We start from the raw sequence: 57,142 nt of genomic DNA on the forward strand, positions 1-57,142 counted from the left end.
TTCAGGTGGAGATTTACAAAATCCTACATACGAAAATCATGAAGGACATCAGGAAGTGGTTTTGGTGAACTATGATTCCAAGTTGGTAACTTTGCCGGAGATACTTAGGCTCTATTTTAGAAATATTGATCCTCTGGACGGCAAGGGTCAATTTTGTGATCGTGGAGATTCTTACAGGCCAGTGATCTTTTTTAAAGATGCAAATGAGGAAAGTGATGCAATAAATGCAACTATTTCCGCCTCTAATGAATTGAAAGTGCCATTAGAAAAAATATCTGTAGAACTAAAATCAAAAGGTCAATTTTGGTTGGCTGAAGAATATCATCAGGATTTTGCTGAGAGAAATGAATTAAAATATAAGTTCTATAGATTCTCATGTGGGAGAGATCAGAGGTTGGATAAATTATGGGGAGATAACGCTAGATCAACAAATCTTTGGAATGAATGATTGAAATATAGTTATTTATTTTTAATCCATTGAACAAGAGTTTTAACTCCAAAACCGGTTGCACCTGATGGGTTAATTCCCTTACTCTTGTCAGTCCAACAAGTCCCAGCAATATCAATATGAGCCCATTTAATCTCTTTATCAAAGAATTCTTCTAAAAACAAAGCAGCAGTTATTGAGCCACCTGCTCTAGGCCCTGTATTTTTCATGTCAGCTATATGAGATTTTAAACCTTCTTTATAAGATTTTTGTAAAGGCATTTGCCATAATTCCTCTCCAGACTGGGCTGATGCAGCTTTTAGGTCATTTGCAAGATCATCATTATTGCTCCAGAATCCAGCTACATCATTCCCTAACGCAACAACAATAGCTCCTGTTAAAGTTGCGAGATCTATTATTGAATCAGGTTTTAAATTTGATGCGTAAGTTAAAGCATCAGCTAATGTGAGTCTACCCTCTGCATCAGTGTTATTTATTTCAATTGTCTTACCATTAGATGCTTTAACTACATCCCCAGGATGTACTGCAGATCCATTTATCATGTTTTCGCAAGATGCCACAATAAAATGAATTTCTAATCCCTTTGGTTTTATTGCCCCAAGTGCTTTCGCTGCTCCTAAAACTGCAGCGCTTCCGCCCATATCATATTTCATCATTTCAATTTGAGAGGCTCCCACTTTCAGATTGTATCCTCCAGAATCAAAGGTTAAACCCTTCCCAACAAGCGCAATCTTTTCTTTTATAGGCCCCTCTGACTTTAAAGTAAGATGTATAAATTTAGGATCTAGATCAGATCCTTTTGCTACAGCTAAATATGCACCCATCCCTAAATCTTCACAATCTTTGGCCTCTAAAATTTTTACTCCTAAACCATGATCTTTAGCTATTTGAGAAGCTTGTATAGACATTTCCTTAGGAGTAAGGCTATTTGGAGGGGCGGCTACAAGTCTTCTTGCTAGTTCTACACCTTCACATATTTGTGCTGTCTCTTGAAAGCTAATATTCTCAAATTTTTTCAAATTCAAAAACTCTATTTCTTTAAGAACTTTCTTTTCATCTTTTTTCTTATTGAATCTATTGTCCTTATAGGCAGATAATCTGACTGACTCTGCTAATTGATTTATTTCTAGTTGTGAATTTATTAATTCCCAAGGTAGGAAGATGCTCATTTTTTTATTTTTATCAACAGTTTTCCTTACTAGATTTCCTATAGAGTTTTCTATATCACTTTTATTTAGGTCTGTTGATTTGCCAAGACCAACTATGAATAAAGTTTCTAATTTTTGATCTAAAAATTCAAAGCTTAAAGTTTTTCCTTTTTCTCCTTTAAATTTTTTTTGAGTAACTTTTTTTAGTAATAATTTTGGGTCAATAAGAAATTTTATGTTTTCAAGTTGGCTTGCAATTTCTTCCTCTAAAACACCAAAAATTAATGAATCACCTTGCCAGTTATCTAGATTTTTTTGGAATGTGGAAAATTGCATTTTTAAAATGGTTTTAATTAACTTTTAATTGTTTGTGAAAGTAGTTGCCCACCTATCTCGAGTTTCTTTATTAAAAGGTGGTAACCATAAATATATCAGTTGCTGTTCTAATTTACGTCTTAATTTTACTTCTTTAGGTACATCTAAGAAGAAACGAATGTCTTGGTGACTCGAGAGTTTGTTAATAGCTAGGGCTTCTTTATAGTTCATTAGGTAATTTTTACAGTCATGTTCTCCCTTCCATCTTTTATTTGCTGAATTTGTTTCTCCTATATAAAGGATTATTTTAGAACTCTCCATCGAGTCAATTACAAAATACATTGCTGGCCCATCGTGTATATATTGATTGGTTCTCCAAAAGTTCAATGATAATGGCTGCAAGGAAAACGGATCAATTTTTCTTTCATCGGAAATTGTATTTATGGGAAGACTTGTTTGGTGCAAAGTTTTATTGTGAGTATCTTTTGAAATTTTGAATTGGTGATTAAATATTCTATCCCTCCATTCAGTTAGGATTTCGCCTTTGATTTTTAGATTATTTGTGTGTTGAAAATTTATTGATGTATTTACATTTGAACTAAATAATTCAAATTGTCTATTTTGGTTTGAAATATTATTTACGTTAAATTTTTCCAATACTTACAAAACATGTTTACTAAATTTAATTCTGAAAAAATATAAATCAAAGAATTATTTATAAACTAAAATTTATTAATCTTCTAATCAATTTAAAAGATTCTTGTTATCTTGTAATTGAGCCTTAATCTGCGAAGTAAAAAAATAGAAATGGGATTCTTTGAGTCGGACATCGTTCAAGAAGAAGCTAAAAAGCTTTTTACAGATTACCAAGAACTTATGAAACTTGGCTCTGATTATGGAAAATTTGACAGAGAAGGGAAAAAAATGTTTATAAAAAAAATGGAATCTCTCATGGATCGTTATAAGGTTTTTATGAAGAGATTTGAATTGTCTGAAGATTTTCAAGCAAAAATGACAGTAGAACAATTAAAGACACAGTTAAGTCAATTTGGAATTACTCCTGATCAAATGTTCGATCAAATGAACAAAACCTTAATAAGAATGAAGGATGAACTTGATAAAACTTCTTAAAGTTAACGGTTAAAGCTTCATGACAGATAATTTAAAATTGCCATCATGGCTTTCAAGAGGAATAGAAGAATATTTTCCAATTAAGGGAACATTTCAAACCTTTTCGGAGATAATTGATCATGCGAAAAAAAATAATAAAAAATTAAGGGTTAAACTCGGCATCGATCCAACTGGAACCGATATTCATCTTGGGCACAGCATATTGTTTAAAAAACTTAGGGCATTCCAAGATAATGGACATATTGCAGTTTTAATTATTGGGGATTTTACTGCTCAAATTGGAGATCCAACCGGAAAAAATAAAACAAGAGTTCAGTTATCGGAAAAACAAGTTAAGGATAATGCAAAAACATACTTAACCCAACTAGGGATGGGAAAGCCAGCCAATGAATCTATTTTGGATTTTGATGCAAAAGACAGAATAGAAATTAGATATAACAGTGAATGGTTAAAAGGATTAAATCTTAATTCCATAATTGACTTAATGGGGAGTGCAACAGTTAGTCAAATGCTAGCTAAGGAAGAATTTAATAAAAGGTACACTGCGCAAGTTCCAATTTCTTTGCATGAATTCTTATATCCACTATTACAAGGTTACGATTCGGTAGTTGTTCAATCAGATATTGAGCTTGGAGGCACAGATCAGAAATTCAATATTGCAATAGGAAGAGACCTTCAAAGGCATTTTAAACAAGACCCTCAATTTGGAGTTCTGCTGCCAATTTTGATAGGTTTAGATGGAGTTAAGAAGATGAGTAAATCTGAATTTAACACCGTCGGTTTAACGGAAGATCCTCTTTCAATGTATTCAAAATTAGAAAAAGTACCCGATAATATAATACCCACCTATTTTGAATTACTTACTGAATTAGATTTAAGTTTTCTGGAAAACACAAATCCTCGTGAATTACAGAGAAGAATGGCTTTAGAAGTTACTACTTTATTCCATGGAGCCGAAAAAGCATTAAAGGCGCAATCAAACTGCGAAAAATTATTCCTTGGACATAAAGAAAAAGTTGGAGAAATTCCAGCGATTTCTTTAAAAGAAGTAGTTTTTCCAGTAAAGTTTTTCTACTTATTAAGTGCTCTAAAACTTTTCAAATCTAGCAGCGAATCCAAAAGATCTATCAAAGGTGGGGGTGTAAAAATTGATAGTCAAAAAGTAATAAATCCTGATTTAGTTTTTAATTCAAAAAATGATTTGGAAGGAAAAATTTTGCAAATTGGAAAAAAAATAATTAAGAGGTTTGAAAACTGAAAATTGATGAATAACAGATTTAATTCAGAAGATAAAATAATATTGGCAATTGATGGATTAGATTTAAGTCAAGCAAAATTACTTTTGGAAAAATGTCCAAATATTAAGTGGGTTAAAGTTGGTTTAGAACTTTTTGTTAGGGAGGGTCCAAGAGTTATTGAAATATTAAAGGGTTTTAATAAAAAAATTTTTTTAGACTTAAAATTTCATGATATTCCAAATACCATGCTTGCAGCATGTTTCCAAGTTTCAAAATTAGGGGTTGATATAATTTCTATTCATGCTTCAGCAGGTTTAAAAGCTCTTAAGGATTCGAAAAAAGCATCTTTAGAAGGAGCCACCTCAGTCAGCGTAAAACCTCCATTAGTTGTAGGAATAACTGTTTTAACAAGCTTTTCTCTTAAAGATTTTCAAACTGATCTTGATAGAAATAATTCAATTGAGGAAAATGTATTAAGACTTGCAAAGTTGTCTTTTGATGCTGGATTAGATGGATGTGTTTGTTCCCCTTGTGAGGTAAAAATGTTGAGATCTATTTATAAGGATAATTTTGAACTTATTACACCAGGTATCAGATTAAATATTGACAATAAAGATGATCAAAATAGAATTATGACTCCCTATGAAGCTATAGATAATGGCGCTTCTAAGTTGGTCATTGGTAGATCAATTTCAAAAGCTATAGATCCTAATAAAGCTCTGATAGAGATATTTAAATCTATTGATTCTGATTAATTTTGGATTCTTCTCCCTTAAGCAATCTTGTTATGTTTGTTCTATGTTTCCAGATTACTAATAATGCAACAATTAAACTTATAAAAAAGTATGTGTGCATAAATTTACCTAGGTAAAAAAACATAAAAATAGGAAGTAAGATTGCAGCTGAAATACTTGATAAAGAAACAAATTTAGTTTTTGTTAGGACTATTAAAAAAATGCCAAGAGATGCGAGTCCAACTTTCCAAGAAAGAGCTAAAAACATACCTAATCCAGTTGCAACAGCTTTCCCTCCTTTACCTCTAAGCCATATTGGCCAAATATGTCCTGAGATAGCGGATATCCCTGCTATAACTTCTATTAATCCTTGATCTGTGTAGTATTGAGCAATTTTTACTGCAATAAGGCCTTTCCCAACGTCAATGATAAATACAAAAAGTGCTGGCCATTTCCCAACATTTCTTAAGACATTTGTAGCACCTGTAGATCCAGAACCTATAGTTCTTAGATCTATGTTTTTGAGATATTTCCCAATTAAAAAACCTGTCGGAAGTGATCCTAAAAGATAACTTGCAAAAATTATTAAGATATTCATAAAGCTTAGTTTAGTTCAAGATCATCGTAAATTTCATTATCTGAACCAGCAAATGCAACCCATAATGGGAATTGAAGTATTGGAATTTCAACAGAGGTTTCTGCTGCATCAATGATAATAAATGGCAATTCTTCATTCGCTTCTAGTCTATCAGCTCTCTCGATGACACCTTCAGGCCTTTCAAAAAGAACAATCCCACTATTAGGTCCAAAGTCATCCCTTGTTAGACCAAGTGAATCTTGAAGAATTCTTCTCCATTCACCTAATCGTTCAGGCTGCGAAGCTAAAATAAGAGTCTGAAATTGATCTCCATATAATTCGCCAAGAATAGATATTAAGCCAGCTGATAACAAGGCATTTTTTTGTCGAGATCCTCTACTTTCAAGAGAACCTCTTCCACCCATGTTAAAGAACCAATCATCCATAATTTCTATATCTGAGGAATCAAGACTCCGTCTTAATTTCCAAGGTTCTGCATAAAAGTCGGGTTGTTCTGTGAAACTTGAAAAGCAACTTTTTATAATCTCTTCATCTGGCTTAAATGTCTCGGAAAGAGCAGGAACATTAACTACATTATTTGTGCTATTGTCTTGCTTTTTCTCATCAAGGGGAGAAGGCTTTACGATTATTGGTTGAGAAACTAATTCAAGTTTCTCTACGTTTTGTGAAAGATTCTGCAAAGCTCCAGTTAAGTACTCTTGAAAGCCTTTAACTCTTTTAGCAATATTATCTGACTGCCCTTTAAAATTAGTCTCAATATCTTTTTCTATTTCATTTTTTTTTGTTTCTAACTCTTTTATTTCTTTAACTAAAGAATCTTTTTTTGAAAAGAGATCACTAAAAATTTCATTAGAAATTTCATCAAAAGATTTAGTTGATTTATGGTTTTTCGGTGTAATTTTTTTATTTTGAGTTGTATTTTTCTTACTAATTTGTTTTGTTTTATCATCTGAAATTGAGTTATCTGGTAATAATTGCTTTTCAGGATTATTGTCGGAAATTTCTGTATTGGTCATTTAAATAATTTTGATGATTAGGCAAAGTCTGAATTTTAAGAATTTTTAATTTCCAGGGAGTCAACTTTTTTTATGAGCTCATCTTTTAATTGCTTTGGATTAAATAAAATTGGTAATAAATGAGGACTGGACTTTTCTCTAAAATAAAAAATACCTGGGATTACAGGGAAAAAGAATTTCCATGATATCCAGTTCTTGAATGGAAAAGTTCTAATCTCTTTCCCTAATTGTAAAACGATAAAATCATCATTAGTTATTTTTATTCTTAAGGTAAATGACTGAAGTAATAAAAAAAAGCTAAAAGAAGCAAAAACTATTGTTGGCAAAGAACCAATATTCAAAAACAAAAGCATAAAACTTAAAACTATTAGAATGATTGGCAACTGAAATGAAGGAGATATTATTACTGGCTCCTCTTTTTTTGATTTAGTATTTAACATAAGATCATCCAAATAAAATTTGTGTTAGCAATACATCCATTAAAGATACAGTAACGAGAGTCATTACAACTGCACCTGTTGTACTTGTTCCAACTTCTTTTGGACCTCCTTTGGTTGTAAGTCCATATCCACAAGCAATGATTGAAATAAGTAATCCGAACACAACAGATTTTATTAACATTGAAGTTAAGTCTGCACTGGTTAAACTCACATTGCCTGATCTTACAGATGTCCAAAAAACTATTGGAGGAACTTTATAAAAAATTGTGCTCCAAATTTGTCCACTCCATAAAGCTACAGATAAAAACAAAAGACACTGTATTGGAGACATTATTACCATCGATAGTAACCTTGGGACTACCAAATATTGGACTGGTTCGGTTCTTAACATTGTTATTGCCTCAATTTGTTCTGTGACTTTCATAGTGCCCAGTTGAGCAGCATAGGCAGTGGCAACCTTTCCAGTCATCAAAGTAGCAGTTAGAAGAGGAGCCATTTCTCTCGCCATGCCTACTGCTAATAAACCTCCAATTTCACTTGAAACCCCCATACTTGTAAGTTGAGATGCAACTTGAATATTAAAAACTGTACCTGCTGCAATTCCTGTAATTAATACAATTAATAAACTGCCAGGACCTGACTCCATAAGTTGGTCAAAGAGATCATTTTTGGAAATTTTACCCTTACAGATAAAATTAATTGCTTGCCCACCAATGATTAAGCTGCTTAGAAGTCTTTTTAAAAAATTAAGGTAATACATATCTTTATATTAGTTTGTAATTAATTTTCGATCCCATTTTCGCATGATTAGAAGACCAATTATTACTAATATTGAGGGTATAAAACCAATGCATAATCTAATAGTTAATTGTGCTGAGGAGCACTGCTCAATAATATTTAGACCATCATTATCAACAAAGCATGATTGATAACCTGATAAATACAATAAAAATCCTAATAATTGAACACTAAAGGCAATACCAATCTTCTGAATAAGTACCATCCAAGCAGTATATAGTCCTGCCGGTTTCTCTGGGTCTTCGTCTATTGCATCAGGAAGTAGTGACCAAGGGATAAGAAAAGCGGTTGAAGCTCCAATACCAATAAGACAGATTATGAAAATTAAAAGAATGAACAGAAATATGTTGCCAGCATTTAGGAATAAACTATCTCCAGCTCCTGAAATTTTTGATAATGAAGGTAAAAATAAAGCTGCTGTACATGAAATAATCCACATAATTGCTCCATAGTTTAACGCTGAAATCCTGTTCAATTTATTTGATACTCTGGTCCATATTTGTAAACCCACTAAAGCGCTAATTTGGAAAGGTATCGGGATCCACTTCGCAATATATGTTGGTACGTTCAGTACATCCTCGACATAGATTAAGGCTACTGTTTGCATTAATTGTAAGGCGCACCAGAGAAGAATATAGAGCGTAATAACTTTTAGAAATTTTTTATTTCTGAAGATCCTTTTGAATTGAAGTGTTATAGCTTCAACTTTTCCTGAAGGCCTTCTTGCTTTTTTTGCGAATGGAGCTAATCCCCAACAAGAAATTAATGTTGCAGCAACTGCAATACATCCGCTTATTTTACCCATTAAAAAATATTCATTATTTGCTGATCCTTCGGAACCTAATACAACTCCAGCAATTATTAAACCAGTTAATCCTGCAATTATTGAGCCAGTAAATCTAGATGCGTTTAGTCTTGTTCTTATTGCTGTTTTTTCAGAAATTTCAGTAGAGAGAGCTGCGAAAGGAAGATTAATACTTGTATAAGCAGTCATTACGATTATAGAAATTATGGCATAGTAAATAGTCTTGGTTAGCACTGAACCAGTGGGTGTCCACCATATTGCAGCTAAAGAGAAACCTAGGGGAACAGATGCTGCTACCATCCAAGGGATTCTAGGCCCCCATCTTGATTTAGTACGATCACTTAACCATCCAATTAACGGATCATTTACTGCATCCCATATCTTTATTAACATTAATAATGATCCTGCAATTATTACTGGTAAACCAGCAGAAATAAAGAATTTGAAAAGAAAAAAACCAAATTGTGTCGCGACTAAACCTGTGCCTGCATCTCCTAGCCCATAAGAGAACATTAATCTTGATGTTGATCTAGAAATATTTTTTTTCAAGTGTGAATTTTCCAATCTTTTAACCTTGTTTATTGTTTGATAATGTATTATTGCAATGGTAATTCTATTACTTAACGCGGGCGTGGTTTAGTGGTAAAACCTCAGCCTTCCAAGCTGAAGATGCGGGTTCGATTCCCGCCGCCCGCTTTTAGAATAAATTATTTTTTGCCCCAAATACTTCTTCTGAAATGATTAGTAAAGAGCTTCGACTCTTTATTGAAACAGATTTTTTATTAATAGTTAAGGGTTCAAAAATTTCAGATATGCTAGTGTCGATAACTTTTAACCAATTATATTTACATTTCGGCAAAGGGAAATCGATACTTTTTGAATATGCATTTAAACCTATCCAAACCAGAGGGTTAGTTATGCCTTTGTTAATGCTAAAGGCAACTGTGTGAGACCAACTACTCCAATCTGGGCTATCTAACTTTGTTCCATGCCAATGATATGTTGGAATATTTTCATTGGTTTGATTATAAGGGAAGAATGATGGATTGAAAATGTTTATTAGCTTTTTTCGGATTTTTATAACGTATTTAAAATATTCTAATAATTCCAAATCTTGTTGACCATGTTCCCAACTCATACATCCCAATAAATTATTTTGGCACCAAGAATTGTTGTTCCCGCCTTGTGATCTTCCTATTTCATCACCCATAAGTATCATTGGAACACCCTTAGAGATAAGTAAACTAAGAATAAGATTTTTTTGTTGTCTTTTTCTTAAATTATTGATTAATAAGTTCGTAGTTGGTCCCTCAGTACCATGATTCCAAGAATTGTTATGGTTATCTCCATCTCTATTTTGTTCTCTATTGGCAAAGTTATGTTTTCTATTGAAAGTTACTAAGTCTTTTAGAGTGAATCCATCATGTGAAGTAATAAAATTTATCGACTTTGGAAAAATATTATCTTCTTTATAGATAGATGGCGTCCCTTTTATTTTATCGCTCATATTCCAAGCTGTATCTTTATCACCCTTCCAAAATCTCCTCAAGTCATCTCTAAAATGACCATTCCAAGTGAAAGTATTCTTAGATGGGAAATCACCTAATTTATATAAACCGCCACAATCCCATGGCTCACTTATGAACTTGATATCGATAAGTTCTGGTTCACATTCTATATCTTCAAAAATTGGAGGATTATCAAGCGGTGAAAGATTTTCTCCTCTTGATAGGGCAATTCCTAAATCAAATCTAAAACCATCAACTCCTAATTCACTCGCCCAACACTTTAAAGATTCAATTATTAGTTTTCTAACTAATCCTCTGTTTGCTGCAATAGTATTACCACATCCGGAGACGTCCTGATAATTTTTATCTTTTCCAATAAAGTAATAAAGATTTTCATCTATACCTTTCCAAGATATTGCTGGCCCTTTTGAATCACCTTCGCAAGTGTGATTGTATACAACATCTAAGATGACTTCAATGTCTGCTTTATGACATTCCTCTACAAATCTTCTAAATTCCTCTCTATTCTTTACGGCAGATTCATTCGAAAGATATTCAAAATGCGGAGTAAACCAATTAATTGGACTATATCCCCAAAAATTTTTTAGACCATTTGGGGCATCAGTAGGATCAAAACAAAAAATTGGAAGTAATTCAATTGTTGTAATACCCAGTTCTTTGAGATAAGGAATTTTTTTAAAAAATTTCTTAAAACAACTTTCATCTTTATCAGTTGATTCAGTGAAAGCTTTGATATGGAGTTCATAAATAATTGTTTCTTCCCAAGAATGTTTCGGTCTTGGATAATCCTTAAAATTAAATAATTTTCTATCGCAAACAACACTTTTAAGACAAGAATTAGTATTTTCTTGATTTTTTAATGCATTTTCTCTTTTATAACTTCTCCATCCGGTAATACCCCTTGAACATGGATCAAGTAATACTTTTTTTTCATAGTTATTATTAATCTCATTATTTTTTTGTTTCACTCTATAAGCATAAATACAACCTTCATCTAGATTTTTTATTTCCGCATGCCAGTATGGACCTGTATTATGAGTCTGATCTAATTTGAATGTGCTTTTTGGGGAAATAGAGTCCTCTTTCTCAAACAATAAGATTTCTACATATTCTGCATTTGTGGCTACTAAGGAAAAATTAATCCCTTGCGAAGTTAGAGAACTTCCTAAAGGAAACGGTTTACCTTTATTGAGATGAATCACTTTTTCTTTATCATTGATTAGTTAAATATTGAGATAATTTATTTAAATTACTGATATTTGAATAATAGATGCAAAATTTAAAAAAAAAACTCAAATTTAAGGCTTCACTAATCAACTTTATTAGATCTTAGAGAGTATTAATTTTCTAATTAATTACAATTTCTTCATCCATTTGGTCAGTGCATAAAACGATTTATAGAGAAAGTTTAATAATGAGAAAACTAGATTTTTCTTGATTTCAAAATACAAATTGTGTTTTTTCATGTGATGAGAAGGAAATATATCTGAAAATTAATAAAACATAATAAATAGCTCAAATTCTTAAATTCACACCCACTTTGACATTCCCTCCCTTTGCTAAATGTAGTTAGATTGTTAATGCTAAATCTAGTGCCACCAATGCTTCTTGCTGTTCTCTAAATGAAGAGGCTATTTTTTATAAATAAAAAAGCGCGGTTATAAGAAAAAATAATGTTGCTAAAAATGTCCCTAAAATTTGTATAAAGCTTTGCGCCGCCGGCATTTTCGGTTGCCGTATTTGTATTTGCTCCATATGATGTGAAAGTTCGAGGTTTAAACTCGATTTAAATCTTTTTTAACCCCTAGCTTTAATTTAAATTTCAATGAACAAAGCTGATTTAGTAAATCTTGTTGCAGCTCGTACAGAGCTCACAAAAACGGATGTTTCTTTAGTTGTTGATGCAGCTATTGAAACTATTGTTGATTCAGTAGTGGAAGGCAAAAAAGTCTCTTTACTAGGATTTGGTTCTTTTGAACCAAGAGATCGTTCTGCAAGACAGGGTTTAAACCCTAAGACAGGCGAAAAAATTGCAATACCCGCTAAAAGAGTTCCAACATTCTCTGCAGGTAAACTTTTTAAGGATAGAGTTCAAGGATAATTTTTTTAATCTATTTCTTCCTTTAATAACAAGGTGCTCTTTTAGGGCATCTTTTTTTTTAAATTGCAAAAAGATGCAATTAGCTCAATGCCCAATACATTTAATGAGGTATCCAAAATTTTGAAATCTTAAGAATTAATGAAATGTTTAACTATTTTATTCCTTAAATTTTTGTTGTTATCTAATTTTGTTATGGCTGAAACAATACCAACAAAGTCTAAGATTTTAAAACAATCTAGTGATTGTTTAAAAGATTCTCGAACCCAAATATGTAAAGAATTAGTTTTTGAAATAGAAAAATTTCAATTAGAAGTATTTGACCAAAAAAGATTCAAATGTCAATCAAGTTTATTGGGGCTGCAAACGGAAATTATTGAAGCTTATTTTTTTAATAATTTCTCAAATGAGAGCATTTCATTAATGATCCCATATGTGATTAAAAATTGTTAATTATTAAAATAATTTATTTTTTTGGAATATTATAAATTTGTTATTTAATTTGTAATGGTAAAAGGTTTTTCTGAAAATGAAGTTAAGAATAATACTCAAAATACTCAAATTAAAGAAAAAAAAGGCTTAGCTGGTTTTCTTAAAGGCAAGAAATTTACTTACACCTTGCCAGGCAAAAAACAAATAAATATTTTTGGATCAATAGTAATAGGCTTAAATATCATTTTAGTGTTTCTAGTAATCCTGTATTTAAATAATCAAGAATTCCATGACTTTGTATTTAATGTTGGACGTTAGCTATATTTTTAGATCGAAAGATTTTATTAGATGATATATTTAAATTTTAGAATATCTTATGAAGGTAGTTAATTTAGTTTCTCAAGTATTTTTTTTGTTGATAACTGTTCTATTTTTGATATATTTTCTAACAGGTTATGACTCCGCTTTTGAGGCAGACCAAAATTGTCATTCATATCTTTCAAGTTACGATAACCCATCTAGAAATTATGGTTGTGACCATGATACTGAGACTCATCAGTGGATACTTTACGAGTCCAATGAAAGTAAAGAACCAGCAAAAATTATTAAGAAATTTAGGTACAAGTTTTTATAAATCAATTTTCTTATAAAAAAACTTTGCAGATATAATAGAGATAAGAGCTGTAATTGTGAAAGTAAGATATTGATATATGCTTCCTTCTAAGTAGATTTTATTTTTATATAAAGGAAAATCGACTAAAGATCCTAGAGTACCCCAAATAATTACCCAAACAGATATGTATAAGAATACTTTTATTGGATTAGATTTTTTTGCTTCCATTTTTAATTAATACCAAAAATTGAAGAAGTAACAGGTCTGCCGCTAAAAACTAACTCGGTTAATATAAGCATTAAGAATCCAATCATTGCTGCTCTACCATTTACAAGTTCAGCACTGCTATTAAATCCAAAAACATTCTTTACTTCATCTCCCTGATTGTCTACCCATTTTGAGTATTCATTATCGGTTGATGATGTATCAGTAAAATCATCATTTTGATTTTCTATAGGAGAGCCGTTTTCTTGCATAGATTTTTTTTATTTATTCTAGTAATTTTAAAACTAGTTTATTATTAAATTAAATTTGAAATTATAAAAAAAATTAAGACAAAAATTATTATCCATAAAAATTGTAATCTCAAAATTAATTGACAAATTAATTTAATTTTCTCTCCAGTGCAATTATCTCCATCCGCATTGATCTTTGGCTTTTTAATAATCTCATTTTTATATTTACTTTTTCCACCCAATTTTATTCCAGAAATATAAGCAAATATAGCTTCTGAAATCCCAGCATTAGGCGAATCATATTTTTTACCATCAAGATAGCTTTTTTTTATAATTGATCCATACTCATTAATTTTGAGGCTAACTAAAGGTAATGTAATTAAAACTAATCTTGAAGGAATAAACGTAAAAATATCTTCGATTTTTGCACTGAAAAAACCTAAATATCTAAAATAATCATATTTGTAACCTATCATTGAATCTAAGGTACTTATGGCTTTATAAGAAAAACCAAGTGATAAAGGCCCTGGCAGAAAAATTGAAAATTTCATCAAAAACATTCCAATAAAAATCCAAAATAATGGACCAAATATTCCATCAACAGAATTTTCGGTAAGACTCTCTGTACTTGATCTCAAAAGATGTTCTAAAGAAGATGAACTTACATCCCTGCTTACTATCCTTTGTACCTTCTCTTTGATTATTCTCTTATTTTGGTCATTAATTTTTTCCCGTTCTATTAGCTCTGCAATCTCTTTCACACTTGAAATAAGTCCCTTAGTCGCAATACAACTTGAAAGTCCAAAAAAAATTAGCAATCCACCAAAAAAATTATTTTTTGATTGCACATAACTGAGTTCTATCAACTTACCTAAACCAAAACTCATTACTATGGTGGATATAGCTACTATTAAACCTCCCCAAAACAATATATTTTTATTTTTCCCAAAATTACTTATGAAGTAATCAGATATTTTTTTTATGTAAAAGCCAATTATTTGAACAGGGTGGATTAAGAATCTTGGATCGCCGATCAATAAATCAAAACCAATCGATCCAAGTAATATTAAAAATAAATTTATTTCAGCCAACTGAACATCGAGCGCAAACCTTTACCTACTTTCTCAATTTCATGTTTTGAGTTCTCTTCTCTTAATTTTGTCATTAAGGGTTTGTTTTTATCGCATTCTTCCACAAAATTCTTAGCGAAAGTTCCATCTTGAATATCTTTGAGAATTTTCTGCATTTCTTTTTTTGTATCACTATTGATAAGTCTTTTACCACTTACATAATCTCCATATTCTGCAGTATTTGAAATGGAATCTCTCATTTGAGATAAGCCTCCTTTCACCATTAAATCAACAATAAGTTTAACTTCATGTAAGCATTCGAAGTAAGCAAGTTCGGGTTGATACCCTGCCTCTACAAGAGTTTCGAAACCTGACTTGACCAGTTCTGATAATCCTCCGCACAAAACCGCTTGTTCGCCAAATAAATCAGTTTCTGTTTCTTCTTTAAAGTTTGTTTCAAGAATCCCAGCTCTCGTTCCTCCAATCCCTTTAGCGTAAGCCATTGCTAATGATCTTGCACTTCCGGAGGAATCCTGCTCAACTGCAAACAGTGCTGGAACTCCTTGACCGTTCTGATATTCCCAACGAACAGTATGTCCAGGTCCTTTTGGGGCAATCATTACAACATCAACAAAACTAGGAGGTTTAATAAGTCCAAATCTTATATTGAAGCCATGGGCAAAACTTAGTATCTTTCCTTTTTTTAAGTTTGGTTCTATTTCTTTAAGGTAAACATCTTTCTGAAACTCATCGGGGAGTAGAATCATAATCCAGTCTGCTTTTTCGCAAGCTTCAGAAACGCTAAATACTTGTAGACCATCGCTAATAGCTTTGCTTTCAGACTTACTTCCCTTATATAGTCCAACAATTACATCCATACCGCTGTCTTTAAGGTTTAGGGCATGTGCATGACCTTGTGATCCATATCCAATAATGGCTATTGTTTTATTTTTTAAAAGACTTAGATCTGCATCTGTGTCGTAAAAGAGTTGGGTCATTAGTTGTAGCTTCTTTGCTTTTGATAGTTATTATTTTAGACATTAAGGTGGCAATAAACCAAAAAATTATTAATTTAAAAATTAAAATTAAAATATTTATTTAGAGAGTTTAAGAATGATTTGCTTCGCTTGGATGTGTAATAACTCTATCGATTAATCCATAATTTTTTGCTTCTTCCGCACTAAGAAAATAATCTCTGTCAGTATCCTTTTCAATTTTCTCAAATGATTGGCCTGTCATATCTGCCATAGACATGTTTAACATATCCTTAATTCTTAAAATTTCCTTAGCTTCTATTTCAATGTCACTTGCTTGGCGTTGAGATGTCCCTCCTAAGGGTTGATGAATCATTATTCTGCTGTGGGGCAAAGCAACTCTTTTACCTTTTGTACCAGCAGCCAATAGGAACGCTCCCATGGAGGCTGCGAGGCCTACGCATATGGTTACTACATCACTTTTTACGTATTTAATAGTGTCATATATAGCCAAGCCAGCAGTTACTGATCCTCCTGGGCTATTTATATACAGATAGATAGGTTTGGAATTATCATCAGAATCTAAGTAAAGCATTTGTGCCACAAGGCTGTTAGCAATACCATCATTTACTTCTTGACCAAGAAAAAGTATTCTTTCAACACCTAGTCTTGTATAAATGTCAACCCATCTTTCGTATTGACTTCCTGGAAGTCTGTAAGGCACGCTTGGAGTTCCTATTGGCATGATTTTAAAATAGTTTTGTGAGTGTTAAATTTTATTTGGGAGATCTTTTTGACTTGTGAGTATTCTATCGATAACTCCATAATCTAGTGCTTCTTGGGGGTTGAGATAACTCATCCTGTCAGAGTCTTTTGAGAGCTCTTCGATAGTCTTACCAGTATTACGAGATAAAATCTCCAGCATTGATTTTTTATTTTTCAAAACTTCCTCAGCTCTTATTTGGATATCGGTTGCTTGGCCTCTTGCTCCGCTGATAGGTTGATGCAATACAATAGAAGCATGTGGAAGAGCGGCTCTTTGCCCCTTAGTGCCAGATGAAAGGATAACTGCAGCAGTACCCATTGCTTGTCCGATACATATTGTGTGTACGGGAGGTTTAATGTAGCTTATTGTGTCGCAGATAGCGAAAGCTTCTGTTTCAAAACCAACTGCGTCACCGGTGTACCAACTTGTCCCAGTTGAATTGATATAGAAATAGATTGGTTTTTCTGGGTCCTCAAACTCTAGATAGAGAAGTTGAGCAATGATTAGCTCAGTAACATCCATTCCTAGTTGTCTTTTCGCATCATCATCTGAAAATAATGGTAAACCAAGATAAACAATTCGCTCTTTCAGCAAAAGAGAGGGTAGATCAGGTGGCGGGGTCCTCATAACGGTGTTTTCGCCGTAATAAGGAGCAGATACAGTCATGTGTATCACAAAATTAAGATTGAACTGATTCTAGCTAGATTTAGCCCTGTGTCGCTGGTGATTTAAAAGATTTGTTTGACTCAGGATTATTTATTAGTTTTCCAAAGACCATTCTTCCGGTTGGAGTTTGTAATGCTCCTGTGATAACAATATCTAATCTGCTTCCCACAAAATTCTTTGCTTCATCAATAACTACCATTGTGCCGTCATCTAAATATCCAATACCTTGCATTTTTTCTTTGCCTTCTCTCACTATTTTTATGTTAAGTGATTCTCCTGGTTGTACTTCTGGCCTTAAAGCAATAACTAAATCACTCAAATTCATAACTTTTAATTCTTTAACTTCAGCAATTTGGGAAAGATTGTAATCAGCCGTAATTAAAGTTCCTGTCATATCCTCAGTAATTTTCAAGAGTTTTTCATCTACTCCATTACCTTCATACTTTGTTGGGTTTATTACAAGTCTTCTCCCATATAAATCTCTTAATTCTTTTAATAACTTGAGACCTCTTCTGCCTTTCGACCTTTTTTCATTACTACTTGAGTCAGCTAAAGTTTGTAATTCATCAATTACACTTTGAGCAACAATTAATTGACCTTCCAATAATCCACAACTTAATAGGCCATTGATTCTTCCATCAATAATTACGCTAGTATCTAGAATTTTTGGACTTGCAGCAGGGAGGATTCCTTCATTTATTAGATATGCATCCGTATTATTTGGATTAAATAATCTCAATAATGTCCTTCCATGTGTATCTGCCAACTTATAACCAAGGACACCAAAGAAAATGTTGCTTAATACGGCCGCTAAAGGTTTTGCAAAAAAAACCTCTCTAGGGAAGGGAATTAATAGTATTGGAGCAAGTAGGAGATTCGCAACAAGTAATCCTAAAATTAATCCAACGGACCTACTTATAAGTAAGTCAGTTGGCATTGTTCTTATTTGATCAAGAAACGTCTTTCTAAGTTGAAGAAATACAAAACCAGCTGCTAATCCTACAAAAAAACCAATTATTGCTAAAACAATTCTAAAACCTTCTACATTAGATACCTGTTTGAGTATGTCTACTGGCAATAAATCAACACCAAGCCATCCTGAAGCTGCCCCAGACAATACAAATAAAATTAATACTAAGATATCTGTCATATCTATAATCTACTAGGATTTATTAATTGAGTAAATAAGGATTTTATTTTTTTCGATCCTTAATACTTTTTTGGAGCTTAAAAATGAAGTTAGATTATGAATAAGTTTCCAAGAAGTGCTTATGTGCACATTCCTTTTTGCCACAGAAGGTGTTTTTATTGCGATTTTGCTGTTATTCCATTAGGAAACAAAGTTGAAACTTTAAAAGGTTATGGAAGCAAAACTGTTCAAGAGTATTTGCAATTTTTATATAAAGAAATATTGTCAATTGAGCATAAATCACCTTTATCGACAATTTATGTAGGAGGTGGGACACCATCAATTTTAGACCCTGCCCAAATCAAAGAATTAATTGATCTTTTTAAAGAAAATTATGGAATTGATTATGGTGCTGAAATCACTATGGAGGTTGATCCAGCAAGTTTTACTCAAGATGATCTTTTTGGATTTATAAATGCTGGGATAAATAGATTTAGTCTCGGAGTCCAAAGTTTTAATAATCAAATACTTCAAAAGTCGGGAAGGCGGCATTTAAAAGAAGATGCAGAAAAATCTTGTTTGTGGTTGAAGAGAGAATATGATTCTGGGTTAATAAAAAGCTGGAGTTTAGACTTAATTCAGAACTTGCCCCTTAGTGGATTTAAAGAATGGCAAGATGACTTAAAAAAAGCAATAACATTTTCACCACCGCATCTATCTATTTACGATTTAAATATCGAAAATGGCACTGTTTTTAAAAAATTAGTTAATTTAGGCAAATTAAAACTCCCAAGTGATGAAGCAGCTTTTAGAAATAGTGAATCTACCGATTTAATTTTAAAAAACTCCGGGTATTCAAGATATGAAATCTCGAACTACTGCCTTCCGCGACATCAATCAAGACATAATAGAGTTTATTGGAGTGGTTTAGGCTGGTGGAGTTTTGGTCAAGGTTCCACTAGTTCTCCTTGGGGGGAAAAGTTTACTAGACCAAGAGTTAGTAAAGAATATAAAGAATGGGTATCTAGACAAGACGAATTTAATTTAGATCCATCCCTAACTAATAAGGAGTTTGTTTATCAAGAACTTGATGAGAAAATAATGTTGGGATTAAGACTTAAAGAGGGTGTCGATATCAAAGCAGTATTAAAAGAACAAAACTGGGAAAACAAAAAATTTGATAGCAACTTTAGTAAATTGCTTGATGAATGGGAAAAATTTCTTGAAAGTGGTCTATTAGTAAGAAAGGGGAATAGATTCTTTTTAAGCGAGCCTAATGGCATGGAACTAAGCAATCAAGTTCTTGTTTCTATGTTTAAGTGGTGGGATGAGATTAACTAAATCTTTCAGAGTTTACCCATTCTTTTAATTTATCATTAAATATTTTCTTTCCTTGGATAATTGGTTGGCAAAATGGTGGTTGATCATCATTGAGGCCTAACAAATCTGCAGTAACTCTTACTTGCCCATCGCAATAAATACCTGCGCCAATACCTATTGTAGGAATTGTTAAAGAATTTTGTATTTCTTTAGCAAGCGAATCAGGAATATGTTCAAGAACTATTGAAAAACATCCTAATTCTTCAAGAATTGAAGCTTCTTTCTTAATTTTTTCTTGGCTTGCTAAGCTTTCTCCTTGTTTTCTTAATCCAATATTTAGATAGCTTTGTGGTGTAAGACCTATATGACCCATAACAGGGATTCCCATTCTTATTAATCTAGAGATAACTTTTTGTATTTCTGGTTCAGCTCCTTCCACTTTTACAGCTTTTGCATAAGTACTTTGAATGATTTTCCCTGCATACTCAACAGCCTTATCCTCACCACATTGGTAGGTCAGAAAAGGCATATCTGAAACGACTAGAGGTTGTTCCTCAATTTTTTTCTTAAATCCTCTTGAAACAGCATTAGTATGATAAATTATGTTTTCTAAAGTTATTGGCAATGTCGATTTGTATCCTAAGCAGACCATTGCTAATGAATCTCCTACTAGTACGAGATCAACATTTGCTTGTTCTGCAATAGACCCTGATATGGAGTCCCAAGCAGTTAGTGCAATAATTTTGCGAGATTTTTTTTTATAATTAACTAGGTCTGAAGGTAACATAATAAATTTATGTATCTTTTTTAATCAAGAATTGCTAGTATGATTTTGACTCGGCCTTTCGCGGTTTTAACGCCTAAACCTGGTCAGGACCGGAAGGTAGCAGCCACAAGGGATGCTTGAGGCAGGCGAGATAACCGAGTCACTCTATTTTACCTTTTAACCTATATCTTTTTTATTTTGCCTTAATCTCAAAAACTCAGGAATACTGGCTCCTGATTCTTTATTTTCTGAATAATTATATAAGGGTTGATTAGATAATCTGTTTTTTATTCTTTGCTGGTTTAATGGTTGGGTTGTTTCAAATCCTGTAGCAATTACAGTAACTTGTATTTCCCCTTCCATTGCCTCATCGACTACTGCACCAACAATAATATTTGCTTCTTGATCAACAACATCATAAATAATTTCAGATGCAGAGGTCATGTCTTCTAGAGTCATGTCTTTGCCACCAGTAATATTTATAACACAGCCTTTAGCTCCATCAATTCTGGCAGCCTCTAATAAAGGACTATTCATTGCTGCCTGTGCTGCCTCTATAGCTCTCGATCTACCTGAACCTATACCTATTCCGAGGAGAGCAGTGCCAGCTTCCGTCATAACTGATCTTACATCTGCAAAATCAACATTAACTAATCCAGGGCAAGTAATTATGTCACTAATGCCTTTGACTCCCATCCTTAGAACATCATCAGCATTTCTAAATGCTTCTTGAAGGGGAGCACCTGCTATAACGTCTTTTAATCTGTCATTTGGAATTACTATAAGAGTATCAACGTTTTCAGCTAGTCTTGCGATCCCCTCATCTGCTTGACGCATTCTTCTTTTACCTTCAAAAGAAAATGGTTTGGTTACTATACCTACTGTTAGAGCCCCACTTTGTTTGGCTACTTCTGCAACAACGGGAGCTGCCCCAGTACCAGTTCCTCCACCCATTCCAGCGGCTATAAATACCAGATCAGATCCTTCTAAAGCTTGTTGAAGCTCTTCTTTGGATTCTTCGGCTGCTTTTTGCCCAATACTTGGATTCCCACCTGCACCTAAACCTCTAGTGAGGTTTTGTCCAAGTTGAACCCTGCTCTCTGCAGAAGATTGTAGTAGGGCTTGTGCATCGGTATTGAGGACTCTAAATGAAACACCTTCTAAATCACTATTTATCATTCTATTGACTGCATTACTGCCACCACCACCTACACCAATAACTTCTATTTTGGCGTTTTGGCTTGGAAGGATTTCTCTCGATTGATCAAAGTTTGGATTGTTACCGAAGCTCATCTCTTAATGGGAATCTAATACTAATATTGGGTGCATTATGAACTTACTGAGCTCATCTGTAGGAATTTGTTGAGGAAAATCCAAAAAATATTTATTCATTAAATATTTTGTTTGAATGCAAAACCCATATCAACACTACAATAATTAAAAAAAATTACTCAAAATCCTTTTTCAAATATTAGGGTTTGAACACTTTTATTTTTGGTTTGTCAGGATTAGTAAGATCTATATGCTGTATTTTTTTTGAAAAGCTATTTTTCTTAAGTTCATTTTTAAGATTATTGATTTTTTGTAATTGATAATTGATTAAATTTGGATTAAATCCTAAGAATATTGTTTTTAAATCTTTTTCCTCAACTGTTAGGTAACCATCAGATGAAAAAGTGATTTTAACTATCTCTAATTCATTATTTTCTATAGCGATAAAAATTTCGGATAATATTTTTTGAAATTTTTCTTTCCATCCAAAAACTTTTATGGTTAATTTATTCAAATTTTTTTTATTCAGATTTTGTTTATTGATAAAAATTCCATCTTTGTCAATGAAGCCTAATATTTTTTCGTCGTTTAATATTCTCTCACCGTAAGCTATTGGAATTCTTGAATTAATATGAACTTTCAAACCAAAGGGAAATAATTCTCTGTTTACCGAAACATTCTTGAGAGATAAATTTTGTTTTAACTCTTTTTCTAACAAATTAGTTTCAACAAAAATTAATCGGATCGGAAAATTTAAAGATGAATTTTTTTCCACATCATCCTGCGAAAATAATTCACTACCAGAAATCCTAATGTCCTGAAGTTCGACTTTTTTGAGAGTTTTTATGCTTAATAAGCTTGTTAAATATAAAAATGGAATTAGAAAAAAAAAGCTTCTATTTTTGATTCCTTTTTGGTTTTTCACAAATCACATCGAGCTTTTTCCATCAGTTGGTCCATCCATTCTCTCGCTTGCTCAGCATCTGAAAATGGCACATCCATCTCTTTCCCATCTCCGACTAATCTCAACCTGCACTTACCTTGAGATTCACTTGTCAGAGGAGCTTCTCCTGAGGTTAGTGCCATTAATTCAACTAATTCCAGTTTCTTGATTGTAAAACAATCTTTTTCTTCAAATTTACCAGCCTCAAATGCGCTCCACTTTAACTCCCCATCTTTTAAGGAAGCTGCACCTGAACTATCTAACTTGCACAGTTCAGAATCACTCGCCCAACTTCTAAAAAGATTTTGCCTTCTTCTTTCTAACCATCCAAGTGCAGTTAATAAAATGAAGATTAAAAGTAATGGTAACCAAAGTAGTCCATGCAACATTTGATTTAAATTACAAATCTAAAGATATATCTACCAGTTTAGCCACAAGTTGTTCAATTTTTAAACCTGAAGCTTCCCAAAGCATTGGAAACATACTGTTTTTTGTAAAACCAGGAATTGTATTTATTTCATTTAGAAAAATTTTATTTGAAGATTTTTCTAAAAAGAAATCTACTCTTGCAAAACCGAAAATATTTAGTGCTCTACAACTTTTAATAGCAATGTCTTTAATTTCTCTAGTGATTTTAGAATCTATTTCGGCTGGGATAATTATTTTATTATTTGAATTATATTTTGAATCGTAATCATACCAATCACTTTCGTAATTTACCTCGCCTATCTCAGAGATTAATAGTTCTGAACGCCCAATTATTCCGCATTCAATCTCCCTGACCTCTAAACCCTCTTCTATTAAAATTCTTGGATCTATTCCATGAGCCTTTTCTAATGCTTGTAATATTTCTGATTCATTAATGACTTTAGAGATGCCAAGAGATGAACCAGAGTTCGAAGGTTTAACAAAAACAGGAAAATTTAATTTTTTTAAAATTTTATTAATTATTTTATTTTTTACTTCCTTATCGTTGAGATCTTCGTTTTGAAAAACTAGATAATTAACTTGTGGAAGTTTAAGATTTGAGAAAATTGTTTTCATCAATATTTTATCCATTCCAAGTGCAGAGCCAATAATTCCACATCCGACTAAAGGTTTCTTTGTAAATCTAAGTAAGCCATGAATTGATCCGTCTTCACCATTAAATCCATGTAAAAGGGGAAACCAAACATCAACATTTTGAAATTCAATTCCTTCAAGGAAATTAATTTTTTCTTGATTAAAAATTTCTTGTTTTATTGTTTTATTGTTTTCAATTTCACCAATTAGGATTTTTTCTGAACTATCACTTTCAAGCCAATCTCCATATTTGTTTATGTAAAAGGCTTTAATTGTAAAGCGTTCTTTGTTTATTTCTGAATTAAATGCTTCATAAACTGTTTTCGCAGATGATATGGATACTTCATGTTCATTGGAATTACCGCCAAATATTAAGCCAATACATTTTTTCTTACCCCCGATCATTTAGAAAAAAAATCAAAAATAAAGTTCGCCTGTTAAAGAAAAAGGTCTAGCTTCATTTATTTTGACATCTATCTCATCTCCCAATGAAAAATTAAAGTTAATGTTTTTGGGAATCTCTACAAAAGTTAATCTATTTGTTCTGGTTCTACCCATAATTTGCGAGGAATTTTTTGGATTTAAACCCTCAATTAAAACGCTTTCGATATTATTGATATATCTTTGATTTCTACTTCTTGCAGTTTTCTCGACCAAATCATTGATTTCCTGCAATCTAGCTTTTTTTACCTCCTCCGAAAGTTGATTCGACCAAACTGCTGCAGGCGTATTTGGTCTTGGAGAGTATGCTGCTGTATTCACTTGATCAAAGCCAATTTCTGATATTAGCTTTAATGTATCTTGATATTGTTGTTCGGTTTCTCCTGGGAAAGCAACTATTGCGTCAGCAGTGATTGATGCATCTGGCATTAATGACCTTATATTCTCGATAATATTTTTATACTTTTTAATTGAATATCCCCTTGACATTTGTTTTAAGATTTCATCATTTCCACTTTGGAAGGGAATATGGAAATGTTCACAGACTTTATCAAGTTCATAACAAGCTTGAATCAACCTTTTTGAAAAATATCTTGGATGACTAGTAGCAAATCTTATTCTGCGAATTTCTTTAACATCATGAATATAATATAAAAGATCAGTTAGTGTATTCTCCTTTCTCCCCTCTTTTGTAGTTCCTGGAAGGTCTCTACCATAAGCATCAATGTTCTGACCCAAAAGAGTAATTTCTTTAAAATTATCATCAGCTAATTTTTGGATCTCATTTTTTATCGCATTTGGATATCTTGATTGCTCTTTTCCTCTTACAGAAGGAACTACACAATATGAACATCTTTCATTACATCCATAAATGATATTCACCCAGCCACAAATAGAGCTTTCTCTTCTGGCACTTGTTATATCTTCAGAAATGAAGGTTTCTTCTGTGGCAGCAACTTGATTTCCTAAATCAACTTTCCCCAGGAGATTTTCAAGATTATTTACGTGTTGGGGTCCCATAACCAGATCAAGTTCTGGGACTCTTCTTAATAAGGACTCTCCTTCTTGCTGCGCAAGGCAACCTGCAACAACAAGTTTTAAGTTTGGTGTTTTGTGCTTTCTTTTTGCTTGTCTTCCTAGAAAACTATAAACTTTTTGCTCAGCATTATCTCTGATTGTGCAAGTATTGTACAAGACTAAATCGGCATTTAATTCATTATCTGCTCTGGTATATCCCATCTTCTCTAGTGTTCCAGCCATTCTCTCAGAATCAGCCTTGTTCATTTGGCATCCAAATGTGGTTATCCAATAACTGCCAGTAGTTGAATTCTTTTGAGATTTTTTTTCGTCTGATTTTGTTTTTGTTAGCACTTTGCTAGGAATTTTTTATGATTTTTTAATTCAAAATTACAAGTTAAATAATTTTACTGCAATATTTTTGAGGGCGAGCGAGGGGATTCGAACCCCCGAATAGCGGCGCCACAAGCCGCTGCCTTAACCACTTGGCGACGCCCGCCTCACATATATAAATTTAACAACTCGAGGGTAATTTTTCATAGTTATTTTTATCTTTTAGCGAAATTTTAATTTTTTCTAATTCAGTAAAGTTTTCTTATGATTTAAAATAAAAGAAAATTTAAAAATTTGGGTAATTCCGGCACAGCTGAGGTTCTTATTCCCAGAAGCCTTTGTTTAATAGAAGATATAGATAATCTCATTATCGATGTAGAGGATTTATGTTCAGTTTCCATTAGTTGGGAGGATGGATTTGTCTCTGAGTTAAAACCTCTAGAAAATAAAGTTACAAAACCAAAAAATATTTTATTCCCAAGATTTGTTGAAACTCATTCGCATTTTGATAAATCATTTACATGGGCAGACTTTCCTAATCTGGAATCAAACTATGGAGGAGCATTATCAGTAAATCTTGAAGAACATAAAACTAGAACTACAGATAAGGTCCTCGAAAGAGTTGAGAAATCAATAAAACTTGCCATACAAAATGGCTACCGAGCTATTAGAAGTCATATTGATACATACAAAAGTCAATCTATTGATATTTGGATTGAACTTTTTAAATTACAAAAAAAATTTTCATCTGAGTTGACTTTACAATTCGTTGCTTTAGCTCCATTGGAATATTGGGATACCTCTAATGGAGAAGAGTTGGCAAAAATATTTTCCTCTAATGGAGGCATTTTAGGAGGTGTTATTGTACCCCCATTCAACAAAAAAAATACAAGCAAATTTCTCGCCAAGATGCTTCTTCTTGCGAGTAAATATAAATTAGAAATTGATTTGCATATAGATGAGTCAATTATTGAGCCTGGAGCAGGAATAAAAGTTTTGTTAGAAACAATCGAAAATTTAAAAATTAATAGTATTCCGATCACATGTAGTCATTTAAGTAGTCTTATTTCTCTAAGTCATAGAGAGATTTTAAATTTAGGAGAAAAAATGGCTGAGAAAAATATTAAGGTTATTGCTTTACCCCTAACAAATTTTTGGCTGCTCAATCGAAGTAATAAAACTACTTCATTAAAAAGACCAGTTGCGCCAATAAAGCAACTACAAAAATCACATGTGGATGTATCTCTGGGTAGTGATAATGTTCAAGACCCTTGGTACCCATTTGGTAATTTTGATCCTCTTTATATGTTGTCTTGCTCGATACCTATGCTTCAACTAAATCCCTGGGAGAGAATGACTCTGTCTTCTATTTTTTTAGCTCCAAGCAGATTATTAAACTTAAAATGGGATGGTTTAATTAAAAAGGGCTGCCCTGCTGATTTTGTGATTTTAGATGCACAAAGATGGGCAGATGTTTTTTCGAGTTCCTTAAAGAGAAAAGTTTTTATAAAAGGCGATTTATATTGCTAATCGGCTAATTTATATAAAACAATAAGAATTGAATTAATGACATCAAATACTCTTAAATTTATAGACAAATTTAGGGAAGTTAACAACTTAGAGATTATTGAAAGCAAATCTGACATAAAAAGGCTTTCAAAAGATTTTTATAACTACTCTCCAATCCTTACTGAAAAATTAGACGAATGTATTGCTGATTTGGTGGTAAGACCTAGTGATCATAAAGCAGTAAAGGAAGTAGCAGAAATTTGTTGGGAATTTTCTATCCCACTTACTTTAAGGGGTTCAGGTACAGGTAATTATGGACAAGCTGTCCCATTGTTTAAAGGAGTTGTAATGCAGATGAATCACTTTAATAAGTTGGAAGAATTTGATCCAGATACAGGTTTTGTAAAAGTACAGTCTGGCTGTGTTATGGGAGATTTGAACAAACAATTAGAGAAATATGGGAGGGAATTGAGGTTGCTTCCTAGTACTTGGAAAACTGCAACTATAGGAGGTTTTATTGCAGGTGGATCAGGAGGTATTGGTTCAATTAGGTGGGGATTTTTAAGAGATCCAGGAAATCTTATTGGCTTAGAGGCAGTAACGATGAATGAAAAACCTGAATTATTAAAATTTGATGCTGCAGAATCCGAACCTCTTAATCATGCTTATGGGACTAATGGAATAATTACTTCTTTACTACTTGCTACTGATATCAAACGTAAGTGGTATTCAATTGTTATCGACTGCATTGAATTTGAAAAAACAATAGAAATATTAAAAACTCTCACCAGCGCAGCAATTGATCTAAAACTAGGAGCAATTCTTGAAGAAGAAATTGTAGATCAAATGCCAAAATGGTTTAAAAGTAATGCTAGAAGTCACAAAATATTAATTCAATCTACTTTTGGAGGAACAAAAACGATCGAGTTGATTTGCAAAAAATTCAAAGTTGAATTTACCCTCCTTGGGGAAGAAGAAAAACTCGTTAATGGAATTTCTGAAGTCGTATGGAATCATACAACTCTTCATATGAGGTCTAAAGATAAAAATTGGACTTATTTACAGATGCTTTTGCCACTTCATAGTGAACTAGAGTTGATTAATTTTCTGAGGAAAAAATGGGGCAGAAAAGTTCTTTGGCATTTAGAGGCAGTTTCTCAACAAGGATCACCGCGATTAGCCGCTTTACCAGTATTAAGGTGGAATGGGATAGATGAATTAAATGAAATAATGGAAGATTGTAAGAAACTTGGGGCGTTTATTTTTAATCCCCATGTTTTAACTGTCGAAGGTGGAGGCCTAGGAGTGGTTGACGCAGATCAAGTAAAAGCGAAATTAAAATTTGATCCTAAGGGGCTACTAAATCCTGGGAAATTGGAAGGTTGGGAAGTAAAGGAACAATTTATTATTTAACATTTCTGTTTATTTATAAATTTAATAAATTCAGCAACTAAAAAAATAGAACCCGTTAGGACAGGATGATTAGGTGGCCATTTTTCTAGGGAAAATAAATAATCAATGGCAAGTTCAAATGTTTCAAATTCAATTATTTTTTGAAGGTCAATTTCTTTAATCTGAGAAAGATCTTTTAATTGCCAACTAGGTTGGTTTGGAACTGGCACAAGTAATAAGTGATCATTTTTCTTTAGAAGCGTTTTTAATATTGCGTAAAAATCTTTTTGTCTTTGGACACCTAAAACCCAATAAATTCCTTTATCTTCATTCTCCCAATTGCTTCGCTCATGAGAGAGTGCTTTTGCAGCAGGATAATTATGCGCACAATCCACAAGAATTTCTTTGTTCAAAAAATTTATTATTTCTAGTCTTCCCTTCCAAGATGTCTTTTTAAGACCTTCAGATATGTGTTTTTCTTTTATGTTAAATCCATAATTATTCAGCGCTTCAATTGCTCCAACAGCTACCGAAGCATTTTGCTTTTGAAAAATTCCTTCTAATCCAAGCTTATAGCTGTTTGAAATTGAATCTTTCCAAATAATTTTTGCTCCTACCTCTTTAACTTTTTTGGTTATTAAATTTTCAACTTGACTATTTTGATTGCATGAGATGACAATCGAGTTTTTTTCAATAACTGCTAATTTTTCTTCGGCAATTTTTTCAATCGTATCTCCAAGAAATTCTTTATGGTCTAAGCCAATATTCCCAATAGCAATGATTGGTCTAGATCTATGGGCTGTTGTCGCGTCCAATCGTCCCCCTAAGCCAGCTTCAAGAATGAGTAATTCAACTTTTTTATGGTCAAAAAAATTTAGTGCGCAGCAAATGATTTTTTCAAAAGGAGTTAATTCAAATGTTGAAAAATTTTTTTCTATTAATCTATAGATTTTTTCAAAATCAGTTTTTTTGATATTTTTTTTATTAACTCTAATTCTCTCGCATACATCCAAAAGATGAGGAGATGTCGTTACACCGAAATTCCTTTTAGCTTCAAAAAGTATACTTTCTAAATATGCCGCGATTGATCCTTTCCCATTGGTTCCAATAATCTGTATGGCAGGGATATTCTTGCAAGGATTACCAAGTTCTTGAAGTGCTTTTTCAATTCTTGATAAACCTAACTTGATATTATCCCTTTCATATTTAGGAGATAATTCAAAAGTTTTTAAATTTGCATTTTTCAAAATTTAAATTGCTATAACTCTTCAAAAATTGAATTTAGCTTATTTAAAAGAATATTAATTTCTCTTCGAGAAATAACTAATGGTGGGACAATTCTCACAACATTTCCTCCTGCAGGAACTACCAGTAAACCTTTATCAAAAGCTTTTAATGTAATTTTTTTTGCATCAGCATAATCATCATTGATCACAATACCTTGTATTAAACCTAAACCTCTTTTCCCACTAATAATATTTGGAAATTTTTTTGACAATTCTTCAAACCCAGCACATAATTGTTCCCCTCTTTGATAAACATTATTGATAATATTTCTTCTATTTATTTCTTCTAATACAGTTAGGGCAGCTTTACAAGCAAATGGGTTCCCTCCAAAAGTACTTGCATGATCCCCTGGAGAAAAAATGTTGGCTTTTTCTTTTACCAATAACGCTCCAATTGCATGACCTCCTCCTAATCCTTTAGCAAGGGTAAATCCATCAGGTTCAATTCCTAAATTCTCATAACCCCACATTTTCCCAGTTCGACCTACTCCACTTTGGACCTCATCTAGAATTAGAAGAGAATTATATTTATCACATATTTCTCTCAGGCTTTTAAAAAATTTTTTACTTCCAGGAATTACGCCGCCTTCGCCTTGTATTGGCTCAACTAAAACGCCGGAAATTTTTTGATCATTATTTTCACACTCTTCAAATAATTTCTTTACCGAATCAAAATTGTTAAATTTAAAAAATTTGAACCCTTGAATCATTGGTTCGAAACCTTTTTGATATTTTGGTTGTCCAGTGGCACTCAAGGCTGCAAGTGTTCTTCCATGGAAGCTGGATTCTGCTGCGAGAATAATTGATTCTTTACCTTTAGTTGTTTTATTTCCATATTTTTTAATTAATTTAATTGCTGATTCATTTGCTTCCGCACCACTATTACAGAAGAAGACGCTTTTAGCACAACTCATATTAGTTAAAGTTCTGCTTAATTGTTCTTGTTCTTCAATGTTGTAGAGATTAGAAATGTGCTGAATCTTTTTTAGTTGAGTTGATAACCTTCTCCTCAAAACTCTATCGCTATGTCCAAGACTACAAGTTGCTATACCAGCGACTGCATCAAGATATCTTTTACCTGTTTTGTCCCATAGCCAACAACCTTTTCCTTTTTTGAATGATATATCGAATCGACTATAGGTATTCATTAAAGTGGGAGCGGTCGGACTTGAACCGACATACCCGAAGGTGCCGCATTTTGAGTGCGGTGCGTCTACCAATTCCACCACGCTCCCAAGGCTTTTGAAAAATTGAACCTTTTTATTATAACAAAAATCAACTTATTGACTATTGTTTTGGTCAAGGAACAGTTTCCAGATAACCTTTGTTAATAGTTATTCTTTTCGATAAAAACATAGAATTATTTATTGCATTTGCTGACAAGAAATGAGGAAAAAAGGAAAATTTAAACATATATGATACATTTTTGTGATTAAGTGCACCTAAAAACCTTTTTTGGCAGGAGATAGCTTCATAATTAGTAATATTGTGTTATATTTAGAAAAAAACAAATGTCTAAAACTCAAGCTAAAAAATTATCTTTTAAATTTGTCCCTTATCTTTTTATTGCAGTAACTATACTCACAACATTCGGATCTAATAGCGGAACTTGGGTATGAACGAATTCAAATTTAATGGTTTAAATAAAATTTGGTCTAATCGCTTTCTAGTTTTGTTTATATTATTTTTAGGTTGTATTTCACTAATCAATATTGCTTACGTTTGAATCAACTTTTGGTTTGAAAAATTGTTGGAAATGATTAAGCTGCTTCTAGTTTTGAAAGTTTCTCAGATTTAGTTTTAATTTTATATTCATTCTTCTCAAAAGTACTTTTACTAACATCTCTGGTTATTTTAATACCTAATTTTTTTAGTTTTAATTCAAAATTTTCATAACCTCTATCTAAATGTTCTAATCCATAGATCTTACTACTACCTTTTGCGATGATTCCTGCAATTATTAATGCAGCTGATGACCTTAAATCTGAGCCAACTAGATTCATTCCTTTAATTGTTTTAACACCTTTGATGTGAGCTACGTTTTTGTTTAGTTTTATACGAGCACCCATTTCATTAAGTAAATAAATATGATTCATTCTGTTTTCGAAAATTGTTTCGGTTATCTTTGATTCCCCATTTGCGATTGTCATTAGAGTTGTAAATGGTGCCTGCAAATCAGTAGGAAAGCCTGGAAAAGGAGCTGTTTCAATATCTACTCCTTTAATCTCTTTACTCTTGATAGAAATTGAATTACCTTTAATCGTGACTTTACTCCCACTCTCTTGAAGCTTATTAGTGACAGCTTCAAGATGATGAGGGATTACTGGAGAAATTGTTATTGAAGAGGAAGTTGCAGCAGCAGCTATTAGAAAAGTTCCAGCTTCTATTCGGTCTGGAATTACTTTATGGGTACATCCGCCAAGCTTATTAACACCATCAATAATAATTGTTTCTTTACCGGAGTCATAAATTTTTGCCCCCATTTTATTAAGCATTTGACATAAATCTTGAACTTCAGGCTCTCTAGCAGCATTTTCAATAGTAGTTCTTCCTTTAGCTAAAGATGCTGCCATTATTAAAGTTTCAGTCGCACCTACACTTGGACAATTTAATTTAATATGAGTACCATGAAGTCTATTTTTATTCCCCCTTGTTTTTGCCTTAACAATTCCCTCTTCAATAATAATGTCTGCTCCTAGTGCGATTAATCCGTTAATGTGCTCGTCTATTGGCCTTGAACCAATATTGCATCCGCCAGGTAACGGTACTTGAGCTTCTCCAAATTTAGTTAATAGTGCACCTATACAAAAGAAACTAGCTCTTAATCCTTTAACAAGTTCATATGGAAGTTCTTTAATCGAAATAGTTGTTGGATCTATTTCTAGTTGGTTATTTTTACGAACTAAATTCACTCCTAAATTCTTTAAGATATTCCCCATCTTTTCAATATCAGTGAGAAAAGGTACATTTTCAAGAATTATTTTTTCATTAGTTAGCAATGATGAGGCTAATAAAACTAATGCGGAATTCTTCGCACCACTTATTTCAACTATTCCATTTAACTTGCCTTGGCCAAGAATCTTTAAATTTTGCGATTTAAGATATGAATTTGTTTTGCTTCCGCAAATCATTAAGACTTAATTTATTAGATTCATCATGACAAACTAATAATATTAAGTCCACCCTATGTAACGTCATGAATATTAATTAAAAGTGAAAATGTATTTTTTGATTTCTTGGGAAATAAAAATTTAATAAATAATTGATCAAAATATTTATGTAATTAAAATATAGTTGATAACAAATTTTTTAAAATACTCATAGAAAATACTTTTTTAAAAATAACTAGTAAAAACAATAATCTAGTTAAAAGATTTAGATCATTTAAGAGAGGAACATCTCCAAAAGATCAAGACTTTTTTTGCATAGAGGGTACACATCTCATTGAAGAATTGCTGAAGTCTGGAAAAAATCCTTCTAAGATTTTAGTTACCGAAAAATGGCTAAGAAAGAATCAAAATCTAAGCAAAAAATTTGATGAGTCATTAATAAATATTGTCTCAGAGGAAGTCTTGGCATCTGCGATTTCAACAATTAATCCAGATGGAATAGCAGCTTTAGTAGAGATTTCAGAAATACCTAATTATCAATTTAACAGAAAAGATGATTTTGTTCTTGTTCTCGACAGAATTCAAGATCCTGGGAATATGGGTAATCTATTTAGAACCGCTTTAGCTGCGGGTGTTAATGCAATTTTTTTAGCTGGAGGTGCGCACCCATTAGGCCAAAAGGTATTAAGAGCATCCTCAGGTGCAGTTTTTCATCTGCCATTTTTAAGATTTGATGGCATTGAAGAAGAAATATTAAACTCTTTACTTAAGACTTTGTCTGAATTATCAAATGTAGGATTTAAGATTTTCTCTACTAGTAGCCATAATGAGAGTTCAAAAAAACCTTCAAAACCTTACTGGGAAGTTGATTGGTCTAGACGTACAGCATTAATTTTGGGTAATGAAGGTCAAGGTATTCATAAAAAAATTCAAGAAGCTTTTAATGAAACAATTACAATTCCGCATAGTGAGATTGTAGAATCATTAAATGTGGCTTGTGTAGCAGTTCCGTTATTACTTGAACGAAAAAGAGTCGCATACACCTCTAAATAAATAAATAAAAAGTGACTGATTCAAGTTTTGATTTTGATTTAATAGTAATAGGAGCAGGATACGGAGGTTTTGATGCCGCTAAACATGCTGCTGGTAAGGGACTGAAAGTCGCAATAGTAGAATCTTCTGATATGGGAGGCACTTGTGTTAATAAGGGTTGTGTTCCATCTAAAGCTCTTTTAGCTGCAAGTGGAAAAGTTAGAGAAATAGCTAATTATGAACATTTAGCTAAATTTGGTATACATGCTTCACCAGTAAGGTTCGAGAGATCAAAAATTGCAGATCATGCAAATAATTTAGTTTTAAATGTTAGAGAAAATTTAACAAAAACTCTTAAAAGGAGTGGAGTTGAAATTATTTTGGGCATTGGAAGAATTGAAGGAAATCAAAAAGTAGGTGTAAGAGATAAAAACGGAATTGATAAAATTTTCACATGTAAGAATATTGTTATAGCAACAGGCTCTTCTCCTTTTGTGCCCCGTGGAATAACTTTGGATAATAGGACCGTATTTACTAGCGATGATGCGGTTAAACTTGAGTGGCTTCCAAGATGGATAGCAATTATTGGAAGCGGATATATAGGTCTAGAATTTGCAGATGTTTATACCGCGCTTGGTTGTGAAGTTACCATGATCGAGGCTTTGGAAAATATTATGCCAACATTTGATCCAGACATCACTAAAATTGCTAAGAAGAGCCTTATTCAAGCAAGAGATATAGATACAAAATCAAATGTCTTTGCGACAAAAATAATACCTGGATGCCCTGTAAAAATAGAACTGACTGATGCAAAATCTAAGGAAGTTGTAGAAACTTTAGAAGTTGACGCTGTACTAGTCGCAACTGGCAGAAGTCCTAATAGTAATAACTTAAATCTTGAGTCGGTTGGTATCGAAACAGTAAAAGGTTTCATTCCTGTAGATGATCAAATGAGAGTTAAGAATGGTGATGAAATAATACCTAACATTTGGGCTGTTGGAGATGTAACGGGCAAACTAATGCTTGCCCATACAGCTGCAGCGCAGGGTACTATTGCTGTTGATAATATTTGCGGTGGTAATGTCGAAATTAACTATAAAAGCATCCCCGCAGCAACCTTTACTCACCCAGAGATAAGTTCAGTTGGTCTCTCTGAAGTTGAAGCTAAAGAGATATCTGCAAAAGAAAATTTTACTTTGGGAGTTGTCAAAAGTTTCTTTAAGGCTAATTCAAAAGCATTGGCTGAATTGGAAAGTGATGGATTGCTGAAGTTGATTTTCAATAAAGATAATGGGAAAGTATTAGGTGCTCATATTTTTGGGTTACATGCAGCTGATTTAATTCAAGAAATTTCGAACGCTATTTCGAGGAACCAAGATGTAATTGAATTATCTAAAGAAGTTCATACTCATCCTACTCTTAGTGAAGTAGTTGAGGTCGCATATAAACAAGCTGCTTCTCAAATAAAATAATATCTTAGATTAATGGAGATAAGACGCAGGCCACCAAATCCTACAGTAAGGGTAGAAAATTTAGAATATGCTGTACCTCATAGAGAAGCACAAGCAAAAAATATTCTGGAAGAAATTGTCTGGCACAAGGATATTGAAATTAAGAATTTTAAAAAAATAGTCTCTTTAGAAGATCTCATCAAAAAGATTGAAAAACTTCCTACTCCCAAAGATTTTTGTAAAAATATTTTGGAGTCAAAAATAAAACCAGGAGTTATTGCTGAAATAAAAAAAGCTAGTCCGAGTAAAGGAGTTATTAGAAAAGATTTTAACCCTGAAAACATAGCAATTTGTTATGAAAGACTAGGTGCATCATGTATCTCAGTGCTTACTGATAAAAGGTTTTTTCAAGGTAGTTTTGAAATACTCGAAACTGTAAGGAAATCAACTAATCTCCCTCTTATTTGCAAAGATTTTATTATTTCTGCTTATCAGATTTATAAAGCAAGGGTATCTGGTGCTGATGCAATATTATTAATCGCTGCGATTTTAAGTGATGATGATTTAATTTATTTAAAGAAAATAGCTGATAATTTACAGATGAGTGTTCTTGTTGAAGTCCATAACTCTAATGAATTAGAGAGGATTCTAAAGTTAAAATCTTTTAATTTGATTGGAATAAATAACAGGGACTTAAAGACTTTTAAAACTGATTTAAAAACATCAATAGAATTGATGCATACATATGCAGATATATTTTTAAAACAAAATATTATTCCCATTAGTGAATCCGGAATTAATTGTGCCGAAGATTTAGAATCGCTTAGATCTATTGGAATCATGGGAGTATTAATTGGTGAAACTTTTATGAGAGAAACTGATATTGAACAATCGTTCAAGAAATTATTTAACTCAATTTAATATTGACTTCAAATCGTGCTATAAAATTGAATAAACAGAGTTGTACTGAATATATATGCAGGCTGTAATTTTAACAGGTATAGTGGCAGGTTTTGTACATGTAGTTAGTGGAGCTGATCATCTAATTGCAATGGCACCGGCAGCGATTAATAATCCTCAAAAAGCTCTTAAAAATAGTTTCTCATGGGGCTTGGGTCATTCTTCAGGAGTCCTCTTGTTAGCTTTTCTAGCGATTTTTATTAAGGATATTACGCCATTAAACAAATTTTCTAGTATAGCCGAATTCCTTGTTGGAATTTCACTTTTAATTGTTGGAGTATTTGCTATAAAAAATTCTTTTCAATTAAGTATTCACTCGCATTCCCATAAGCATGGGAATGGAATTGCCCATCGTCACTTTCACTTTCATGTTAAGGAACAAAAAAATAATAATAGGCACTCACATGCTTTGACTGGTTTAGGCTTGCTACACGGTATAGCTGGAGGTTCACATTTTCTTGCAGTTCTTCCTGCTTTAGCACTACCTCTAACAAGCGCTTGCTTATATTTGATTTCATATTTGATTGGTTCACTTATAAGTATGAATCTTTTTACTTGTTTAATATCTTTTACCACTTTTAAAGCAAGTCAAAAATTTATTAAAAGATTAATAACTGCAGCAGGAGGGCTTTCCTTTTCTTTGGGATTATTTTGGATTCAAAGAAGTGCTTCTGTTTTTTTGAATTAAAAAATTTTTTAATTTAGGAATAATTAATTTAGAGGTGACAATCCCAATTATTTTTTCGTTATTGATTAATCCAAATTTATTACTATATTCACTAAATTCAATATTGTCTCCAATAACCTCAATGTTATTTTGATTTACTGAATTTATCCTTTTTATTAGATTTTTATTTTTAAATGGATGATTAAAAATAACTATTTGTCGATTTTTAAGTATTGATTTATTCTTTTTATATTTTTTAAAAAATACAATATCCCCTTCTTTTAGGTAAGGGAACATCGATTCACCAGTAATAATCGCGGTTTTTCTTAAACCTAAAAAAAATAAAATAAAATCAAAAAAACTTTTGAAAATAACTCTGAGTTAACTAGCTTTTACAAAAGCGTCTGATCTTCCTTTTGAAGCCCAGAAAATATTATGAATTTTTTCTACATAACTCATAAGTTCTTCAGCTTGGGATAAGTCAATATTAACTTTGCATGCACTGCACAATTTGGCCGCCTTCCAAATGGTCTCATGTAAGTCTGGATAAGTTTCTAAGTGAACTGGTTTAAAATAATCTGTCCACAAAATTAGAATCTCTTTCTTTGTTTCTTTTGCTTGCTCTTCTTTAACAGCAACATATCTAGAAAATGTATTACTGTATGCAGCCCACTCTGCTGAATCAGTGCTAGAAGGAGCTTCTAATGCAATAAGTTTTTTTGTCATTGATAAAACTGCTTCAGCTGCAACTCTCGTAGATGCTGGGTCGTAAACACCACAAGGACCATCGCAGTGAGCATGGACTGTCATTGGGGATTTTTTATCTAGAAAAGAATTGATGAATTTACTTAACATTTCAAATATTTGGTGTTGTATATATATTACTTGGAGATTAACTAAATTGAAAAGTCTTAGATATTTTTCTTACTTAATTTAATTGACTTTTAATAATTCAACTTCGAATATTAAAGTCGCATTAGCAGGTATCACATTTCCAGCTCCCCTTGATCCGTATCCAAGTTCCGGAGGTATTGTTAATTTTCTTTTGCCTCCAACTTTCATGCCTGCTACACCTTCGTCCCAACCTTTTATTACTCGTCCAGCACCCAAGGGAAAACTGAATGGAGCTCTGCCGATACTGGTATCAAATTGTGTCCCATCTTCTAGAGTTCCTGTGTAATTTACAGTAACTGTTTGACCAGCACTAGCTTCATCTCCTTCTCCGTTTACGATGTCTGCAATAATTAGACCACTTTCTGTAGTCCTTGAATTGTTGTCTGATGGCGTTTCTTCTGCCATAGCGAAAAGTATAGGATTTGGATCTGATGGGTCTAGTTCAAATAAATTATTATTTGAGACATTTGATGATTTTGCAACAGTTGTTCTTTGAACTGACTGAGTTTCTGATTCAGCAGCATTAACAACTTGAGGTGAATTAAATTGACTGAAAAGAGTTAATGAAACACAAAAAACAAAAACTGCAAAACTAATAAAGACTTCTTTCACTTAAATTTTGAAAGTTACTAAAGTTAGTTTACAGAATGAAGGTACAATAAATGGGTGATTATAAATTTAATTTCGTAATTTTAGATTGTTAATCCCAACTCAAATTAAAAGTCTAAGACAATATTTTTACCCTTGTTTAGGAGGGGTTTTAGGAGGAATTTCAGTTTCAACACATTTTTGGCTGATTTTTATGCCGATATCTTTATTTATCTTATGGAAGGGAAGTGAAAGGAGAATAGCAAATTTTTGTTGGGGTTTTTTCTTTATCTTGATAAGTCATTCTTGGCTTTATGATCTTCATCCATTGACATGGCTTGGTTTCTCATGGCTTGCAAGTTTAATAATTACCATTTTAATATTATTATTTTGCGCTTTTCTGGGTGGGATATTAGTTTATTTATGGGGATTGTTAGTTGAAATTATTCTCTGGAAAGAGGATGTTTTCAAAATGAAAATATTATCTTTAACAGTAAAAGTATTTCTTTTATCATTGACTTGGGGTATTGGGGAACTGATACTTTCTCAAACACCTTTTTTTTGGATAGGTTTAGGAGAGAGTCTTATCCCAGGTGATATTTATCTTGCTGGTTTAGCAAGATGGATTGGTGCAAGTGGTTTATGCGTATTACAAATATTGATTGGATTTTGGATTTTTTATATTCAAGGTAGATGGGAAAGAAAACTTCACTTTAAAAAAATATTTCTTTTAGGACTATTGGTTTTTATTTTCTTACATTTATTTGGAGGTTTAACAAGTCCATTAAAAAAAAATTATGAATATCCAGTAGCTATTTGGCAAACTAATATACCAACAAGAGAAAAATTAAAAATAAATGATGAATTTATTGAAGAAAAGCTATCCATCGCTCAAAAATATGCTTTATCAAACAAAGCGAAACTTCTTGTTGCTCCTGAAGGAACTCTATCTAATAATTTTTATTTTTCTAAAGGCATTAAGGTTAATACCTTGTCAGGAGGTTTCAGAAATTCAAATAATGAGTTAAGAAGTTCTTTACTCGGATTTCAAATTGGAGATAAATCTTTTACCTCATATATTGATAAAAATAGACTTGTTCCAATAGGTGAAAAAATACCTAGATTTCTAGATATTTTTTCAAGAGGATTATCTGCAGTAGGAGGAATTCAACCTGGCTCTGATTCAAGATATTTTGATACTAAAATTACACCCCCACTAGCAGTAGCTATATGTTACGAAATTAGTGATGGACTAGAAATAAGAAAGGCCATTAATAGCGGTGCAAAACTAATAATAACTGCAGCAAATTTAGATCCATATCCAGCTAAGCTTTATAATCAATTTCTATCTTTGGCTAGATTAAGAAGTATCGAAAATAAGAAAAATAATTTACTAGTATCAAATACGGGCCCTTCGGGCTTAGTTCAATATGATGGAAAAATAATTAAACTTTTAGATTATGATGTTGAGCTAAATGAAATAGTGTACCCTAATTTTTCATCCGAAAAGACTTTCTATACAAAATTTGGCGATAAACCTATTTTGTTTTTGTTTATATTTTTTATGGGATTAAATATCTTTTGGAAAATTAATTAATTAACCCTCCACCTAATAAAATTTCTCCTTTATAAAAAACTGCAGCTTGTCCGGGCGTTACCGAACTTTGACTATCTTCAAAAATTAATTTAAATGTTTTAGTAGGATGATCCTTACTTTTCAAAGGGATTAAAGTTCCTTTTACTGGATGACTTCTATATCTGATTTGTGCTTCTACTTCAATCTCTTGCTTAGGTTCTTCGATTGAAACCCAGTTAACCTCACTAATTATTGCTTCTTTATTAAAGAGATCACTTTTATCTGCTACATAAACTATGTTTTTTCCCCTGTCTAAACTTTTTACATATAAAGGTTCCGGCCAAGCAATGCCCAACCCTTTTCTCTGACCTACCGTAAAGTGCTGAATTCCATTGTGCGTCCCAAGGACTTTCCCATTTACATGAACAATTTCTCCTTCTTTGGGTTCTATATGTTTGTCGATAAATATCTGCATTGATCCATAATGCTCAACTAAACATAAATCTTGACTTTCTGGTTTTTGAGCAGTTCTAAGGCCTAATCTGAGGGCTTCCCTTCTTGTATCTTCTTTTTTCATTTCACCTAGAGGAAATTCTAATCTGCTTAGTACTTCTTGGGAAAGAGAATAAAGAAAATAACTTTGGTCTTTGTTTTCGTCAGCACCTCTGAGAAGAAGGAAGTCTTTAAATACAAAGCTCTTGCAATTAATTTTTTCAGCATAAGATGACTTTTTTATCCTTGCGTAATGTCCTGTCGCAATATGAGTAAAGTCTTTTTTGCTTATTGCGTAATTAAGCATCTCTTCAAACTTCACATTCTTGTTGCACATCGAACATGGCAGTGGAGTGAATCCTTTCTCATAGCTTTCAGTAGTTTTTTTAATTACCTTTCTTTCGAAAATTTCTCTTGAGTCTATTATTTTATGATTAATTCCCAAATCTTCACAAAGGCCAGCAGCATCTACTAATCCTTCAGAACAACAGGAGCCCTGTCCTTTCATTAGCCAAAGAGTTAGTCCCTCAACATTCCAGTCTCTTTCTACAAGAAGAGCAGCTGAAAGGGAACTATCTACGCCACCAGAAAGACCTACAATAATATTTTTCTTCTTTTTAGTTTTATTATTAGAAGAAAAAAAGTTCTCTAATTTTTTATCCTTTTGTGTCTTTAACATGGAAGTTTAAATTTTTGAACAGTTTTTCAATTGCTTTGTACTAATTATGAACGAAATTGTATGGCCAACAATTGATTCTAAACATTTAATTGTTGATTCAAAGCAAATGTTGATAGTAGAGAAAGAAATGTTTTCTGATGGAATGCCACAAGAAGCATTGATGGAAAAAGCTGGTATCCAAATTAGTAGATGGCTCTTAAAAAAGAAACCTCTTCTAAATAATGGAATAACTGTTTTTATAGGTCCTGGGCATAATGGTGGGGATGGTGCAGTAATAGCTAGAGAGCTTTTTTTGAAAGGTTTTTATGTTCAGGTATGGTGTCCATTCCCGATAAAAAAAACACTGACAAATGACCACCTTAATTATCTTACATCTATTGGTGTCACAAAATTAGTAGAGCCTCCTGATGCAAATAGGAAAGATCTTTGGATTGATGCAGTTTTTGGTAATAATCAAACAAGAAAAGTTGATGATAAATTAATTAATTTATTCAATCAAAAATTTCATAAAAAATCTGGAAAGGTAATAAGTATTGATATTCCAACAGGATTATGTCCTGATAAGGGAGAGCCTTTTTTAGAAGACGCAGTAAAGGCAGACTATACCTTGGCCATTGGTCTTTATAAGATTGGGTTGACCCAAGATTCTGCTTTACCTTTTATTGGAGAATTGCAGCATATAGATATTGGGATCCCTACTAGTAAGCTGTCCAAAGTTGAAAAAAAGATTTTTAAGATTACTTACAAAGATATAAAAAATATTGATCTACCTTATTTGCCAAAAAATTCCAACAAATATAAAAGAGGCAAAACTTTGTTAATTGCAGGAAGTGAAAAATATCCTGGCGCTGCATTTTTGGCATTAAAAGGGGCCATATCAAGTGGAGCAGGTTATATCTCGGCTGTCCTGCCTGAGTTAGTTGCTGAATCTATTTGGCAAGTTGCTCCAGAAATAGTTATAAAAGAAACTATGCAATCCAATCAAAATGGTAATGCATCTTTATTTAGTGCATTAAAGAATATTGATTTAAGTGAATTTGATTCATTAGCTGTCGGCCCAGGAATAGGAATTGATAATAATGATTGGCAAAAATCAAAAGACTTTCTTATGGATTTTGGAGGATTATTGATCTTGGATGCAGATGCACTTAATAGAATTTCGGAATCTAAGTTGGGAGCAAATTTCTTTTTAGAGAGAAAATTTAAAACATGGATTACGCCACATATTAAAGAATTTGGAAGATTATTTCCTAATATCAAATCTAATACCAATGTTGGGCTTGCACGTGATGCGGCAAAAGAATTCAATATTAGTATTTTGTTAAAAGGAGCAAACAGCATAGTTGCTGATAATACAAAAGTATGGCAACTTTTTGGAACCGATTCTCAGACAGCTCGAGCTGGATTGGGTGATCTTTTAGCTGGTTTTGTAGCTGGTAGTTCTGCGATTGATTTAACCTTGTGCAGAAATATATCAACAGATTTTTTTGCTAAATATGTGCTTTTGCATTCATTCGCTGCATCGAAGTGCAAAAGTGGGTCAAATGCTTCTGCTATTGGTGACGAACTGGCAAAATTAATGAGAAATACAAAAACGAGACAAATATCTTGAAAGAAACAATTTAAGAGAGTTTTTTATAGTTTTAAACACATAAGTGTACAAATATTACTTGAAATCTGAAGCGCGCATTAAATATTTGGCCATTTCTTGAAAAGTGTAGGAGAGTTTTACTACCTAATTAGGTCAAAAAATGGTCTCATCATTACCAACTCAATCAGAACAACCAAAAAGGAGGAGTAATGATCCAATAAGTTGGTATTTGCAGAATATTGGTAGAGTTCCCTTATTAACACCTGCCGAAGAGATTGAATTGGGTAATCAAGTCCAGAAGATGATGATTCTTACAGAAGATGGACAATTAAACGAAAAGATTAATGATTTTACAACTCAGCAAAAAAGAACTATAAAAATTGGTCGAAGAGCTAAAGAAAGAATGATGAAAGCTAACTTAAGATTAGTTGTCAGTGTGGCAAAAAAATATCAAGGTAAAGGACTAGAATTACTCGATTTAGTACAAGAAGGTTCTCTTGGGTTGGAGAGGGCTGTTGAAAAATTTGATCCGACAAGAGGATATAAGTTTTCTACTTATGCCTTTTGGTGGATTAGGCAAAGTATGACAAGAGCGATTGCCTGTCAATCAAGAACCATCCGTTTACCTGTTCACTTAAGTGAAAGGTTAGCTTCTATTAGAAAAGTTAGTAGAGATTTAGCTCATAAGCTAGGTGCTATGCCAAGCAGAATTGAAATTGCAGAGGCAATGGAAATTGATGTTGAAGAATTGGATTCTGTTTTAAGACAAGCTTTATCGACAAGTAGTTTGGATGCTCCAGTAAATGGTGATGATGGCAGGAGCTTTTTAGGTGATTTAATTGCAGATAGTAATAATGAAGAGCCTTTAGATCAAGTTGAACAGAAAATGCATCAAGAGCAACTCGGTAAGTGGTTAAGTCATTTAAGCGAGCAAGAACAACATGTTCTCAAGCTAAGATTTGGACTTGATTCAAATGAGAGACATACTCTTGCAGAAATTGGAAGATTATTAGAAGTTTCTAGAGAAAGAGTAAGACAAGTTGAACTTAAGGCATTAAGAAAATTAAGGAATTTAACTAGAAAATTACCTAGCGGTATTTAATCTAATCTTCTGCCCAAATATATTTGGTTAATTCTTCTGAAGGGGGTTCGGGAGCTTCAATAGCATTTTTGACTGACTCAGATATCTCGGTATCGATTTTCTTTTCAATTATTTTTAATTCTTCTTTCGTTGCGAATTTACCATCAATCAACTCTTGAGCTAATTTCTTAATAGGATCTCTTTTACCCCAAAACTCCTTCTCTTTTTCAGACCTTAGTTCATCTGGATCTGCAAGAGAATGCCCCCTGTATCTATAAGTCAGACATTCTAAAAGTGTGGGCCCTTCTCCTGCTCTGGCTCGATCTATTGCTCTTTGTGCGGCTCCTCTTACTGCTAATACATCCATCCCATCAACTTCCTCGCCTTGCATACCAAAAGCAGACGCTTTTCTCCAGATTTCAGGATTGCTAGTAGCTCTATCATGAGCCATACCGATAGCCCATTTATTATTTTCAACAACAAAAATTATAGGTAATTTCCATAACTGGGCCATATTTAAACATTCAAAAAACTGCCCATTATTGCAAGTCCCATCACCAAAGAATGCTGCAGTTACCGCATCACTAGTTTTATCACCAGCCACTTCCTTTTTATATCTACTTGAAAAGGCTGCCCCTAAGGCAACTGGAATTCCCTCTCCAATAAATGCATATCCTCCGAGTAAGTGATGCTCTTTTGAGAATAAGTGCATGGATCCACCTCGGCCTTTGCTACAACCAGTAGCTTTCCCAAAAAGTTCACTCATTACTTCAAATGAGGGAACACCGGCACTTAATGCATGAACATGATCGCGATAGGTACTACAAAACCAATCATGTTTCTTTTTCATGGCACCAATTACTCCCGTACTTATAGCCTCTTGACCGTTATATAAATGAACGAAACCAAACATTTTGCCCCTGTAATACATTTCTGCACACTTATCTTCAAACCTACGACCAAGTGTCATGTCTTCATAAAGAAATAATCCGGTTTCTCGATTTAATTCGGCTTTTTTTATGTCTTGAAGATTTGAGATTCTCTCTACGTGTGTTTCCAAGAAAAATACCTTAACGAAGTTTTGATTTGTTAACATTCTAAGCCGTGAAGGGCGATTTTCATGATTTTTTTTAATAACTCTGTAAGACCTTGTGAAAAAAATTTTTAACTTGATAAAATTTGTCTAAGAATTTTCAATAGGATATTTGTTTGGAACTTCCTTTAGACCATTTTCGTTTAATTGGCGTAAGCCCCTCTGCAACTTCTGAGGAAATATTAAGGGCGTTTCAATTGCGGTTAGATAAAACACCTGATGAAGGTTTTACTTATGAAGTATTAACCCAAAGATCCGAGTTGCTCCGCCTTACTGCTGATCTACTTACAGATCCAGAAAGCAGAAGAGAGTATGAAAATTTGTTGTTAAATGGGAATTCTGGATTGGATTTTTCCTCAAATAGAGAAGTAGCAGGATTAATACTTCTTTGGGAATCGGGTTTACCAAAAGAAGCGTTTAAAATCACGAGAAAAGCATTGCAGCCCCCACAAACTCCAGCTTTAGGAAGTAGTAGAGAAGCTGATTTAACATTGTTGGCTGCTTTAACAGCTAGAGATTCTGCAATTCAAGAACAACAGCTTAGATCCTATTCAAACGCGGCCGACTTTTTACATGAAGGAATACAACTTCTACAAAGAATGGGAAAGCTTGGAGACATAAGAAAAGAACTTGAAGAAGACTTGGTTGCTTTACTTCCTTACAGAATCCTAGATCTACTTAGTAGGGATCTGAATGATCAAGAGTCTCATAAAAAAGGCTTAAGTATGTTGGAAAATTTAATAATCAAAAGAGGTGGTTTAGAAGGTAATAATAAATCTGAATATAAAGATTATTTAAATCAGCAAGAGTTTGAAGCTTTTTTTCAACAAATTAAGCCATTTTTGACAGTGCAAGAACAGATTGATTTGTTTCTTGAATTACAAAAAAGAGGATCATTAGAAGCAGGATTTTTAGCTTTTCTATCCTTAACAGCTATTGGTTTCTCTAGAAGAAAGCCAGAAAAATTATTTGAAGCGAGGAGAATTTTAAAAAAACTAAATTTATCCGGTCTTGATTCAATGCCTCTAGTTGGTTGTTTAGATTTGCTTTTAGCTGATATTGAACAAGCCTCAGCAAGATTTTCGAGTAGTTCTGATGAAAATTTACGAGATTGGCTTAATAGTTATCCTGGAAATAAGTTAGAAGCGATATGTATTTTTTGTAAAAATTGGTTAGAGAATGATGTTTTAGTTGGGTATAGAGACATTGAATCAAAAGAGGTTGATTTAGATTCTTGGTTTGAAGATAGGGAAATTCAAGAATTTATTGAAAAATTAGAAAAGAAATCAAATAAAATTGCAATTAGGTCAAATCTTCAGAGCCAACAGATTGAGAAGGAATCCTCCACAAAAACGACTGAAGACTTTGATAATTTATTGGACAATATTGATGAAAGGAAATTACCTTGGCCTGGTGGTATAAAACGAGATTATGAAAAGGTTGAGATCAAAGAATACGATTTCAATGAGGAATACTTTAAGAAAAAACCAATAGAGTTTTATAATTATTTAATTGAAAAAATTGCTGAATTAAAGTTTAGTTTTGGGGAATTCTTAAAGGATAAAGAGATTATTAATCGTACGCCCTATTTAATTTATATCTACGCGTTTTTGATCTTATTTGCATTTGGTATTGGCATTGGATTTTTAAGAAATAATTTAAAAAAATCAATTCAGGACGAATCTATTGCTGAAAAACCTTTAATTGCCATAGATAAAAATCAAAAGCTTAATGACATAGATATTATTCAAGAAATAAAAAAAAATCCTTCAAGTAAATTAAATTCTATTTCTGAGAAATCTACTGCAATTATTTCCTATGAATTCAAAGAACTTAATACAGCTTCACCTTCTTTGGAAGATATAAGGAATTTAATTAATGGATGGCTTCTAAGTAAAAGTAATTATTTAGCAGGAAAGAGTGAAATAAATCTTTCAAACATTGTTAGTAAAGGTCTAATTGATCGAACAATCGAAGAAAGACAGAACGATATCAAGAAAGGAATTTATAAGGAAATAAATTCCCAAATACGTAAGATTGATTTGGAATCGCAAACTGCATCTCGAATAGTTGTTTTAGTAGAGTTAAATTATATAGAGAGAATAGTAAAGAATTCTGGAGAATTTGTTAATGAAACATCATTAAATCCCCTTAAAGTTAAATATATTTTGGGTTTTTCAAATAAATCATGGAAATTGGTCGATTTCGTGAGCGGCTTGTAATTACAAACTTTAAGATCATCTATAATAGTTAAAACTACTTTTTAATAATGTTTGATGAACTCTCTTCACGCTTTGAAGACGCAGTAAAGGGTTTAAGAGGCGAAGCAAAAATTAGTGAAAATAATATTAACGATGCCTTGAAGGAGGTAAAAAGAGCACTCCTTGATGCAGATGTTAGTTTATCTGTAGTAAAAGAGTTTATAACAGATGTTAAAGATAAAGCTATTGGAGAAGAAGTAGTTAGGGGTGTAAATCCAGGTCAAAAATTTATAGAAGTTGTTAATAAGGAATTGATTAACATCATGGGGAATGAAAATTCTCCATTAAACGAAAATGAAAATAGTCCTACAGTCATTTTGATGGCTGGACTTCAGGGAGCGGGTAAAACAACTGCAACAGGAAAATTAGGACTTTACTTAAAGGAAAAAGATAAAAAAGTTCTATTGGTTGCTGCAGATATTTATCGACCAGCAGCTGTAGAGCAACTTAAAACATTGGGAAGTCAATATGAATTGGAAGTTTTTTCAGCTAAAGAAAAAAATAGCAAACCAGAAGAAATAGCAAAGGAAGCATTGAATTTTGCTAGTGAAAATGATTTTAATTCGATAATTATTGATACTGCAGGAAGACTGCAAATTGATGATTCCATGATGAGCGAGATGGTTCGAATAAAAGAAGTCTCTAATCCTGATGAGGTTTTGCTTGTTGTTGATTCAATGATTGGGCAAGAAGCTGCAGACTTAACAAAGTCATTTCATGAAAAAGTAGGAATCACAGGGGCGATATTAACTAAGTTGGATGGTGATTCAAGAGGCGGAGCAGCTTTATCAATAAGAAAAATAAGTGGTAAACCAATCAAATTTATAGGTGTAGGCGAAAAAATAGAGGCACTGCAACCATTTCATCCAGAGAGAATGGCTAGCAGAATTTTAGGCATGGGTGATGTATTGACACTTGTTGAAAAAGCGCAAAAAGAAGTTGAACTTGCTGATGCAGAAGCGATGCAAAAGAAACTTCAAGAAGCGACTTTCGATTTTAATGATTTTGTAAAGCAAATGAGATTAATTAAAAGAATGGGTTCACTTGGTGGATTGATCAAATTGATTCCGGGAATGAATAAGATAGATGATGGGATGATAAAAGATGGAGAAGATCAACTTAAGAAAATAGAATCTATGATCTCGTCAATGACTCTTGAGGAGAAACAAAAACCCGAAGTTCTTGCCGCTCAACCCTCAAGAAGACAAAGGATCGCTCAGGGTAGTGGTTATGAAGCAAAAGATGTAGATAAAGTTTTAGCTGATTTTCAAAGAATGAGAGGTTTTATGAAACAAATGTCTAACGGAGGAATGCCAGGAATGGGAGGAATGCCAGGAATGGGAGGAATGCCAGGAATGGGAGGAATGCCAGGAATGGGAGGAATGCCAGGAATGCCAGGAATGGGAGGGATGAGTGGTAATAAGTCGATGAAAAAACAAAAAAATAATAAAAAGAAAAAAGGTTTTGCCGATTTATAGTTTCAATATTTTTACCTTTAAATGATATTATTAATAAAAATGCATTAATTTACGATGATTAAATTGCGCCTTAAGCGCTTTGGGAAGAAAAAAGAGGCAAGTTTCAGAATTGTTGCATGCAATAGTACTTCCAGAAGAGATGGTAGACCTCTACAAGAACTAGGTTTTTATAATCCAAGAACTAAGGAAACCAGGCTTGACACAGAAGCTTTAAGAACAAGACTTATTCAGGGTGCTCAGCCAACTAATGTTGTGAGAACTTTATTAGAAAAGGGAGGGTTATTAGAAAAAACAGAGAGACCATCTATCGCAATTGGTAAAGCAAAGTTAGAGAAGGAAAAATTAGCTAAGGCTAAAACTAAAGACGAAGAAAATGATAGTACTAAAGCAGAAAGCGAAAGTAATGAAGCTGAAAGCTAGTGATTTGATCAATTTTTATTCTTATTCAATAACTAGATGAAGGAAGTTTCCAAAATTGGTCACTTCAAAATTGATTTGCCAAGCTCTGATGCCGCTACAGCATTATCTGGACCTGGTAATTCTTTCTTAAAAAAATTTGAGTCTCTGACAGGAGTTTCTTTAACTATAAGAGGCTTACAACTTGAGATGAACGGTGTAATATCTAAAATTGAGAGAGCCTCAGCATTAGTAGAACTAACAAGACCAATTTGGGAACAAGGGTTAGAAGTCCCAGAGGTAGATCTTAAAGCGGCTTTAAGTTCTTTAAATATGGGCGAATCGTCTTCACATGCTGAACTTGGAAAAAAAATTCTTGCACGTTCAAAAGAAGGAAGATTTTTAAGACCAAGAACTATAAGGCAAAAAGAATATGTTGAATCAATTGAAAACTTTGACCTTACGTTCGCAATTGGGCCAGCTGGAACTGGCAAGACATTTTTAGCAACTGTTTGCGCGGCAAGGCTATTGAACGAGAAAAAAATTGAAAAAATTGTTTTAACCAGACCAGCTGTAGAAGCTGGTGAAAGTTTGGGATTTCTACCTGGTGATTTGCAACAAAAAGTAGATCCATATTTAAGACCCTTATTTGATTCTTTACATAGTATTTTCGGGTTTGATAGAACAAATTCGTTAATTGATAAGGGAATTATTGAAGTTGCTCCTTTGGCATTTATGAGAGGCAGAACCTTAGATAACTCCATAGTTATCCTAGATGAAGCTCAAAATACTACTTGCTCTCAAATGAGAATGTTTTTGACCAGATTAGGAGAGAGATCAAAAATGGTTGTAAACGGAGATATTACACAAATTGATTTAAAAAAAGATCAGGAAAGCGGCCTCATTGAAGCATCGAGAATTTTCACTGAAACTGAAGGCATAAAATTTTGTTATTTAAATATTGAAGATGTAGTTCGTCATCCTTTAGTTCAGAAAATTATTGAGGCTTATCAATAAATTTATAACTCTGGAGATCCGTACCCTGAAATTTTAAAAAACAAGTAGAATAGGTTCATATTTAATTAAAGAAAATGCCAGCAAGTAGTAATTTCAATCAGGCTATTCGTGAAGCACAAACTAGTTCAATTGTTGGACCAAATGTTGTTCAAAAAGCTCTACCTTATGTAGGTGGAGGTATGGTTTTAACTTCTTTAGGAGTTTTAGCAGGTGTCTCACTAATAGCAACAAATCCTGGACTTTTCCAACCTCTTTCAATAGTTGCATTAATTGCAGAATTGATTTTGTTTTTTATAGCCACAAGTGCTGCAAATAATGCAAATAACGCGAAGGCCTTGCCATTGCTGACGGGATTTAGTTTGTTAACTGGATTCACATTAAGTGGAATAGTTGCTTTAGCAATAGGAACAATTGGTATTGGTTCGGTTGGAACAGCTGCCTTAGCTACGGGTATAACTTTCGTTATTGCCTCTTACACTGGCCAAAGAATGAGTGATAGTGTTGGTCAAGCACTAAGTGGAGTAGTTGGTCTAGGATTAATAGGACTGCTTATAGCAATGTTCGTCCAATTAATTGGAGGATTCTTTGCTCCAGGAGTTTTTGGGGGTTCAGGACTCGAATTGATAATTGCAGGATTTGGAACTGTCTTATTTGTTGCAATGTCTTTCGTTGATTTCTATACAATGCCAAGAAGATACAATGATGATCAATACCTTGCAGGAGCTTTAGGAATGTATCTAACTTATATAAATCTTTTTGTTTTTATATTGAGATTAATGATTGCACTACAAGGCGGTGGAAGAAGAGACTAAACACATAACGTAAATAAATAATCTAAAGCGTAGATTTGTTCCTACGCTTTTTTATTGGGCGATATCAAGAATTTGTTTTTTTATGAATTCCTTTTGCTCTGAGTCATACTTTACTGAATCATCAAAACTATTACCCATATCATCTAATTCTCTAAGGACTTGATTGACAGACTTTGTAACTGACTTAGTTTCTAGCAGTCTTAAAATAGCCTTACATCTATCTGAAATGTTTTCTGATGTTATCTCATATTCATGATTATTATCTCTTCGATGAATAATAATTTGAGCGGAACTCATTATTAAATTTTTTACTACTATTTCTGTTACAGCATCACCACCTTCGTTCAGTTTGTAAATGAGTGAATAAGGAAGTTTATCTAACAAAAGACAATCGTTATCTGATAAAGCGTATGCAAAAAATCCTCTGAGCCCATTTCTTGTTTTAGTTAGCTCTGCGATTCTATCTGCTAAAACCTCTTCGCTGAGTAAATCTTCACCCCACTCTTTGCACCATTGTGCGGATATGTTTATTGCTTGCGTGAACGAAGCTTCTTTTAAATTTATTGTTTTTTTTTCCATTTTTGATCAGAATTTTATTATTGATGCATTAAAGTCTTTGGCTAATTATAGATCTGGGTTTGTAACTTTACTAGGAAGGCCAAATGTTGGTAAATCTACTTTAATAAATAAATTGATTGGAGAAAAAATAACAATTACTTCTCCAATAGCGCAAACTACCAGAAATAAATTAAAAGGAATACTTACTACAGACAATGGCCAAATAATTTTTGTTGATACGCCAGGTGTTCATAAACCTCATCACAGACTTGGAGAGATATTAGTAAAAAACGCAAAATCTGCAATTAATGGAGTTGATATAGTAATTTTTGTAATTGATTCAAGTGCAGAACCTGGTAGAGGTGATGAATATATTTTGAACTTTCTAATCGCAAATAAAACTGAGTTTATTGTGGCATTAAATAAGTGGGATTTGGTTAATAAAGAATTTAGGAATTTACGATTAGACCAATATAGAAGATTTTTTGGAATTAATAGAAACTTTCAAATTGTAAGTGCTTCTAAAGGAGAGGGATGTTCTGAACTAGTCGATATGGCACTTAATTTTCTTCCAGAGGGACCAAAACTTTATGGCGAAGAGACGATTTGCGATCAACCATTAGATAACTTATTATCTGATTTAGTAAGAGAGCAGGTATTAATAAATACAAGAGAAGAGGTACCTCATAGTGTCGCAGTGAAGATAGAGAAGAGAGAGGAAATGAAAAGAAAAAATGGCAAAGTTTTTACAGCTATTTTGGCAACTATTATCGTTGAAAGATCAACTCAAAAAGGTATTCTTATTGGAAAGAAAGGTTCAATGTTAAAAATTATTGGTCAGTCAGCAAGATCAAATATGTCAAAATTAATTGATGGTCCAGTTCACCTAGAGTTGTTTGTGAAAGTTGTTCCAAATTGGAGAAAAAAAGAATTAAGGTTAATTGAATTTGGTTATGAGGAAGATTTCTAGATGAGTTATTTTAATTTTGATGTAATTACATTGTTTCCCAAAGCTTTTGAATTAATAAATAATTTAGGAGTTATAACAAGAGCTCTAGATAAGAATTTGATCAATGTAAATTTACATGATTTAAGAGAATACGGAGAAGGTTCTTACAGGCAAGTAGACGATAAGCCTTATGGAGGAGGGGCAGGTATGGTATTAAAACCTGAACCTATTTATAAGGCATATGAATCCATTAGTAAATTACCTAAAAGAAAAACTCTTCTGATGACCCCACAGGGTAAAGTCTTAAAGCAAAAGGATCTTGCGAGATGGTCCACTTTGGATCAAATAATAATTATTTGTGGTCAATATGAAGGTTTTGATGAAAGGATTAGATGTTTAGCTGATGAAGAGATATCGATAGGCGATTATGTACTTTCTGGAGGTGAAATACCCGCTATATCAATAATTAACGGTTTGACTAGATTATTACCAGGAACTCTTGGTGATCCAGACTCCTTAGTCGATGAGAGTCATAATTCTTCTTTATTAGAATATCCTCAATTCACGAGGCCGTTAATTTTTAAAGATATGAAAGTGCCAGATATTCTTGTAAGCGGTAATCATGAAGAGATTAAATCGTGGAGAAGAAGAAAAAGTTTTGAAAGAACATTGGAGAGAAGAAGTGACTTAATTTCAAATGAAAACTACAAAAAATCCCCACAAAGTAAGAGAATAATGAAAGAAAATAATCAATTCATGAAATTTAGAATAGGTAATGGATACGATATTCACAGACTAGTAGAGGATAGAGATTTAATTATTGGAGGTGTAAAATTGCATCATCCTGAAAATTTAGGTTTGGATGGTCATAGTGATGCTGATGTTTTAAGTCACTCAATAATGGATGCATTATTGGGAGCACTTTCGTTGGGTGACATAGGAAAGTATTTCCCTCCATCTGATGAAAAATGGAAAAATGCTGATAGCTTGTTTTTGTTATCAAAAGTAATTGAATTGATAAGACAAGATGGTTGGGAAATAAATAATATTGATAGTGTTCTTGTTGCTGAAAGGCCAAAAATTATGCCACATATAAAACTAATGAAAAAAAATATTTCTGAAATCTTAAATATTGATGAAAATTTAATTGGGATTAAAGCAACCACGAATGAAAAATTAGGTCCAGAAGGGAGAGAAGAGGGCATAAGTTGCCATTCAGTAGTTCTACTTGAGAAAAAATGAGATTTAATTTAAATTTGAAAAAAAAATTTCAAAGATTTTGTCTATTATTAATTTGCTTGGTAGTTTTAATTTTTCAATCTGATATTACCAATTTAAAAGCTCTTACAATGGATAATTTTCAAAGTGAAATGGTCATAGAGGAATTAAGACTTAAAGTACCTGCCGATGTAAAAGCAGCTTGGTTAAATGCTGAAAAAGAAATATGGGAGCCATGGTTATCTTCTCAAGATGGTTTTTTGGGAAGACAATTATTTTGGGATAAAGAAAAAGAAGAAGCATTAATATTGGTAAATTGGAAAAGTAAGAAATTATGGAAAAGCATACCAATGTCAGAAGTAAATGTAGTTCAACAAAAATTTGAAGCTAATGTTAAAGCTGCTCTAAATATAGGCGAAAATCCTTTTGAATTGATTTATGAGGGAGAATTAGATAAGCAAACATGAATTTTGATATCAAGTTTGATTTTCAAAGAAGAGATAGGCTTGGACTTATTGAGGCTATTTGGGGGCAAGATAAGAGTATAGACCAATTAGAGAGATTATCTGAAAATGTATTAAGTAAAAATGAGGTTGTTTTCATTACTAGGATTAATAGTGAAAAGGCTAATTATCTTTTAGATTTGTATGATGATGCACGATTCTATGAAGAAGCAAATTGCCTAACAATTGGTAAAAATCTGAATAAAATAAACACGAATAAAAAAGTTGCTATAGTTTCTGGCGGCTCAAGCGATTTAGCCGTAACACTTGAAGCTCAATTAGCACTTGAAATTTATGGAGTGAATTGTCAATCTTTTATAGATGTTGGAGTAGCTGGACTTCATCGATTGATGAGTCAGTTAGAAGAAATTAATAAATATGATGTATTAATAGTTTGTGCTGGAATGGAAGGTGCTTTGGCAACGGTTGTCGGTGGATTGTTGGCACAACCCATAATTGCAGTACCGGTATCAGTCGGATACGGCGTTAGCAAGGATGGAGAAACTGCATTAAATAGTATGTTGTCAAGTTGTTCTCCTGGTATTGCAGTTATGAATATAGATAATGGTTACGGAGCAGCAATGGCGGCTCTAAGAATTATTAAAAGTATTTCCTAAATAATTACTTTTTTTCTATTTCTAATAGGTTTTCTATCCATAAATTAAGTTGTCTTGATAGCATTCCTTCTTCTCTCATTTTGATTGCTTTTATCACGACTTCTGTATTTACCCACTCTGGAAATCTTTTTTGCATTTATTTTTATATTCAGTAATTTTAATTTGGTACAAATTTTTATAAAAACAAGATCTAAGTAACAAATTTAATCTTTTATATTTGATTTTGTACCTAATCTGGACAGCTCAGATGAGGTATGTTCACTTTCTACATTTTTTAATCTTTCAATTAGCTCAGAGAGATCTTTATGGGCTAACTCACCATTTTGCTCCCATTTAAGGGACCTTGAGTTACTATCAATTTTTTCTTTCATTGTAATATTTAAGTATTAAAAATATAAAACGAAAACAGGAGAAATTTGGTTATTGTTTCAAGCCTAAACTTAAAAAAATATGAAGATTTTTAATATATAAAGAATTTATCTTTTAACCACCGCCAACTATTGAAACGATTTCTAAATTATCACCATCTTTAAGTTTCACTTTTTCCCATTTCATTGAATTTATAATTAAATTATTTAACTCCACTACAATTGTGTTTGGTTTATATCCCATATGGTTAAGAGCCGTAGATAGTAGAGCATTTTCATGATCAAGTTCTATTTTTTTTTCTTCCCCATTTACCTTAATTTTCATGAGATAGCTCTTTTAGAATCATAATAGCGTCTTCTTTAGGATCTTCAGAATTCATTAATTGAGAGACTAGAGCAACTTTTTTAAACCCATTTCTTTTTAAGTAAGGAATATTATTTGACTTAATTCCTCCGATAGCAAACCAAGGAATATTTAAATCCTTTGTTAATGTTTTGATATTTTCAATACCTAAAGGTTTTTTGTTCTTTTTTGTTGTAGTTTCAAATACTGGTCCTATTCCTATGTAATCACAACCCTCCTTAAGAGCATTTGTAATATCAATTGCATTATTTGCACTTATACCAATAATTTTTGAATAACCTAATAGTTTTCTTGCGGTTTTTAAGTCTAAATCGTCTTGTCCAAGATGAATTCCATCCGCGTTAGATGCTAGAGCTATATCAATTCTATCGTTAACGATAAACAAAGAATCATATCTTTTACATAGATTTTTTATCTGAATTGCTTCTTGAAGATGATCTTGATCAGTTCCCGTTTTAAATCTATGTTGAATAATTCTAACTCCCGCAATTAAAATCTCTTCTATTATTTCTAATAAATTGTCCTTTGGATCTGTGATTACATATAGGTCATTTTCTTTTATTATTTCCTCCGACTTCTTACACTTGCTATAACTCAATAAGTCAATTTCAATAGTATAAATTTCATATCTAATTTCCGAGGCGATTTTTGAAAGCTCATTATTCTTTAACCTTGAGAATTCTTCTATGACTCTTAATGCTTCTTGAACTCGGGCTGAATTAGAACTTATAATTTGCTCAGAAGTTTTCCTGTTGATTTGCTCTTGATGTGTTAATCCTTTACATTTGTCCTCAATGTGATTTCTAGATTGTTTATAAACTTCTAAGTGATTTTTTCCTAAAATTTGTCTAAAATTTTTAATCTTTTCAACATATTTTTCTTTGCCTAGACCAAATCTAGCCCAATCCTCTAGTACTCTTAGTCCTTCTCTAGCTCTATCTAGATTAGCGTCAATAATTTGATAAATTCTTAAATCTTCTGTGTTTGTTGTATTGGAATTCAGCATTTGTATTTTATTTTTTGTAGTTTTTAAAAATTCTTAGGGCATTCTCTCTATCATTTTTAATTTGACTAGAAAGTTGCTTGATATTATTGAACTTGATTTGAGATCTAAGCTTTTCAACTGGCTCTACAGATAGATTTAAACCATATAGACTTATATCTTTATTTATTAAATGAACTTCAACTGCAGATGGTAATAAGGGATTTATTGTTGGTTGAGAGCCAAGATTCATAACAGATTCAATTTTTTGGTTGGAATTTTCTATAGTTGTCCAAGCTGCGTAGACTCCTTCTCCAGGTAAAAATTTTCTGCCATCTATTTCAAGATTTGCGGTGGGCCACCCTATACTTTTTCCAATACCTTTACCTTTTACAACCTTTCCATTAAAACTATAAGGTCTATTAAGAATTTTGAAAGCATTTTTCAGATCACTTTTATCTAATAAATCTCTTATTCTGCTGCTGCTTATTCTACCTTCTTTGTCTTCTAAAATTGGAGTAATTTTTAGTTTTATATCCGTATCTTTAATTATATTTTTTATAGTATTTATATCTCCACTTCTTTTAAAACCAAATTTAAAATTAGCACCTACAGAAATGTTTTTTGCTTGTAATTGATTTATCAAAATATCTCTTACAAA

62 protein-coding genes, 3 tRNA genes and 1 other RNA gene (2 of these 66 cut by a window edge) are annotated in these 57,142 nt (G+C 32.6%); 29 read left to right on the forward strand and 37 right to left on the reverse strand.

The genetic code is table 11. From position 1 onward, the window contains the following. Positions 1-448, forward strand: partial view of a peptide-methionine (S)-S-oxide reductase MsrA gene (msrA, locus tag BS621_RS06625; RefSeq protein WP_077142247.1) — the 3' portion only. Its footprint begins 155 nt before the window's first position; the window shows 448 of its 603 coding nt (coding positions 156-603); its start codon lies beyond the left edge, outside the window; the stop codon is at positions 446-448. A gap of 11 nt (positions 449-459) precedes the next feature. On the opposite strand, the gene BS621_RS06630 is transcribed toward msrA, so the two are convergent. Both BS621_RS06630 and BS621_RS06635 read right to left on the reverse strand, forming a co-directional pair. Continuing rightward, positions 460-1,932 (reverse strand): leucyl aminopeptidase, encoded by a 1,473-nt coding sequence (locus BS621_RS06630; RefSeq protein WP_077142248.1) that lies wholly within the window; start codon positions 1,930-1,932, stop codon positions 460-462. A 24-nt stretch (positions 1,933-1,956) separates the two neighbouring features. Further along, positions 1,957-2,568: a hypothetical protein gene (locus BS621_RS06635; protein WP_077142249.1), complete on the reverse strand. Its 612-nt coding sequence runs from the start codon at positions 2,566-2,568 to the stop codon at positions 1,957-1,959. Between the two features lie 150 nt (positions 2,569-2,718). Here BS621_RS06635 and BS621_RS06640 point away from each other — a divergent pair, with 150 nt between their 5' ends. The 3 genes from BS621_RS06640 to pyrF are packed head-to-tail and all read left to right on the forward strand — an operon-like array spanning position 2,719 to position 5,035. Beyond that, entirely contained in the window at positions 2,719-3,042 is a 324-nt protein-coding gene (locus tag BS621_RS06640) for a DUF1825 family protein (protein ID WP_002807348.1), read from the forward strand. A gap of 19 nt (positions 3,043-3,061) precedes the next feature. Beyond that, on the forward strand, positions 3,062-4,300 hold the full coding sequence (gene tyrS / locus BS621_RS06645) for a tyrosine--tRNA ligase (protein WP_077142250.1): 1,239 nt from the start codon (positions 3,062-3,064) through the stop codon (positions 4,298-4,300). A 6-nt stretch (positions 4,301-4,306) separates the two neighbouring features. Further along, entirely contained in the window at positions 4,307-5,035 is a 729-nt protein-coding gene (gene pyrF / locus BS621_RS06650) for an orotidine-5'-phosphate decarboxylase (RefSeq protein ID WP_077142251.1), read from the forward strand. Here pyrF and plsY read toward each other — a convergent pair. The 5 genes from plsY to BS621_RS06675 are packed head-to-tail and all read right to left on the reverse strand — an operon-like array spanning position 5,019 to position 9,184. Further along, entirely contained in the window at positions 5,019-5,612 is a 594-nt protein-coding gene (gene plsY, locus BS621_RS06655) for a glycerol-3-phosphate 1-O-acyltransferase PlsY (protein WP_077142252.1), read from the reverse strand. The genes pyrF and plsY overlap by 17 nt on opposite strands. Positions 5,613-5,617: 5 nt before the next feature. After that, a complete protein-coding gene (locus BS621_RS06660; RefSeq protein ID WP_077142253.1) occupies positions 5,618-6,628 on the reverse strand; it encodes a DUF3086 domain-containing protein in 1,011 nt (336 codons plus the stop codon). Positions 6,629-6,663: 35 nt separating this feature from the next. Then, entirely contained in the window at positions 6,664-7,068 is a 405-nt protein-coding gene (locus tag BS621_RS06665) for a DUF3119 family protein (RefSeq protein ID WP_077142682.1), read from the reverse strand. Positions 7,069-7,072: 4 nt separating this feature from the next. Continuing rightward, the gene (locus BS621_RS06670) at positions 7,073-7,828 is read right to left on the reverse strand and encodes an MlaE family ABC transporter permease (protein ID WP_077142254.1); all 756 of its coding nucleotides are present in this window, start codon (positions 7,826-7,828) and stop codon (positions 7,073-7,075) included. 9 nt (positions 7,829-7,837) lie between these two features. After that, complete coding sequence (locus BS621_RS06675; protein ID WP_077142683.1) at positions 7,838-9,184, reverse strand: MFS transporter; 1,347 nt, start codon at positions 9,182-9,184, stop codon at positions 7,838-7,840. Positions 9,185-9,296: 112 nt separating this feature from the next. On the opposite strand from BS621_RS06675, the gene BS621_RS06680 reads away from it, so the two are divergent. After that, positions 9,297-9,367: transfer RNA gene (locus BS621_RS06680), tRNA-Gly, on the forward strand. Between the two features lies 1 nt (position 9,368). On the opposite strand, the gene BS621_RS06685 is transcribed toward BS621_RS06680, so the two are convergent. Further along, a complete protein-coding gene (locus tag BS621_RS06685; RefSeq protein WP_077142255.1) occupies positions 9,369-11,402 on the reverse strand; it encodes a glycogen debranching protein in 2,034 nt (677 codons plus the stop codon). Between the two features lie 623 nt (positions 11,403-12,025). Between BS621_RS06685 and BS621_RS06690 the strand changes: the two genes are divergently transcribed. From BS621_RS06690 to BS621_RS06705, 4 genes are all read left to right on the forward strand, one after another. Next, positions 12,026-12,301 carry an HU family DNA-binding protein gene (locus BS621_RS06690; RefSeq protein ID WP_002806330.1) on the forward strand — a complete coding sequence of 92 codons (276 nt, stop codon included), beginning with the start codon at positions 12,026-12,028 and terminating at the stop codon, positions 12,299-12,301. Between the two features lie 192 nt (positions 12,302-12,493). Next, positions 12,494-12,751, forward strand: coding sequence for a hypothetical protein (locus tag BS621_RS06695; RefSeq protein ID WP_225866691.1), 258 nt, complete (start codon positions 12,494-12,496; stop codon positions 12,749-12,751). A gap of 54 nt (positions 12,752-12,805) precedes the next feature. Beyond that, the gene (locus BS621_RS06700; RefSeq protein ID WP_077142257.1) at positions 12,806-13,048 is read left to right on the forward strand and encodes a hypothetical protein; all 243 of its coding nucleotides are present in this window, start codon (positions 12,806-12,808) and stop codon (positions 13,046-13,048) included. A 58-nt stretch (positions 13,049-13,106) separates the two neighbouring features. After that, on the forward strand, positions 13,107-13,364 hold the full coding sequence (locus BS621_RS06705; RefSeq protein ID WP_077142258.1) for a hypothetical protein: 258 nt from the start codon (positions 13,107-13,109) through the stop codon (positions 13,362-13,364). Here BS621_RS06705 and BS621_RS06710 read toward each other — a convergent pair. The 7 genes from BS621_RS06710 to BS621_RS06740 form a co-directional block, all read right to left on the reverse strand. After that, positions 13,359-13,571 (reverse strand): hypothetical protein, encoded by a 213-nt coding sequence (locus tag BS621_RS06710; protein ID WP_077142259.1) that lies wholly within the window; start codon positions 13,569-13,571, stop codon positions 13,359-13,361. The two genes, BS621_RS06705 and BS621_RS06710, sit on opposite strands and share 6 nt — an antisense overlap. 2 nt (positions 13,572-13,573) lie before the next feature. Further along, positions 13,574-13,819: a chlorophyll a/b-binding protein gene (locus BS621_RS06715; RefSeq protein ID WP_025900793.1), complete on the reverse strand. Its 246-nt coding sequence runs from the start codon at positions 13,817-13,819 to the stop codon at positions 13,574-13,576. A 44-nt stretch (positions 13,820-13,863) separates the two neighbouring features. Then, positions 13,864-14,889, reverse strand: coding sequence for an adenosylcobinamide-phosphate synthase CbiB (gene cbiB, locus BS621_RS06720; RefSeq protein WP_077142260.1), 1,026 nt, complete (start codon positions 14,887-14,889; stop codon positions 13,864-13,866). Next, a complete protein-coding gene (gene ilvC / locus BS621_RS06725; RefSeq protein ID WP_077142261.1) occupies positions 14,877-15,866 on the reverse strand; it encodes a ketol-acid reductoisomerase in 990 nt (329 codons plus the stop codon). Before ilvC ends, cbiB begins: the two co-directional genes overlap by 13 nt. A gap of 109 nt (positions 15,867-15,975) precedes the next feature. Further along, positions 15,976-16,587 (reverse strand): ATP-dependent Clp protease proteolytic subunit, encoded by a 612-nt coding sequence (locus BS621_RS06730; protein WP_025937511.1) that lies wholly within the window; start codon positions 16,585-16,587, stop codon positions 15,976-15,978. A 24-nt stretch (positions 16,588-16,611) separates the two neighbouring features. Next, on the reverse strand, positions 16,612-17,274 hold the full coding sequence (locus BS621_RS06735) for an ATP-dependent Clp protease proteolytic subunit (protein WP_011376956.1): 663 nt from the start codon (positions 17,272-17,274) through the stop codon (positions 16,612-16,614). A 40-nt stretch (positions 17,275-17,314) separates the two neighbouring features. Beyond that, positions 17,315-18,424 (reverse strand): PIN/TRAM domain-containing protein, encoded by a 1,110-nt coding sequence (locus BS621_RS06740; protein WP_025937510.1) that lies wholly within the window; start codon positions 18,422-18,424, stop codon positions 17,315-17,317. A gap of 96 nt (positions 18,425-18,520) precedes the next feature. Between BS621_RS06740 and hemW the strand changes: the two genes are divergently transcribed. Next, the gene (gene hemW / locus BS621_RS06745; protein WP_077142262.1) at positions 18,521-19,744 is read left to right on the forward strand and encodes a radical SAM family heme chaperone HemW; all 1,224 of its coding nucleotides are present in this window, start codon (positions 18,521-18,523) and stop codon (positions 19,742-19,744) included. Here hemW and panB read toward each other — a convergent pair. Further along, complete coding sequence (gene panB, locus BS621_RS06750; RefSeq protein WP_077142263.1) at positions 19,737-20,510, reverse strand: 3-methyl-2-oxobutanoate hydroxymethyltransferase; 774 nt, start codon at positions 20,508-20,510, stop codon at positions 19,737-19,739. The two genes, hemW and panB, sit on opposite strands and share 8 nt — an antisense overlap. Before the next feature lie 47 nt (positions 20,511-20,557). On the opposite strand from panB, the gene ffs reads away from it, so the two are divergent. Next, positions 20,558-20,654, forward strand: an RNA gene (gene ffs, locus BS621_RS06755) — signal recognition particle sRNA small type. A 12-nt stretch (positions 20,655-20,666) separates the two neighbouring features. Here the strand turns inward: ffs and ftsZ are convergent. The 6 genes from ftsZ to BS621_RS06785 form a co-directional block, all read right to left on the reverse strand. Beyond that, positions 20,667-21,782, reverse strand: a complete 1,116-nt coding sequence (ftsZ, locus tag BS621_RS06760; RefSeq protein ID WP_077142264.1) for a cell division protein FtsZ — start codon at positions 21,780-21,782, stop codon at positions 20,667-20,669. A gap of 178 nt (positions 21,783-21,960) precedes the next feature. After that, the gene (locus tag BS621_RS06765; RefSeq protein ID WP_077142265.1) at positions 21,961-22,686 is read right to left on the reverse strand and encodes a cell division protein FtsQ/DivIB; all 726 of its coding nucleotides are present in this window, start codon (positions 22,684-22,686) and stop codon (positions 21,961-21,963) included. Beyond that, complete coding sequence (locus BS621_RS06770; RefSeq protein ID WP_025933886.1) at positions 22,683-23,093, reverse strand: hypothetical protein; 411 nt, start codon at positions 23,091-23,093, stop codon at positions 22,683-22,685. Before BS621_RS06770 ends, BS621_RS06765 begins: the two co-directional genes overlap by 4 nt. Positions 23,094-23,103: 10 nt before the next feature. Then, the gene (locus tag BS621_RS06775; protein WP_077142266.1) at positions 23,104-24,171 is read right to left on the reverse strand and encodes a D-alanine--D-alanine ligase family protein; all 1,068 of its coding nucleotides are present in this window, start codon (positions 24,169-24,171) and stop codon (positions 23,104-23,106) included. 12 nt (positions 24,172-24,183) lie between these two features. Next, positions 24,184-25,578: a tRNA (N6-isopentenyl adenosine(37)-C2)-methylthiotransferase MiaB gene (gene miaB, locus BS621_RS06780; protein ID WP_077142267.1), complete on the reverse strand. Its 1,395-nt coding sequence runs from the start codon at positions 25,576-25,578 to the stop codon at positions 24,184-24,186. 72 nt (positions 25,579-25,650) lie between these two features. Beyond that, positions 25,651-25,723 (reverse strand) — tRNA-His (locus BS621_RS06785). A 128-nt stretch (positions 25,724-25,851) separates the two neighbouring features. Between BS621_RS06785 and BS621_RS06790 the strand changes: the two genes are divergently transcribed. Then, positions 25,852-27,087: an amidohydrolase family protein gene (locus BS621_RS06790; protein WP_077142268.1), complete on the forward strand. Its 1,236-nt coding sequence runs from the start codon at positions 25,852-25,854 to the stop codon at positions 27,085-27,087. A 36-nt stretch (positions 27,088-27,123) separates the two neighbouring features. After that, positions 27,124-28,479, forward strand: a complete 1,356-nt coding sequence (locus tag BS621_RS06795) for an FAD-binding oxidoreductase (protein WP_077142269.1) — start codon at positions 27,124-27,126, stop codon at positions 28,477-28,479. Here the strand turns inward: BS621_RS06795 and BS621_RS06800 are convergent. From BS621_RS06800 to murA, 4 genes are all read right to left on the reverse strand, one after another. Continuing rightward, the gene (locus tag BS621_RS06800; protein WP_077142270.1) at positions 28,476-29,705 is read right to left on the reverse strand and encodes a bifunctional folylpolyglutamate synthase/dihydrofolate synthase; all 1,230 of its coding nucleotides are present in this window, start codon (positions 29,703-29,705) and stop codon (positions 28,476-28,478) included. The genes BS621_RS06795 and BS621_RS06800 overlap by 4 nt on opposite strands. Positions 29,706-29,716: 11 nt before the next feature. Beyond that, a complete protein-coding gene (locus BS621_RS06805; RefSeq protein WP_077142271.1) occupies positions 29,717-30,892 on the reverse strand; it encodes an aspartate aminotransferase family protein in 1,176 nt (391 codons plus the stop codon). Between the two features lie 5 nt (positions 30,893-30,897). Next, a tRNA-Leu gene (locus BS621_RS06810) sits at positions 30,898-30,979 on the reverse strand. Positions 30,980-31,504: 525 nt separating this feature from the next. After that, entirely contained in the window at positions 31,505-32,875 is a 1,371-nt protein-coding gene (gene murA / locus BS621_RS06815; RefSeq protein ID WP_077142272.1) for a UDP-N-acetylglucosamine 1-carboxyvinyltransferase, read from the reverse strand. A gap of 159 nt (positions 32,876-33,034) precedes the next feature. On the opposite strand from murA, the gene BS621_RS06820 reads away from it, so the two are divergent. Genes BS621_RS06820 through BS621_RS06835 form a run of 4 tightly spaced genes read left to right on the forward strand, consistent with a single transcriptional unit; the run spans position 33,035 to position 36,985 of the window. Continuing rightward, positions 33,035-33,907: a TrmH family RNA methyltransferase gene (locus tag BS621_RS06820; protein WP_423246165.1), complete on the forward strand. Its 873-nt coding sequence runs from the start codon at positions 33,035-33,037 to the stop codon at positions 33,905-33,907. Between the two features lie 11 nt (positions 33,908-33,918). Further along, complete coding sequence (lpdA, locus tag BS621_RS06825; RefSeq protein WP_077142274.1) at positions 33,919-35,358, forward strand: dihydrolipoyl dehydrogenase; 1,440 nt, start codon at positions 33,919-33,921, stop codon at positions 35,356-35,358. Between the two features lie 12 nt (positions 35,359-35,370). Beyond that, positions 35,371-36,258, forward strand: a complete 888-nt coding sequence (gene trpC, locus BS621_RS06830; RefSeq protein WP_077142275.1) for an indole-3-glycerol phosphate synthase TrpC — start codon at positions 35,371-35,373, stop codon at positions 36,256-36,258. Positions 36,259-36,313: 55 nt separating this feature from the next. Beyond that, on the forward strand, positions 36,314-36,985 hold the full coding sequence (locus BS621_RS06835) for a hydantoin utilization protein A (protein ID WP_077142276.1): 672 nt from the start codon (positions 36,314-36,316) through the stop codon (positions 36,983-36,985). On the opposite strand, the gene sodX is transcribed toward BS621_RS06835, so the two are convergent. The 3 genes from sodX to BS621_RS06850 form a co-directional block, all read right to left on the reverse strand. Next, positions 36,944-37,336, reverse strand: coding sequence for a nickel-type superoxide dismutase maturation protease (sodX, locus tag BS621_RS06840; RefSeq protein WP_077142277.1), 393 nt, complete (start codon positions 37,334-37,336; stop codon positions 36,944-36,946). The two genes, BS621_RS06835 and sodX, sit on opposite strands and share 42 nt — an antisense overlap. 9 nt (positions 37,337-37,345) lie before the next feature. After that, positions 37,346-37,819 (reverse strand): superoxide dismutase, Ni, encoded by a 474-nt coding sequence (gene sodN, locus BS621_RS06845; protein ID WP_077142278.1) that lies wholly within the window; start codon positions 37,817-37,819, stop codon positions 37,346-37,348. 78 nt (positions 37,820-37,897) lie between these two features. Next, on the reverse strand, positions 37,898-38,470 hold the full coding sequence (locus BS621_RS06850; RefSeq protein WP_077142279.1) for an FKBP-type peptidyl-prolyl cis-trans isomerase: 573 nt from the start codon (positions 38,468-38,470) through the stop codon (positions 37,898-37,900). 85 nt (positions 38,471-38,555) lie between these two features. Between BS621_RS06850 and BS621_RS06855 the strand changes: the two genes are divergently transcribed. Then, positions 38,556-40,043, forward strand: a complete 1,488-nt coding sequence (locus tag BS621_RS06855; RefSeq protein WP_077142280.1) for an acyltransferase — start codon at positions 38,556-38,558, stop codon at positions 40,041-40,043. Here BS621_RS06855 and mnmA read toward each other — a convergent pair. Then, complete coding sequence (gene mnmA / locus BS621_RS06860; protein ID WP_077142281.1) at positions 40,036-41,193, reverse strand: tRNA 2-thiouridine(34) synthase MnmA; 1,158 nt, start codon at positions 41,191-41,193, stop codon at positions 40,036-40,038. The genes BS621_RS06855 and mnmA overlap by 8 nt on opposite strands. A gap of 46 nt (positions 41,194-41,239) precedes the next feature. On the opposite strand from mnmA, the gene BS621_RS06865 reads away from it, so the two are divergent. Then, complete coding sequence (locus BS621_RS06865; protein WP_025913754.1) at positions 41,240-42,805, forward strand: NAD(P)H-hydrate epimerase; 1,566 nt, start codon at positions 41,240-41,242, stop codon at positions 42,803-42,805. Positions 42,806-42,944: 139 nt separating this feature from the next. Then, on the forward strand, positions 42,945-43,886 hold the full coding sequence (locus BS621_RS06870; RefSeq protein WP_025972418.1) for an RpoD/SigA family RNA polymerase sigma factor: 942 nt from the start codon (positions 42,945-42,947) through the stop codon (positions 43,884-43,886). A 1-nt stretch (position 43,887) separates the two neighbouring features. On the opposite strand, the gene pdhA is transcribed toward BS621_RS06870, so the two are convergent. Continuing rightward, the gene (pdhA, locus tag BS621_RS06875) at positions 43,888-44,961 is read right to left on the reverse strand and encodes a pyruvate dehydrogenase (acetyl-transferring) E1 component subunit alpha (protein ID WP_025913752.1); all 1,074 of its coding nucleotides are present in this window, start codon (positions 44,959-44,961) and stop codon (positions 43,888-43,890) included. A gap of 113 nt (positions 44,962-45,074) precedes the next feature. Between pdhA and BS621_RS06880 the strand changes: the two genes are divergently transcribed. The 5 genes from BS621_RS06880 to BS621_RS06900 all read left to right on the forward strand — a co-directional run bounded on the left by BS621_RS06880 (position 45,075) and on the right by BS621_RS06900 (position 50,922). Then, positions 45,075-47,180, forward strand: a complete 2,106-nt coding sequence (locus BS621_RS06880) for an IMS domain-containing protein (RefSeq protein ID WP_025944857.1) — start codon at positions 45,075-45,077, stop codon at positions 47,178-47,180. 47 nt (positions 47,181-47,227) lie between these two features. After that, entirely contained in the window at positions 47,228-48,697 is a 1,470-nt protein-coding gene (ffh, locus tag BS621_RS06885; protein WP_077142282.1) for a signal recognition particle protein, read from the forward strand. Between the two features lie 54 nt (positions 48,698-48,751). Further along, positions 48,752-49,117: a 30S ribosomal protein S16 gene (rpsP, locus tag BS621_RS06890; protein WP_077142283.1), complete on the forward strand. Its 366-nt coding sequence runs from the start codon at positions 48,752-48,754 to the stop codon at positions 49,115-49,117. Between the two features lie 36 nt (positions 49,118-49,153). Next, a complete protein-coding gene (locus BS621_RS06895) occupies positions 49,154-50,110 on the forward strand; it encodes a PhoH family protein (RefSeq protein ID WP_077142284.1) in 957 nt (318 codons plus the stop codon). Positions 50,111-50,184: 74 nt separating this feature from the next. After that, on the forward strand, positions 50,185-50,922 hold the full coding sequence (locus BS621_RS06900) for a Bax inhibitor-1/YccA family protein (RefSeq protein ID WP_011818901.1): 738 nt from the start codon (positions 50,185-50,187) through the stop codon (positions 50,920-50,922). 51 nt (positions 50,923-50,973) lie between these two features. Here the strand turns inward: BS621_RS06900 and BS621_RS06905 are convergent, their stop codons facing one another. After that, the gene (locus BS621_RS06905) at positions 50,974-51,501 is read right to left on the reverse strand and encodes a hypothetical protein (protein ID WP_077142285.1); all 528 of its coding nucleotides are present in this window, start codon (positions 51,499-51,501) and stop codon (positions 50,974-50,976) included. 37 nt (positions 51,502-51,538) lie between these two features. Here BS621_RS06905 and era point away from each other — a divergent pair, with 37 nt between their 5' ends. Genes era through larB form a run of 4 tightly spaced genes read left to right on the forward strand, consistent with a single transcriptional unit; the run spans position 51,539 to position 54,767 of the window. Then, positions 51,539-52,450 carry a GTPase Era gene (gene era, locus BS621_RS06910; RefSeq protein ID WP_077142684.1) on the forward strand — a complete coding sequence of 304 codons (912 nt, stop codon included), beginning with the start codon at positions 51,539-51,541 and terminating at the stop codon, positions 52,448-52,450. Further along, positions 52,451-53,671, forward strand: a complete 1,221-nt coding sequence (gene trmD / locus BS621_RS06915; RefSeq protein ID WP_077142286.1) for a tRNA (guanosine(37)-N1)-methyltransferase TrmD — start codon at positions 52,451-52,453, stop codon at positions 53,669-53,671. Beyond that, positions 53,668-54,114: a TIGR03792 family protein gene (locus BS621_RS06920; protein ID WP_077142287.1), complete on the forward strand. Its 447-nt coding sequence runs from the start codon at positions 53,668-53,670 to the stop codon at positions 54,112-54,114. Before trmD ends, BS621_RS06920 begins: the two co-directional genes overlap by 4 nt. Next, positions 54,111-54,767, forward strand: a complete 657-nt coding sequence (gene larB, locus BS621_RS06925; RefSeq protein WP_077142288.1) for a nickel pincer cofactor biosynthesis protein LarB — start codon at positions 54,111-54,113, stop codon at positions 54,765-54,767. The genes BS621_RS06920 and larB overlap by 4 nt, the downstream gene beginning before the upstream one ends. A 4-nt stretch (positions 54,768-54,771) precedes the next feature. Here larB and BS621_RS09725 read toward each other — a convergent pair whose 3' ends face one another. The 5 genes from BS621_RS09725 to BS621_RS06940 all read right to left on the reverse strand — a co-directional run. Beyond that, entirely contained in the window at positions 54,772-54,903 is a 132-nt protein-coding gene (locus tag BS621_RS09725; RefSeq protein WP_257787464.1) for a hypothetical protein, read from the reverse strand. 67 nt (positions 54,904-54,970) lie between these two features. Continuing rightward, on the reverse strand, positions 54,971-55,138 hold the full coding sequence (locus BS621_RS09530; protein ID WP_011863393.1) for a hypothetical protein: 168 nt from the start codon (positions 55,136-55,138) through the stop codon (positions 54,971-54,973). 112 nt (positions 55,139-55,250) lie between these two features. Next, positions 55,251-55,460, reverse strand: coding sequence for a sulfur carrier protein ThiS (gene thiS / locus BS621_RS06930; RefSeq protein ID WP_077142289.1), 210 nt, complete (start codon positions 55,458-55,460; stop codon positions 55,251-55,253). Further along, positions 55,450-56,505 (reverse strand): thiamine phosphate synthase, encoded by a 1,056-nt coding sequence (locus BS621_RS06935; RefSeq protein ID WP_077142290.1) that lies wholly within the window; start codon positions 56,503-56,505, stop codon positions 55,450-55,452. Before BS621_RS06935 ends, thiS begins: the two co-directional genes overlap by 11 nt. 7 nt (positions 56,506-56,512) lie before the next feature. Further along, positions 56,513-57,142: the 3' portion of a bifunctional riboflavin kinase/FAD synthetase gene (locus tag BS621_RS06940; RefSeq protein ID WP_077142291.1), read on the reverse strand. The gene runs 294 nt beyond the window's last position; the window shows 630 of its 924 coding nt (coding positions 295-924); its start codon lies off the right edge, out of view — the gene reads right to left on this strand; it ends in the stop codon at positions 56,513-56,515.

The sequence above is a fragment of the Prochlorococcus sp. RS04 genome (assembly GCF_001989455.1).
Lineage (GTDB): Bacteria > Cyanobacteriota > Cyanobacteriia > PCC-6307 > Cyanobiaceae > Prochlorococcus_A.

What these genes read in the sequence shown, in the direction of transcription:
- BS621_RS06690 (WP_002806330.1), top strand. Translation starts at nt 12,026, where the DNA reads ATGAACAAAGCTGATTTAGTAAATCTTGTTGCAGCTCGTACAGAGCTC.
- mnmA (WP_077142281.1), bottom strand. Translation starts at nt 41,193, where the DNA reads ATGTTAAAGACACAAAAGGATAAAAAATTAGAGAACTTTTTTTCTTCT.
- BS621_RS06935 (WP_077142290.1), bottom strand. Translation starts at nt 56,505, where the DNA reads ATGCTGAATTCCAATACAACAAACACAGAAGATTTAAGAATTTATCAA.
- BS621_RS06660 (WP_077142253.1), bottom strand. Translation starts at nt 6,628, where the DNA reads ATGACCAATACAGAAATTTCCGACAATAATCCTGAAAAGCAATTATTA.
- murA (WP_077142272.1), bottom strand. Translation starts at nt 32,875, where the DNA reads ATGATTTGCGGAAGCAAAACAAATTCATATCTTAAATCGCAAAATTTA.
- BS621_RS06700 (WP_077142257.1), top strand. Translation starts at nt 12,806, where the DNA reads ATGGTAAAAGGTTTTTCTGAAAATGAAGTTAAGAATAATACTCAAAAT.
- larB (WP_077142288.1), top strand. Translation starts at nt 54,111, where the DNA reads ATGAATTTTGATATCAAGTTTGATTTTCAAAGAAGAGATAGGCTTGGA.
- BS621_RS06905 (WP_077142285.1), bottom strand. Translation starts at nt 51,501, where the DNA reads ATGGAAAAAAAAACAATAAATTTAAAAGAAGCTTCGTTCACGCAAGCA.
- BS621_RS06920 (WP_077142287.1), top strand. Translation starts at nt 53,668, where the DNA reads ATGAGATTTAATTTAAATTTGAAAAAAAAATTTCAAAGATTTTGTCTA.
- BS621_RS06770 (WP_025933886.1), bottom strand. Translation starts at nt 23,093, where the DNA reads ATGTTGCATGGACTACTTTGGTTACCATTACTTTTAATCTTCATTTTA.
- ftsZ (WP_077142264.1), bottom strand. Translation starts at nt 21,782, where the DNA reads ATGAGCTTCGGTAACAATCCAAACTTTGATCAATCGAGAGAAATCCTT.
- rpsP (WP_077142283.1), top strand. Translation starts at nt 48,752, where the DNA reads ATGATTAAATTGCGCCTTAAGCGCTTTGGGAAGAAAAAAGAGGCAAGT.
- hemW (WP_077142262.1), top strand. Translation starts at nt 18,521, where the DNA reads ATGAATAAGTTTCCAAGAAGTGCTTATGTGCACATTCCTTTTTGCCAC.
- BS621_RS06805 (WP_077142271.1), bottom strand. Translation starts at nt 30,892, where the DNA reads ATGAATACCTATAGTCGATTCGATATATCATTCAAAAAAGGAAAAGGT.
- BS621_RS06735 (WP_011376956.1), bottom strand. Translation starts at nt 17,274, where the DNA reads ATGACTGTATCTGCTCCTTATTACGGCGAAAACACCGTTATGAGGACC.
- BS621_RS06740 (WP_025937510.1), bottom strand. Translation starts at nt 18,424, where the DNA reads ATGACAGATATCTTAGTATTAATTTTATTTGTATTGTCTGGGGCAGCT.
- BS621_RS09725 (WP_257787464.1), bottom strand. Translation starts at nt 54,903, where the DNA reads ATGCAAAAAAGATTTCCAGAGTGGGTAAATACAGAAGTCGTGATAAAA.
- ilvC (WP_077142261.1), bottom strand. Translation starts at nt 15,866, where the DNA reads ATGACCCAACTCTTTTACGACACAGATGCAGATCTAAGTCTTTTAAAA.
- BS621_RS06730 (WP_025937511.1), bottom strand. Translation starts at nt 16,587, where the DNA reads ATGCCAATAGGAACTCCAAGCGTGCCTTACAGACTTCCAGGAAGTCAA.
- BS621_RS06900 (WP_011818901.1), top strand. Translation starts at nt 50,185, where the DNA reads ATGCCAGCAAGTAGTAATTTCAATCAGGCTATTCGTGAAGCACAAACT.
- BS621_RS06870 (WP_025972418.1), top strand. Translation starts at nt 42,945, where the DNA reads ATGGTCTCATCATTACCAACTCAATCAGAACAACCAAAAAGGAGGAGT.
- BS621_RS06695 (WP_225866691.1), top strand. Translation starts at nt 12,494, where the DNA reads ATGGCTGAAACAATACCAACAAAGTCTAAGATTTTAAAACAATCTAGT.
- BS621_RS06795 (WP_077142269.1), top strand. Translation starts at nt 27,124, where the DNA reads ATGACATCAAATACTCTTAAATTTATAGACAAATTTAGGGAAGTTAAC.
- BS621_RS06710 (WP_077142259.1), bottom strand. Translation starts at nt 13,571, where the DNA reads ATGGAAGCAAAAAAATCTAATCCAATAAAAGTATTCTTATACATATCT.
- BS621_RS06670 (WP_077142254.1), bottom strand. Translation starts at nt 7,828, where the DNA reads ATGTATTACCTTAATTTTTTAAAAAGACTTCTAAGCAGCTTAATCATT.
- pyrF (WP_077142251.1), top strand. Translation starts at nt 4,307, where the DNA reads ATGAATAACAGATTTAATTCAGAAGATAAAATAATATTGGCAATTGAT.
- thiS (WP_077142289.1), bottom strand. Translation starts at nt 55,460, where the DNA reads ATGAAAATTAAGGTAAATGGGGAAGAAAAAAAAATAGAACTTGATCAT.
- sodN (WP_077142278.1), bottom strand. Translation starts at nt 37,819, where the DNA reads ATGTTAAGTAAATTCATCAATTCTTTTCTAGATAAAAAATCCCCAATG.
- pdhA (WP_025913752.1), bottom strand. Translation starts at nt 44,961, where the DNA reads ATGTTAACAAATCAAAACTTCGTTAAGGTATTTTTCTTGGAAACACAC.
- tyrS (WP_077142250.1), top strand. Translation starts at nt 3,062, where the DNA reads ATGACAGATAATTTAAAATTGCCATCATGGCTTTCAAGAGGAATAGAA.
- BS621_RS09530 (WP_011863393.1), bottom strand. Translation starts at nt 55,138, where the DNA reads ATGAAAGAAAAAATTGATAGTAACTCAAGGTCCCTTAAATGGGAGCAA.
- BS621_RS06705 (WP_077142258.1), top strand. Translation starts at nt 13,107, where the DNA reads ATGAAGGTAGTTAATTTAGTTTCTCAAGTATTTTTTTTGTTGATAACT.
- BS621_RS06715 (WP_025900793.1), bottom strand. Translation starts at nt 13,819, where the DNA reads ATGCAAGAAAACGGCTCTCCTATAGAAAATCAAAATGATGATTTTACT.
- BS621_RS06835 (WP_077142276.1), top strand. Translation starts at nt 36,314, where the DNA reads ATGCAGGCTGTAATTTTAACAGGTATAGTGGCAGGTTTTGTACATGTA.
- BS621_RS06630 (WP_077142248.1), bottom strand. Translation starts at nt 1,932, where the DNA reads ATGCAATTTTCCACATTCCAAAAAAATCTAGATAACTGGCAAGGTGAT.
- ffh (WP_077142282.1), top strand. Translation starts at nt 47,228, where the DNA reads ATGTTTGATGAACTCTCTTCACGCTTTGAAGACGCAGTAAAGGGTTTA.
- panB (WP_077142263.1), bottom strand. Translation starts at nt 20,510, where the DNA reads ATGTTACCTTCAGACCTAGTTAATTATAAAAAAAAATCTCGCAAAATT.
- BS621_RS06665 (WP_077142682.1), bottom strand. Translation starts at nt 7,068, where the DNA reads ATGTTAAATACTAAATCAAAAAAAGAGGAGCCAGTAATAATATCTCCT.
- BS621_RS06775 (WP_077142266.1), bottom strand. Translation starts at nt 24,171, where the DNA reads ATGATCGGGGGTAAGAAAAAATGTATTGGCTTAATATTTGGCGGTAAT.
- BS621_RS06675 (WP_077142683.1), bottom strand. Translation starts at nt 9,184, where the DNA reads ATGTTCTCTTATGGGCTAGGAGATGCAGGCACAGGTTTAGTCGCGACA.
- BS621_RS06865 (WP_025913754.1), top strand. Translation starts at nt 41,240, where the DNA reads ATGAACGAAATTGTATGGCCAACAATTGATTCTAAACATTTAATTGTT.
- BS621_RS06895 (WP_077142284.1), top strand. Translation starts at nt 49,154, where the DNA reads ATGAAGGAAGTTTCCAAAATTGGTCACTTCAAAATTGATTTGCCAAGC.
- plsY (WP_077142252.1), bottom strand. Translation starts at nt 5,612, where the DNA reads ATGAATATCTTAATAATTTTTGCAAGTTATCTTTTAGGATCACTTCCG.
- BS621_RS06640 (WP_002807348.1), top strand. Translation starts at nt 2,719, where the DNA reads ATGGGATTCTTTGAGTCGGACATCGTTCAAGAAGAAGCTAAAAAGCTT.
- trmD (WP_077142286.1), top strand. Translation starts at nt 52,451, where the DNA reads ATGAGTTATTTTAATTTTGATGTAATTACATTGTTTCCCAAAGCTTTT.
- trpC (WP_077142275.1), top strand. Translation starts at nt 35,371, where the DNA reads ATGGAGATAAGACGCAGGCCACCAAATCCTACAGTAAGGGTAGAAAAT.